This is a genomic window from Streptomyces sp. NPDC048255, from assembly GCF_040652415.1.
Lineage (GTDB): Bacteria > Actinomycetota > Actinomycetes > Streptomycetales > Streptomycetaceae > Streptomyces.
This window is the reverse complement of record NZ_JBEZMA010000012.1, coordinates 1-55,035: the sequence shown is the minus strand read 5'-3', so window position 1 is coordinate 55,035 and position 55,035 is coordinate 1. Positions and strand designations below refer to the sequence as shown.

The 55,035-nt window shown below is 73.7% G+C and carries 55 protein-coding genes and 1 riboswitch (1 of these 56 only partly in view); of the genes, 30 read left to right on the top strand and 25 right to left on the bottom strand.

Annotated elements, in window-relative coordinates; genetic code table 11:
* From sufU to AB0D94_RS12910, 3 genes are all read left to right on the top strand, one after another.
* Nucleotides 1–22: the 3' portion of a Fe-S cluster assembly sulfur transfer protein SufU gene (gene sufU / locus AB0D94_RS12920; RefSeq protein WP_266937364.1), read on the top strand. 440 nt of this gene lie to the left of the window's left edge; 22 of the gene's 462 nt are visible here — the last part of the coding sequence; its start codon lies beyond the left edge, outside the window; the stop codon is at nt 20–22.
* Nucleotides 19–363, top strand: coding sequence for a metal-sulfur cluster assembly factor (locus AB0D94_RS12915; RefSeq protein ID WP_030388904.1), 345 nt, complete (start codon nt 19–21; stop codon nt 361–363). Before sufU ends, AB0D94_RS12915 begins: the two co-directional genes overlap by 4 nt.
* A gap of 282 nt (nt 364–645) precedes the next feature.
* Nucleotides 646–1,977: a hypothetical protein gene (locus AB0D94_RS12910; RefSeq protein WP_362050346.1), complete on the top strand. Its 1,332-nt coding sequence runs from the start codon at nt 646–648 to the stop codon at nt 1,975–1,977.
* On the opposite strand, the gene AB0D94_RS12905 is transcribed toward AB0D94_RS12910, so the two are convergent.
* Nucleotides 1,964–2,800: a hypothetical protein gene (locus tag AB0D94_RS12905; protein WP_362050104.1), complete on the bottom strand. Its 837-nt coding sequence runs from the start codon at nt 2,798–2,800 to the stop codon at nt 1,964–1,966. The genes AB0D94_RS12910 and AB0D94_RS12905 overlap by 14 nt on opposite strands.
* Before the next feature lie 130 nt (nt 2,801–2,930).
* Between AB0D94_RS12905 and AB0D94_RS12900 the strand changes: the two genes are divergently transcribed.
* Both AB0D94_RS12900 and AB0D94_RS12895 read left to right on the top strand, forming a co-directional pair.
* Nucleotides 2,931–3,251 carry a multidrug efflux SMR transporter gene (locus tag AB0D94_RS12900; RefSeq protein ID WP_362050101.1) on the top strand — a complete coding sequence of 107 codons (321 nt, stop codon included), beginning with the start codon at nt 2,931–2,933 and terminating at the stop codon, nt 3,249–3,251.
* Entirely contained in the window at nt 3,251–3,805 is a 555-nt protein-coding gene (locus tag AB0D94_RS12895) for a TetR family transcriptional regulator (RefSeq protein ID WP_362050098.1), read from the top strand. The genes AB0D94_RS12900 and AB0D94_RS12895 overlap by 1 nt, the downstream gene beginning before the upstream one ends.
* Before the next feature lie 56 nt (nt 3,806–3,861).
* On the opposite strand, the gene AB0D94_RS12890 is transcribed toward AB0D94_RS12895, so the two are convergent.
* On the bottom strand, nt 3,862–4,743 hold the full coding sequence (locus tag AB0D94_RS12890; protein WP_362050095.1) for a winged helix-turn-helix transcriptional regulator: 882 nt from the start codon (nt 4,741–4,743) through the stop codon (nt 3,862–3,864).
* A 93-nt stretch (nt 4,744–4,836) separates the two neighbouring features.
* Between AB0D94_RS12890 and AB0D94_RS12885 the strand changes: the two genes are divergently transcribed.
* Nucleotides 4,837–6,162: an MFS transporter gene (locus AB0D94_RS12885; protein WP_362050343.1), complete on the top strand. Its 1,326-nt coding sequence runs from the start codon at nt 4,837–4,839 to the stop codon at nt 6,160–6,162.
* 9 nt (nt 6,163–6,171) lie between these two features.
* Nucleotides 6,172–7,152 (top strand): 2,3,4,5-tetrahydropyridine-2,6-dicarboxylate N-succinyltransferase, encoded by a 981-nt coding sequence (gene dapD, locus AB0D94_RS12880; RefSeq protein ID WP_362050092.1) that lies wholly within the window; start codon nt 6,172–6,174, stop codon nt 7,150–7,152.
* Nucleotides 7,153–7,305: 153 nt separating this feature from the next.
* On the opposite strand, the gene AB0D94_RS12875 is transcribed toward dapD, so the two are convergent.
* From AB0D94_RS12875 to AB0D94_RS12860, 4 genes are all read right to left on the bottom strand, one after another.
* Nucleotides 7,306–7,872: an RICIN domain-containing protein gene (locus AB0D94_RS12875; RefSeq protein WP_362050089.1), complete on the bottom strand. Its 567-nt coding sequence runs from the start codon at nt 7,870–7,872 to the stop codon at nt 7,306–7,308.
* 382 nt (nt 7,873–8,254) lie between these two features.
* Nucleotides 8,255–8,509, bottom strand: coding sequence for a hypothetical protein (locus AB0D94_RS12870; protein WP_362050086.1), 255 nt, complete (start codon nt 8,507–8,509; stop codon nt 8,255–8,257).
* A gap of 147 nt (nt 8,510–8,656) precedes the next feature.
* Nucleotides 8,657–9,112 carry a GNAT family N-acetyltransferase gene (locus AB0D94_RS12865; RefSeq protein WP_362050083.1) on the bottom strand — a complete coding sequence of 152 codons (456 nt, stop codon included), beginning with the start codon at nt 9,110–9,112 and terminating at the stop codon, nt 8,657–8,659.
* A 62-nt stretch (nt 9,113–9,174) separates the two neighbouring features.
* A complete protein-coding gene (locus AB0D94_RS12860) occupies nt 9,175–11,016 on the bottom strand; it encodes an endonuclease/exonuclease/phosphatase family protein (protein WP_362050080.1) in 1,842 nt (613 codons plus the stop codon).
* A 440-nt stretch (nt 11,017–11,456) separates the two neighbouring features.
* On the opposite strand from AB0D94_RS12860, the gene AB0D94_RS12855 reads away from it, so the two are divergent.
* Together AB0D94_RS12855 and AB0D94_RS12850 are read left to right on the top strand one after the other, a co-directional pair.
* A complete protein-coding gene (locus AB0D94_RS12855; RefSeq protein ID WP_362050077.1) occupies nt 11,457–12,962 on the top strand; it encodes a hypothetical protein in 1,506 nt (501 codons plus the stop codon).
* Between the two features lie 358 nt (nt 12,963–13,320).
* Nucleotides 13,321–14,760, top strand: a complete 1,440-nt coding sequence (locus AB0D94_RS12850) for an alkaline phosphatase PhoX (protein ID WP_362050074.1) — start codon at nt 13,321–13,323, stop codon at nt 14,758–14,760.
* 84 nt (nt 14,761–14,844) lie between these two features.
* Here AB0D94_RS12850 and AB0D94_RS12845 read toward each other — a convergent pair whose 3' ends face one another.
* From AB0D94_RS12845 to AB0D94_RS12830, 4 genes are all read right to left on the bottom strand, one after another.
* Nucleotides 14,845–15,021: a hypothetical protein gene (locus AB0D94_RS12845; RefSeq protein WP_266937382.1), complete on the bottom strand. Its 177-nt coding sequence runs from the start codon at nt 15,019–15,021 to the stop codon at nt 14,845–14,847.
* 101 nt (nt 15,022–15,122) lie between these two features.
* The gene (locus AB0D94_RS12840; protein ID WP_362050070.1) at nt 15,123–16,379 is read right to left on the bottom strand and encodes a TerD family protein; all 1,257 of its coding nucleotides are present in this window, start codon (nt 16,377–16,379) and stop codon (nt 15,123–15,125) included.
* A 53-nt stretch (nt 16,380–16,432) separates the two neighbouring features.
* On the bottom strand, nt 16,433–16,654 hold the full coding sequence (locus AB0D94_RS12835; RefSeq protein ID WP_362050066.1) for a hypothetical protein: 222 nt from the start codon (nt 16,652–16,654) through the stop codon (nt 16,433–16,435).
* 150 nt (nt 16,655–16,804) lie between these two features.
* Nucleotides 16,805–18,328, bottom strand: coding sequence for an aldehyde dehydrogenase (NADP(+)) (locus AB0D94_RS12830; RefSeq protein ID WP_362050063.1), 1,524 nt, complete (start codon nt 18,326–18,328; stop codon nt 16,805–16,807).
* A gap of 126 nt (nt 18,329–18,454) precedes the next feature.
* Between AB0D94_RS12830 and AB0D94_RS12825 the strand changes: the two genes are divergently transcribed.
* The 8 genes from AB0D94_RS12825 (at nt 18,455) to AB0D94_RS12790 (ending at nt 26,465) form a co-directional block, all read left to right on the top strand.
* Entirely contained in the window at nt 18,455–19,237 is a 783-nt protein-coding gene (locus AB0D94_RS12825) for an IclR family transcriptional regulator (RefSeq protein ID WP_362050060.1), read from the top strand.
* 160 nt (nt 19,238–19,397) lie between these two features.
* Nucleotides 19,398–20,381: a hypothetical protein gene (locus AB0D94_RS12820; RefSeq protein ID WP_362050057.1), complete on the top strand. Its 984-nt coding sequence runs from the start codon at nt 19,398–19,400 to the stop codon at nt 20,379–20,381.
* A gap of 11 nt (nt 20,382–20,392) precedes the next feature.
* Nucleotides 20,393–21,778, top strand: a complete 1,386-nt coding sequence (locus AB0D94_RS12815; RefSeq protein ID WP_362050053.1) for a histidine kinase — start codon at nt 20,393–20,395, stop codon at nt 21,776–21,778.
* Nucleotides 21,775–22,455, top strand: coding sequence for a response regulator transcription factor (locus AB0D94_RS12810; RefSeq protein ID WP_362050050.1), 681 nt, complete (start codon nt 21,775–21,777; stop codon nt 22,453–22,455). The genes AB0D94_RS12815 and AB0D94_RS12810 overlap by 4 nt, the downstream gene beginning before the upstream one ends.
* Before the next feature lie 62 nt (nt 22,456–22,517).
* Nucleotides 22,518–23,966: a penicillin-binding protein 2 gene (locus tag AB0D94_RS12805; protein WP_362050047.1), complete on the top strand. Its 1,449-nt coding sequence runs from the start codon at nt 22,518–22,520 to the stop codon at nt 23,964–23,966.
* Nucleotides 23,967–24,029: 63 nt separating this feature from the next.
* Nucleotides 24,030–24,524 carry a GNAT family N-acetyltransferase gene (locus AB0D94_RS12800; RefSeq protein WP_362050044.1) on the top strand — a complete coding sequence of 165 codons (495 nt, stop codon included), beginning with the start codon at nt 24,030–24,032 and terminating at the stop codon, nt 24,522–24,524.
* Nucleotides 24,525–24,591: 67 nt separating this feature from the next.
* Nucleotides 24,592–25,299, top strand: coding sequence for a DsbA family oxidoreductase (locus tag AB0D94_RS12795; protein ID WP_362050041.1), 708 nt, complete (start codon nt 24,592–24,594; stop codon nt 25,297–25,299).
* A 107-nt stretch (nt 25,300–25,406) separates the two neighbouring features.
* Nucleotides 25,407–26,465: an aminotransferase class V-fold PLP-dependent enzyme gene (locus tag AB0D94_RS12790; protein WP_362050038.1), complete on the top strand. Its 1,059-nt coding sequence runs from the start codon at nt 25,407–25,409 to the stop codon at nt 26,463–26,465.
* A 203-nt stretch (nt 26,466–26,668) separates the two neighbouring features.
* On the opposite strand, the gene AB0D94_RS12785 is transcribed toward AB0D94_RS12790, so the two are convergent.
* Nucleotides 26,669–27,760, bottom strand: coding sequence for an aminotransferase class V-fold PLP-dependent enzyme (locus AB0D94_RS12785; RefSeq protein ID WP_362050035.1), 1,092 nt, complete (start codon nt 27,758–27,760; stop codon nt 26,669–26,671).
* A gap of 64 nt (nt 27,761–27,824) precedes the next feature.
* Here AB0D94_RS12785 and AB0D94_RS12780 point away from each other — a divergent pair, with 64 nt between their 5' ends.
* On the top strand, nt 27,825–28,937 hold the full coding sequence (locus tag AB0D94_RS12780; protein WP_362050032.1) for an amidohydrolase family protein: 1,113 nt from the start codon (nt 27,825–27,827) through the stop codon (nt 28,935–28,937).
* Nucleotides 28,938–29,247: 310 nt separating this feature from the next.
* Complete coding sequence (locus AB0D94_RS12775; RefSeq protein ID WP_362050029.1) at nt 29,248–30,183, top strand: SCO1860 family LAETG-anchored protein; 936 nt, start codon at nt 29,248–29,250, stop codon at nt 30,181–30,183.
* 34 nt (nt 30,184–30,217) lie between these two features.
* Here AB0D94_RS12775 and AB0D94_RS12770 read toward each other — a convergent pair whose 3' ends face one another.
* Together AB0D94_RS12770 and cobC are read right to left on the bottom strand one after the other, a co-directional pair.
* Nucleotides 30,218–31,441 carry a CapA family protein gene (locus tag AB0D94_RS12770; protein WP_362050026.1) on the bottom strand — a complete coding sequence of 408 codons (1,224 nt, stop codon included), beginning with the start codon at nt 31,439–31,441 and terminating at the stop codon, nt 30,218–30,220.
* A 207-nt stretch (nt 31,442–31,648) separates the two neighbouring features.
* Nucleotides 31,649–33,070: an Rv2231c family pyridoxal phosphate-dependent protein CobC gene (cobC, locus tag AB0D94_RS12765; protein ID WP_362050023.1), complete on the bottom strand. Its 1,422-nt coding sequence runs from the start codon at nt 33,068–33,070 to the stop codon at nt 31,649–31,651.
* A gap of 178 nt (nt 33,071–33,248) precedes the next feature.
* Between cobC and AB0D94_RS12760 the strand changes: the two genes are divergently transcribed.
* Nucleotides 33,249–33,974: a ZIP family metal transporter gene (locus AB0D94_RS12760; RefSeq protein ID WP_362050020.1), complete on the top strand. Its 726-nt coding sequence runs from the start codon at nt 33,249–33,251 to the stop codon at nt 33,972–33,974.
* Nucleotides 33,975–33,976: 2 nt separating this feature from the next.
* Here the strand turns inward: AB0D94_RS12760 and AB0D94_RS12755 are convergent, their stop codons facing one another.
* The 7 genes from AB0D94_RS12755 to AB0D94_RS12725 form a co-directional block, all read right to left on the bottom strand.
* Nucleotides 33,977–35,374, bottom strand: a complete 1,398-nt coding sequence (locus AB0D94_RS12755; RefSeq protein WP_362050017.1) for a cobyrinate a,c-diamide synthase — start codon at nt 35,372–35,374, stop codon at nt 33,977–33,979.
* Nucleotides 35,368–35,967, bottom strand: coding sequence for a cob(I)yrinic acid a,c-diamide adenosyltransferase (gene cobO / locus AB0D94_RS12750; RefSeq protein WP_362050014.1), 600 nt, complete (start codon nt 35,965–35,967; stop codon nt 35,368–35,370). Before cobO ends, AB0D94_RS12755 begins: the two co-directional genes overlap by 7 nt.
* Complete coding sequence (locus AB0D94_RS12745; protein ID WP_362050011.1) at nt 35,967–38,111, bottom strand: putative cobaltochelatase; 2,145 nt, start codon at nt 38,109–38,111, stop codon at nt 35,967–35,969. Before AB0D94_RS12745 ends, cobO begins: the two co-directional genes overlap by 1 nt.
* 166 nt (nt 38,112–38,277) lie before the next feature.
* On the bottom strand, nt 38,278–39,837 hold the full coding sequence (locus tag AB0D94_RS12740; RefSeq protein ID WP_362050008.1) for a cobyric acid synthase: 1,560 nt from the start codon (nt 39,835–39,837) through the stop codon (nt 38,278–38,280).
* Nucleotides 39,834–40,826: a cobalamin biosynthesis protein gene (locus AB0D94_RS12735; RefSeq protein WP_362050005.1), complete on the bottom strand. Its 993-nt coding sequence runs from the start codon at nt 40,824–40,826 to the stop codon at nt 39,834–39,836. Before AB0D94_RS12735 ends, AB0D94_RS12740 begins: the two co-directional genes overlap by 4 nt.
* 58 nt (nt 40,827–40,884) lie before the next feature.
* Nucleotides 40,885–40,969, bottom strand: a riboswitch (cobalamin riboswitch).
* Nucleotides 40,970–41,115: 146 nt separating this feature from the next.
* On the bottom strand, nt 41,116–41,337 hold the full coding sequence (locus AB0D94_RS12730; RefSeq protein WP_328925029.1) for a hypothetical protein: 222 nt from the start codon (nt 41,335–41,337) through the stop codon (nt 41,116–41,118).
* A gap of 37 nt (nt 41,338–41,374) precedes the next feature.
* Nucleotides 41,375–42,643, bottom strand: coding sequence for an inorganic phosphate transporter (locus tag AB0D94_RS12725; protein ID WP_362050001.1), 1,269 nt, complete (start codon nt 42,641–42,643; stop codon nt 41,375–41,377).
* Nucleotides 42,644–42,954: 311 nt separating this feature from the next.
* Between AB0D94_RS12725 and AB0D94_RS12720 the strand changes: the two genes are divergently transcribed.
* Together AB0D94_RS12720 and AB0D94_RS12715 are read left to right on the top strand one after the other, a co-directional pair.
* Complete coding sequence (locus tag AB0D94_RS12720) at nt 42,955–44,082, top strand: alpha/beta fold hydrolase (RefSeq protein ID WP_362049998.1); 1,128 nt, start codon at nt 42,955–42,957, stop codon at nt 44,080–44,082.
* A gap of 247 nt (nt 44,083–44,329) precedes the next feature.
* Nucleotides 44,330–45,643, top strand: coding sequence for a hypothetical protein (locus AB0D94_RS12715; RefSeq protein WP_362050340.1), 1,314 nt, complete (start codon nt 44,330–44,332; stop codon nt 45,641–45,643).
* Nucleotides 45,644–45,761: 118 nt separating this feature from the next.
* On the opposite strand, the gene AB0D94_RS12710 is transcribed toward AB0D94_RS12715, so the two are convergent.
* Both AB0D94_RS12710 and AB0D94_RS12705 read right to left on the bottom strand, forming a co-directional pair.
* A complete protein-coding gene (locus AB0D94_RS12710; protein ID WP_362049995.1) occupies nt 45,762–46,157 on the bottom strand; it encodes a VOC family protein in 396 nt (131 codons plus the stop codon).
* Between the two features lie 60 nt (nt 46,158–46,217).
* Nucleotides 46,218–47,108: a neutral zinc metallopeptidase gene (locus AB0D94_RS12705; protein ID WP_362049992.1), complete on the bottom strand. Its 891-nt coding sequence runs from the start codon at nt 47,106–47,108 to the stop codon at nt 46,218–46,220.
* Nucleotides 47,109–47,380: 272 nt separating this feature from the next.
* On the opposite strand from AB0D94_RS12705, the gene AB0D94_RS12700 reads away from it, so the two are divergent.
* From AB0D94_RS12700 to amaP, 8 genes are all read left to right on the top strand, one after another.
* The gene (locus tag AB0D94_RS12700) at nt 47,381–48,979 is read left to right on the top strand and encodes an ABC-F family ATP-binding cassette domain-containing protein (protein WP_362049989.1); all 1,599 of its coding nucleotides are present in this window, start codon (nt 47,381–47,383) and stop codon (nt 48,977–48,979) included.
* 353 nt (nt 48,980–49,332) lie between these two features.
* Nucleotides 49,333–49,554: a helix-turn-helix domain-containing protein gene (locus tag AB0D94_RS12695; RefSeq protein WP_030010789.1), complete on the top strand. Its 222-nt coding sequence runs from the start codon at nt 49,333–49,335 to the stop codon at nt 49,552–49,554.
* A 141-nt stretch (nt 49,555–49,695) separates the two neighbouring features.
* Nucleotides 49,696–50,475 (top strand): enoyl-CoA hydratase/isomerase family protein, encoded by a 780-nt coding sequence (locus AB0D94_RS12690; protein ID WP_362049984.1) that lies wholly within the window; start codon nt 49,696–49,698, stop codon nt 50,473–50,475.
* 271 nt (nt 50,476–50,746) lie between these two features.
* The gene (locus AB0D94_RS12685; protein ID WP_362049981.1) at nt 50,747–51,178 is read left to right on the top strand and encodes an Asp23/Gls24 family envelope stress response protein; all 432 of its coding nucleotides are present in this window, start codon (nt 50,747–50,749) and stop codon (nt 51,176–51,178) included.
* Between the two features lie 14 nt (nt 51,179–51,192).
* Nucleotides 51,193–51,402, top strand: a complete 210-nt coding sequence (locus AB0D94_RS12680) for a hypothetical protein (protein ID WP_362049978.1) — start codon at nt 51,193–51,195, stop codon at nt 51,400–51,402.
* A 7-nt stretch (nt 51,403–51,409) separates the two neighbouring features.
* Nucleotides 51,410–51,772, top strand: a complete 363-nt coding sequence (locus tag AB0D94_RS12675; protein WP_362049975.1) for a hypothetical protein — start codon at nt 51,410–51,412, stop codon at nt 51,770–51,772.
* On the top strand, nt 51,769–52,356 hold the full coding sequence (locus AB0D94_RS12670) for a DUF6286 domain-containing protein (RefSeq protein WP_362049972.1): 588 nt from the start codon (nt 51,769–51,771) through the stop codon (nt 52,354–52,356). The genes AB0D94_RS12675 and AB0D94_RS12670 overlap by 4 nt, the downstream gene beginning before the upstream one ends.
* Nucleotides 52,357–52,360: 4 nt before the next feature.
* Nucleotides 52,361–52,927: an alkaline shock response membrane anchor protein AmaP gene (amaP, locus tag AB0D94_RS12665; protein WP_362049969.1), complete on the top strand. Its 567-nt coding sequence runs from the start codon at nt 52,361–52,363 to the stop codon at nt 52,925–52,927.
* A gap of 16 nt (nt 52,928–52,943) precedes the next feature.
* Here the strand turns inward: amaP and AB0D94_RS12660 are convergent, their stop codons facing one another.
* The 3 genes from AB0D94_RS12660 to AB0D94_RS12650 form a co-directional block, all read right to left on the bottom strand.
* Nucleotides 52,944–53,699 (bottom strand): SDR family oxidoreductase, encoded by a 756-nt coding sequence (locus AB0D94_RS12660; protein WP_362049966.1) that lies wholly within the window; start codon nt 53,697–53,699, stop codon nt 52,944–52,946.
* A gap of 9 nt (nt 53,700–53,708) precedes the next feature.
* Nucleotides 53,709–54,497 carry an SURF1 family protein gene (locus AB0D94_RS12655; RefSeq protein WP_362049963.1) on the bottom strand — a complete coding sequence of 263 codons (789 nt, stop codon included), beginning with the start codon at nt 54,495–54,497 and terminating at the stop codon, nt 53,709–53,711.
* Between the two features lie 116 nt (nt 54,498–54,613).
* The gene (locus AB0D94_RS12650) at nt 54,614–54,847 is read right to left on the bottom strand and encodes a hypothetical protein (RefSeq protein WP_078904345.1); all 234 of its coding nucleotides are present in this window, start codon (nt 54,845–54,847) and stop codon (nt 54,614–54,616) included.
* Between the last annotated feature and the right edge of the window lie 188 nt (nt 54,848–55,035).

Genomic DNA, 55,035 nt, shown 5'->3' with positions numbered 1-55,035 from the left:
CGCGGAGAGGAAGACGGCATGACCGAGAACGCGACGCCCGAGGCGTCGATCAAGCCGGCCACCGAGGAAGAGGTCCGCGAGGCCCTCTACGACGTGGTCGACCCGGAGCTGGGCATCGACGTCGTCAACCTGGGCCTGATCTACGGCATCCACATCGACGACGCGAACATCGCCACCCTCGACATGACGCTGACCTCGGCGGCCTGCCCGCTGACGGACGTCATCGAGGACCAGGCGAAGTCGGCGACGGACGGCATCGTCAACGAACTCCGCATCAACTGGGTCTGGATGCCCCCGTGGGGCCCGGACAAGATCACGGACGACGGTCGTGAGCAGCTGCGCGCGCTCGGCTTCAACGTCTGATCGACGCCTGCTTGTGAGGGCCCCCGGCACGGTCGTGCCGGGGGCCCTCCCTGTTTTCGGGCGGGCCGGACCCCGGGCTGCTCCGCGGGCTGCTCGCGTGGGTGCTCTCCGGGCTGCTGTTCTCCGGGCGGACGGGTGGTGTGCACCGGGAGTTGGCCACGGTGGCCGAATCTTCTCGACGGCCGTCACACCGTGGCGCAGCTCACGAGAGGACCATCCGTGACCGTTCGCCTTTCACCGGTTCGCCGCCTGGGCGCCGCGGGCGTCGCAGGAGCCGCGGCCCTGCTCGTCGCCGGGCTGGGAGCGCCCGCGCACGCCGCCGGGTACGCCGACCCGACGATCTCGCTCTCCGCCACGCACCTCAGCGGCGCGGTGGGCGCGTACGGCGACCCCGCCGTGACGGTGGACGTCGAGCAGGCCGGGGTGCCGGCCGGGTTCCTGCGGCTGCGGGTGGTGTCCTCCAGCAATCCCGCGGTGGCGGGCCCGGGCGACGTACGGCAGGAGCGCACCCGCTCCGGCGACCGCGCCCTGACGGTGCGGCCCCGCACCCAGGGCTACACCGACCTGACCCTGGAGGTGACCGGGCGCGGCGGCAGGACGGCCAGGGCCACCCTCTCCTACGCCGCGTCGGCGCAGGTCGGCGGAGCACCGGCCACCCGCTACCTCACTGGCTCCTCGGACGCCTCCGCCGCGGTGGACGTGGGCCGGGGCCACGTGCTGGTGGCCGACGACGAGTCCAACGTGCTGCGCCTGTACGACCGTTCCCGCTCCGGCGCCCCGGTGAAGACCTGGGACCTGGGCCCCGCCCTGGGCTGGAAGAAGGAGGCCGACATCGAGGCCGCCGCCCGGGTGGGCGACACCGTCTACTGGACGGGCTCGCTGGGCAACAACAAGGACGGCAAGTACAAGGCCGAGCGGAACACCGTCTTCACCACGCGCATCACCGGCTCCGGAGCGGCCACCGAGGTCGTCTTCGGCAGCGCCTACAAGGGCCTGCGCGAGGACCTGACCGCCTGGGACGCGGAGCACGGCAACCGCTACGGCTTCGCGGCCGGGACCGCCGCCGGGCAGACGCCCAAGCAGATCGACGGGTTCAACCTGGAGGGCCTGGAGTTCGCGCCGGGCTCCACGACCACCGCCTACCTGGGCTTCCGCGCCCCGCTGGCCCCGGCGGCGCTCGGTGGGAAGGCCCTGGTCGTGCCGGTCGTCAACATGGACCGGGTCCTCGCGCAGGGCGCCGGGGCCGTGTTCGGCGAGCCGATCGAGATGGACCTGGGCGGGCTCGCCGTCCGCGACATCCGCAAGAACGCGGCCGACCAGTACCTGATCCTGGCCGGATCCTTCGCCGCCGACGACAACTCCGACCCGTACGCCCTCTACCAGTGGGACGGGGTCCCCGGCCACGCCCCGAAGAAGCGGGTGGACCTGCCCACCGCCGACCCCGGCGGCTGGGAGGCCGTGGTGAACGTGCCCGACCTGCGGATCCCGGGCGCCCGCGTCCAGCTGATCACCGACAGCGGCGCCGCCGACCTGTACGGCGAGGGCAAGGAGGCCAAGGACCTCGACCACCCGGAGTGGAAGAAGTCCCGCGCGGCCTGGTTCACGCTGGGCTGACGCCCGCCCGCGCCGCGAGGACCTCGGTGAGATGTTCGCGGCGCAGCCGCCGGTCCAGGTAGAGCAGGCCGGCCACCAGCCGGGGGAAGGCCAGCAGCAGCGCCGCCCCGAGCAGCGCGCCGGGCGGGCCGAACCACACCTGGGCGGCGTACGCGGCCCCCGGCGCGAGTGCCCAGGCGGGGGCCGCGACGCCCAGGGTCCGCCACCAGGTCCCGCGCACCAGGCGGGCCGAGCGGCGCAGGGCCGCCGCCGGGCCGATCCCCTCGTACCCGGCGGCCGTGGGCGCCAGGGCGAAGAGCACCCCGAGCCACAGCGAGAGCGGGGCGAGGACGAGCAGCGTCAGCGGCGGCAGGCCCGCGGCGAGGACGGCCGCGCCCGGACCGGCGACGGCGAGCAGGGCGGCCAGCTGGGCCCCGAGCACCGCCGGGACGCGCGGCGCGGCGGCCCGCAGCAGGCCGGGCACGGTCACCGGCCCGCCGAGGACGGCCGGCCGGAGCAGGGCCGCGGCCAGGGCGGTGGCCAGCGCCCGGCCGAACAGCAGGAACAGGGCCGCGGCCGGGACGAAGGCGTGGCCGGAGGGCCTGTTCCCGGCCGCGAGGGCGGCGGGGCCCGCGAGCGCGCCGACCACGACCAGCCCGGCGAGCAGCCCGGCGAACAGTCCGCAGAGCAGCCCGGCGAGCTGGCCGAGGAGCAGGGCGCCGAGCAGCCGCCCGCCGTGGCGGCCGAGGGCGGTGAGGGCGCCCGCGAGGATCTCCCCGGGTCCCAGCGGGCGCAGGGGCATCACACCCGGCCCGCCGCCGCGGTGGGTCCATTGCTGCGCCATCGGCGGGCCCCCTGTCGGTAGAGGCGGACACGGTAGCTCCGAAGGGCGCAGGAGTCCCGGGGCGTGCGAGTGTCCGCTCGGCCGCAGCTGATGTGTACAGACGTACGCAACGATGTGTACCCTCGTACACATGCCATACGTACTGCTCGCCGCGGCCATAGCGGCCGAGGTCGCCGGGACCACCGCCATGAAGTACAGCGACGGCTTCACGAAGCTGTGGCCGTCGCTGGGCACCCTGCTGGGCTACGTCATCGCCTTCACCCTGCTCGCGCAGACGCTGAAGTCGATGTCGGTCGGCACGGCGTACGCGATCTGGGCCGGCGTCGGCACGGCCGCCGTCGCCGCCATCGGCATGGTCTTCCTGGGCGAGGCGGCCACGGCCGCGAAGCTCGCTGGGATCGTGCTGGTGATCGGCGGGGTGGTCCTGCTGAACCTGGGAGGGGCGCACTGATGGCCCCCGGCGCGCGCCGCCGGTACGACCCCGAGCGGCGGCAGCGGATCATCGACGCGGCGATCCGGGTGGTGGGCGCCAAGGGCATCGCGGGGCTGAGTCACCGCAGCGTGGCCGCGGAGGCCGACGTACCGCTCGGGTCGACCACCTACCACTTCAAGACCCTCGACGATCTCCTCGTCGCGGCGCTGCACCAGGCCAACCAGGCCTTCGCACAGGCCGTGGCCGCCTCGCCGGCCCTGGCCGATCCGCAGGCGGACCTGGCGGAGGCGCTGGCCCGGCTGCTGGGCGAGTGCCTCGCCGGGGACCGGAGCCGGGTGGAGCTGGAGTACGAGCTCTACCTCGCCGCCCTGCGCCGCCCCGCGCTGCGGCCGGTGGCGGCCCAGTGGTGCGAGTCGGTGGTGGCGGCCCTCGCCCCGCGGACGGACCCGGTGACGGCCCGGGCCCTGGTCGCGGTGATGGACGGCATCGGGCTCCAGGTCCTGCTGACGGACGCGGAGTACGACGAGCCGTACGCGCGGGAGGTCCTGGGCCGGGTGCTCGGACCGGCGTAGCGGTTACGTCGTGCGGCGGACTCGGATTCGGCGTGCCCGTCGCGCGGCCGGTGCGGTTACGGCGTGCCCGCCGTGCGGACGGCCGTCAGGGCCGTGGCCACGCTCGCCTCGATGTCCCCGATCGGGTAGATCACCTCGCGGACCGTGCGGTCGCGGTCCAGCACCAGCGTCAGGCGCTTGATCCGGCTCACCCCCGCCGCCCGGAAGGTGGGCAGCCGCAGGGCCGCCGTCAGGGTCAGGTCCGCGTCCGACAGGAGGGGGAACCGCAGCCGCTCCTGCTCCGCGAACTCCCGCTGCTCGTCCGGCCGCTGGGTCGAGACCCCGTGCACCGCGGCCCCCGCCGCCGTGAACTGCGCGAGCTGGTCGCGGTACGTGCACGACTCGAGCGTGCAGCCCCTGGCGCCCGGGATCCCGGCCCAGTCCGGAGGGTAGGACTCGGCGCGGGCGTACGCGCCCGGGAAGCAGTACAGGACGGTGAAGGGCGTGTCCGCCACCGGGTCGCGGAGTTCGCCGAAACGGTCCGGCAGCAGCAGCTCCGGCAGCCGGGTGCCGCGCAGCCCGTGGACCCGTTCCGCCTCGCGCGAGGCCTCTTCGGTCGTCGCCGTCATCTCTCCGTCTCCCAGGACCCAGGTGTCTCCCCAGTCCTGGAGGGCCACCAGGACCGGCAGCAGCGCCCGCCCGCGCGGGGTCAGCCGGTACTCGTGCCGCACCGGGCGTTCCTGGTACGGCTCGCGCGTCAGCACCCCGGCTTCGACCAGCAGCTTCAGCCGCTCGGCCAGCACCTTCCGGGACATGCCCAACTCGCGCTGGAGCTCGTCGAAGCGGTGCAGACCGCGCGCGGCGTCGCGCACGATCAGCAGCGTCCACCAGTCGCCCACGACGTCGAGGGCCTGCGCGATGGAGCAGTCGGCGTCGCCGAGGTGGGTGCGCTGGGCCATGGGAACTCCTTCGTCCGTTGACCCCAGGCTGCCATGCTGGCATAGTCCGTTCCCAAAAGGAACTCACTAGGGAATGCGGGGGGCACGGGTGTGCTGCAGGGGTTCAAGGACGTACCGAGGACTGTGTGGCTGCTGGCTGCGGGGGTGTTCGTCAATGCCGTCGTCAGCTTCACCTTCGTCTTCGTCTTCCTCTACCTGACCGGCCCGCGCGGCCTGGGCACCGCCGAGGCGGGCCTCGTCACCGGCATCGGCGGCGTGGGCCTGGTCGCGGGCAACTTCACCGGCGGCTGGTACGGCGACCGCTTCGGCCACCGCCGGGTGCTGCTCGCCGCCTCCACCGTCGGCGGACTCGCCCTGACGGCCATCCCGCTCCTGCCCACCGAGCTGCTGTACGCCGCCCTGCCGCTGGCCCAGTACGCCTCCGGCGTGGTGCGGGCCGCCAACTCCGCGCTGGTCGCCGTCACCGTCCCCGAGGGAGCCCGCCGCCAGGCCTTCGCCGTCGTACGCTGCGTCTCCAACGGCGGATTCACCCTCGGCCCGCCCATCGGAGCCCTGGTCGCGACCGGGGCCTCGTACGACTGGCTCTTCGTAGGCGACGGCCTCGGCACCCTCTTCTTCGCCCTGTGGACCGCCCGGGTCGTCCCCGCGCGCGGCGCCTCCCGCACGTCCTCCGCGGCCCCGGACGGGGGTCGGGGCCGCGGAGGAGCCGGTGTCTGGCGCGAACTGCGCGCCCGGCCCGCCGTACTGGTCCTGCTCGGCGCGATCCTGGTCACCGACCTCGTCTACCGCCAGCAGTACTCCGCCTTCCCGGTCTTCCTCGCCGACCAGGGCCTGGACGCACGCGTCTTCGGCCTCGTCATCGCCCTCAACGGAGGGGTCATCCTGCTGCTGGAGCTGCCCGCCGCCGTCGCGCTGCGCGACCGGCCCGCGCTGCCGGTCATCGGCACCGGGCTGGTGCTCGTCGGCGCCGGGTACGCGGCGCTGCTGCTCGGGGCCGGGCTCGCGGGAGCCGTGCTGATGATGGTGCTGCTGAGCCTCGGGGAGATCCTCTACAAGACCACCGCCACCGCCTACGTGGCCGACCAGGCGCCCGAACACGCCGTGGGGCGGTTCCAGAGCCTCTACGCGGGGGTCTCCGTCAGCGGGGTCGTCCTCGGCCCGCCGCTGGGCGGAGCGCTGTACTCCGCGGCGCCCGGGCTGCTGTGGCCGCTGTGCGCGGTGCTGGCGGCGGGGGCGGGCGGGGCGGTCCTGTGGGCGCAACGGCTCCGACCGGCAGGGGCGGCCGGGGCGGAGCGTCCGGACCGGCCGGACCAGCCGGAACTTCCGGATCACCCGGATCACCCGGACCGGCCCGAGGCCCGACACGCTGTGCGACCGGCACATGAGACCGGTTCGCAACCGCAGGCCGTCGCCGGTTAGGTTTCAGGCATGACTGCTACGCGTACCACCGGCGCCGTCGCCGCCGGACTTGCCACCATCACCGCCGACGGCACCGTCCTCGACACCTGGTTCCCCGCCCCCCAGCTGGTCGCCGAGCCCGGCCCGGCCGGCACCGAGCGCCTCACCGCCGACCAGGCCGTGGAGCTGCTGGGCGCCGCCGCGCAGAAGGCGATCCGCACGGACGCGGTGCGCGGCGTCGAGGTCGTAGCCGTCCGCACGGTGATCTCCTCCCTTGAGGACAAGCCGCTGGACGCGCACGACGCGTACCTGCGCCTGCACCTGCTCAGCCACCGCCTGGTCAAGCCGCACGGCCAGAACCTCGACGGGGTCTTCGGCCTGCTGGCCAACGTGGCGTGGACCTCGCTGGGCCCGGTCGCGGTCGACCGGGTCGAGACCGTCCGCCTCAACGCGCGCGCCGAGGGCCTTTACCTCCAGGTCACCTCGATCGACAAGTTCCCGCGGATGACGGACTACGTCGCCCCCAAGGGCGTGCGCATCGCCGACGCGGACCGGGTCCGCCTCGGCGCGCACCTCGCCGAGGGCACCACCGTCATGCACGAGGGCTTCGTCAACTTCAACGCCGGCACCCTCGGCACCTCCATGGTCGAGGGCCGCATCTCCGCGGGCGTCGTGGTCGGCGACGGCTCCGACATCGGCGGCGGCGCCTCCACCATGGGCACCCTCTCGGGCGGCGGCAAGCAGATCATCTCGATCGGCGAGCGCTGCCTGATCGGCGCCGAGGCGGGCGTCGGCATCGCGCTGGGCGACGAGTGCATCGTCGAGGCCGGCCTGTACGTGACCGCGGGCACCCGCGTCACTCTGCCGGACGGCCAGATCGTCAAGGCCCTGGAGCTCTCGGGCGCCAGCAACATCCTCTTCCGCCGCAACTCGGTCACCGGCGCCGTCGAGGCCCGCCCGAACAACGCGGTCTGGGGCGGCCTGAACGAGGTCCTGCACAGCCACAACTGACGACCGTCCGGCCGGCGCCGGCTGCGGCTGAACCGCCGGCCGGCGTGCTCGACTGCGGCTGAACCGCCGACCGGTCGGGCGTCCGCCGCTCACCACCATCGAGCGCCCTCCCGCGGTCCGGGAGGGCGCTCGGTCGTCGGCCGGGTGACCGGTTCACCCCGCCAGGCGGAGGAACCAGCGGCGCGAGGGGTGGGAGTCGCAGGTGAAGACGACGAGCGGGTGGTTGTTCGCGGTGGTGGACCCGCCGGCGACCGTGGCGCACTTGCCGGTCTGCATGTTGACCAGCTGGTAGGAGGCGCTGTTCCAGTTGGTGATGTTCCAGCGGCGCGAGGGGTGGGAGTCGCAGTCGAACTGGAGCATCTCGACGTTGTTCTCGGTGGAGGTGCCTCCGGCGAACGTCATGCACTTGCGGGTCTGGACGTTGACGATCTGGAACGAGCTGCCGTTCCAGTTGGTGATGTTCCAGCGGCGCGAGGGGTGCGTGTCGCAGTCGAACTGGACGAGCGGGTGGTTGTTCGCGGTGGTGGACCCGCCGGCGACGGTCGCGCACTTGCCGGTCTGGACGTTGATGATCTGGGCGGTGCCTCCCGATATCCGGGCCTTCGCGATGTCGAGCGAAGACGGCTGCGCCACGGTGGGAGCGGGCAGCAGCATGAGGCCTCCGACCGCGAAGACCGCCGAGGTCGCCAGGAGGCGACGGGCCCGGGTGTTCTTGCGCATGGGAGTGCTCCTCTCTTGATTCTGCGAGGGAGATGCAGGAGCCGTGCCCGGGGTCGGGTCCCGCCCGTCAGCCGTGTGCACGGCCTCGATGGCGAGGTGGGCGTGGGGTGTGGGGCGGGGGTCCTCTCCGGGCCTCCTGTCGCCGTGGCCGACCGGATCACCACGGCGTACTGCCGGTGGTCAGGTCCACGGTCCGGTCCGGCGCCCTGGGGCTGCCCTCCGGTGGGCCGCCGATCATGGTGCGGCGGCCTCTCCCACTATCGGTGCCCGCCACCGACCCCGCAAACCGAGGACGCCGGCGCCCCGGGCGCGCGCCGGAACGCCCCCCGCCCCGTCAGGGGTGAGGGGCGTGAGCGGTACCGGCGCAGGGGCGCGCGCGAGGTCAGCGCAGGGGGATCGTGCGGACCAGCCCGGCGAAGGCCTGCTCTTCCGCCTCGGTCAGCTCCACCGTCTCCATCGGGTGGGCGGCGGCGCCGCGCTGGCCCGGGATCACCGGCAGGCCCTCGCAGGTGCCGGGCTCCGGGTGGTGGAAGCGGCTGTCCCACAGCATGTGGCCGAGGCCGACGAACCAGACCAGGGCGGCCACGAGCAGGACGGCGAGGCCGATTTCCTGGGCGAGGGAGATGGAGGGGAACATCCGGTCCTCCGGGGAGTGCGGGCGGTACAAGCCGGGGCAAGATCGGGCGTGCAGACACTCAACACCACATCCGGCCGTTCCGGTGGGGATGTGGCGAGCCTCACGCCAGGGCCGAAAGTCCCGACCTCGTCCGGAGGGGACCGCGGGTCACCGCTCCAGGCGGAGCTTGAAGCCCTCGTGGCTGCGCGCGAAGCCCAGGCGTTCGTAGAAACGGTGTGCGGCCGTGCGCCGCTTGTCGCTGGTGAGTTGGACCAGACCGCAGCCGCGCTTCCGGGCCCGTTCGACGGCCAGCTCCATCAGCTCCGCGCCCAGCCCGCCGCCCCGCCGGTCCGCGCGGATCCGTACGGCCTCCACCAGTGCCCGGTCCTGGCCGTTCCGTCCCAGGCCCGGTATGTACGTCAGCTGGAGGCAGCCCAGGACCACGCCGTCCGCGTCGTCCGTCAGGACCAGCATCTCGTTGCGGGCGTCGGCCCCGATGGCGGCGAAGGCCCGCTCGTGCGCCTCGCCGACGACGACCGATGCCGGGTCCACGACCCGGTCCTCGTCGGCCAGCAGGGCGAGCACGGCCGGCAGGTCCGCGCGCGTGGCGGTGCGGAAGATCATGGCCAGGAGTGTGGCAGAGGGCCCGGCCGGGACGGCGGCCGGGCCCTCTGCGGTCCGGGGGACTACGGACGGAAGCGCAGCACCTGCGGGTCGTGGTCGCTGTTCTGGGCCGCGAACTCCGCGTTGATGTGCACGCTGTCGTACGTGAACTGCTTGATCGCCGGGCTGGTCAGGATCTGGTCCAGCACCTGGGCGTTGCCCTGGAAGACGTACGAGTAGCGCTCCGACTTCGGCAGCGACTTGATCGCCGGGTACAGGGCCCCGCCGTCCGCCAGCGCCTCCGTGGTCGCGGAGAACTCGAAGTCGTTGATGTCACCGAGGACGAGGACGTTCGCGTTCTTCTGCGTCGCCAGGATCTCCTTCACGAAGCCGTTCACGGCCTGCGCCTGGAGCAGCCGCTTCTCCTCCGACTTGCGCACCGGCGGCTGGTGGTGCGAGGTCAGGCCCTCGTCGCCGCCCTTGGAGCCGAAGTGGTTGGCGATCACGAAGACCGTCTTGCCGCGGAAGACGAACTCGCCTGCCAGCGGCTTGCGGCTGTCGGCCCACGCCGGGTTGGCGGGGTCGATCCGGCCGGGGGAGTGGGTCAGGGCGGCCTTGCCGTTCTCCTGGACCACGCCGGTCGCCGTCACCGCGTCGCCGGGGGCGCGCTCGGTGAAGGAGACCCGCGCCGGGTTGAAGAGGAACACCTGGCGGATGTTGCCGCCGGGCTCGCCGCCGTCCTTCTTGTCCTCCGGGTTGATGGTCCGCCACTGGTAGGCGGGGCCGCCCGCGGCGGCGATGGCCGCCGTGAACTTCGTCAGCGTCTGCTCGGCCGAGACGGTGCCGTCGTTCTTGGCGCCGTTGTCGTCCTGGATCTCCTCCAGGGCGAGGATGTCGGGCGAGGCGAGGTTCTCGACGACGGCCTTCGCCAGCGCGTCGAACTTCTCCTGCGGGTCGGTCGGGTCGAGGTTCTCGACGTTGTACGTGGCCACCGCGAGCTCGTTCGAGGCCTGCGGCTTGGTCTTCTCGGGGGCGAGGGTGCCCGCCTTGACGGTGCCCAGGGTGCGGGCGACCAGGGTGTAGCCGCCGAACTGGTTGAAGTCCAGCGGGCCCTCGGTGGTGCCCGTCAGCTTGTCGCCGACGTTGGCCACCGGGAAGGGCTGCTGCGCGATGGGCGCGAGCTGCTGGATCTGGAGGCGGCCGGTGTTCTGGGACTCGTAGGAGCCGTAGACCGTGCCGCCGCGCTTGGCGGCGTTCTCCCAGCCCTTCACCGTGACCCACAGCTCGGAGTACGGGTCGGTCGCGCCGACGACGCGGGAGGTGCCGATCTTGACGTTCATGCCCTCGAGGGACTCGTAGAAGTCCAGGGCGTAGCGCGAGGGGTCCAGGGTCAGGCCGTTGACGCTGCCGCCGGCGGCGGGGTCGCCGGCGGGGGCGTACTCGGCGGGCACCGTGTACTCGTTGATGGCGGCGGCCTGGGGCAGCGCGTTGCCCGAGGAGACCACGGTGACCGTCGGCTTGGAGATCTGGGTCACCGACTGGTTGCCGGAGCTGACGCCGCCCGGGATGTACTCGCCGACCGTGCCGGAGACCTTGACCGCGTCGCCCACGGCGACGGTCGGGACCGAGCTGGTGAAGACGAAGACGCCCTCGCTGGTGGCCTCGTTGTCGTCGGCGTCCGGGTCCTGGATCCAGAAGCCGCGCGAGCCGTACGTGCGCACGCCCGTCACGATGCCCTCGACGTCGGCGACCTGCTTGCCGTTGAGCGGGGATATCCGGGTGGTGCCCTGGATGTCGTGGATGCGTACCGGATCGGCGGTCGCGGCGCCCTCGGCCGCGTCGGCGGAGCCCACGAGCAGGCCGGTGGCCAGGGCGGTGGCGACGAGGGCCGCGACGGCGGCGGAACGGGGATGCGAGGAGCGCATGGTCAGGAACTCCGGTGTGTGGATGAGGAATGGGGAAGCTGGATGGTGCGGGTGCTGCAAGTGGTGCAAGCCGCACAGGTGGTGCATGTGGCACCTGCGACGGGGGTGATCTGCGGAAACCTCGGGGGTCCCCGCATGTCTACGCGCGTCAATTTCCTGTGTGGCCAGCAAAGTTGTCAAGGCCTCCAGGGGATACGAATGCTGTCTGTGGGATGAACCAAAGGGGATGGCCCGGCGGACGCGCCCGAAATGCGTCTACGCTGGGGCGCCGCAAGACCGTCACCACCGCTCCACGGTCCCACCCGGGCACCGCTCCGAAGCCCCATCGCTCCACGGCTCCACCGCCATTGCTTCTTCGGCCCCACCGGGTCGCCGGCCCCACCGCCCCACAAGCCCCACCGCCCCACAAGCCCCACCGCATCCGCGAGGAGAACCGCCCCATGTCCGCAGAGCCGCACCCCTCGCTGCCGCCGGTACGGCTGCAATCCGATGCGGAACTGGCCCGCGACGCCCTCGTCGCCCCGCTGTTCGCCCGCGCCGTGCGGCTCGCCCGCTGGGCCGGGCCCGACACCCGCGTCGACACCGGCGGCGAACTCGTCCCCGCACAGCTGCCCGAGGCGGTCCGGGTGCTCGGTCTCGACGCCGCCGACCCGGACGCCACGGCGTACGCGAGCCAGGCCTGGCGGGTGGCCGTGGACAGCGGCCTGGTCGACGTGACCGAGCCGGAGGAGGACGGCGGGGCGGACGACGAGGCGCAGTTCGGCACCGCCGCGCCCGGCGAGGACCTGGCCCTGGTGACGAGCGGTGCGCCCGGGGACGTGCTCGACCTGTGGCTGGCAGCGGTGGACACCGTGCTCGCGGACGCGGCGGTACCCGATCTGGAGGACCTGGTCGACGCGCTCGACGAGGGCGGCGAGATCGACTTCGACCAGCTGGACTGGAACCCGCGCCGCGAGGCGGACTTCCTCGACGGGGTCCTCGCCAACCTCTACCTGCTCACCGTCGCCGAGGGCGGGGCGGCGGGGGCGCCGGTTCCGCTGCCCGTGCTCGCAGCGTCGATGGTGGTGCCCGAGGGCATGGGCGAGCCGACCGACGCCGTGCTGGAGCAGGTCTCGGACGCGATGATGCGCCTGGACGACCAGTTCCGGCAGCTGGAGCCGATCGGGCTGGTCGAGTTCCGGCCCGTCGACGAGGCGCTGATGGCGGAGGCCGACGAGCCGCGCGAAGGCGCGGCCAGGGGCGCGGACAAGGGCGTCGGCGACGAGGACGTCTCGCGCTACGGGATGGTCCGCCTGACCCCCCTCGGCCTGTACGGGATCCGCGCCCGGATGCTGGAGGCGGGCGTCGAGGCCCCGGCCGTCGGCGAACTCGTCGGCAAGGGCGCGGACGCCCTGCTCGACGCGGTCGCCTCCTACCCCGAGAGCGCCGCACAGGCCGAGATCGAACAGTGGATGGCGGGCCGCGAACTGCCCGTGGCGGCCGCCGAACTGCTGGCGGCGGCCCGCGGCGACGACGAGGGTGGCCCGCTGCGCCGGCTGCGCTGCCAGCAGGCCCTCGCGCCGGCCGGGCGGGAGGCCGAGCCCGCGGTCCGCGCGGTGCTGGACGATGCGGAACTCGGGGGGCTGGCGCGCGTCTGGCTGGCCGAGCGCGGGGTGACCGACGTACCGGCCCCGGACCCGGCGATGGTGTTCTGGCTGACGGTCGACACGATCGCGGCGCAGCTCGCGGCGGACGGGGAGACGGAGGAGCTGCCGCTCCTGATGGAGAGCCTGACGGCCCACCACGCGGGCTTCTTCGACGAGGTGTGGCGCGTGGAGCACCCGGCGACGGCGTACGTCCTGGAGTCGATGGGCCGGCTGCACCCGGACAAGAAGTCGGCGAAGGAGGCCCGCAAGGCCGCCTTCAAGGCGCGGTCGCGGCAGCCCTGGCCGGGGAGCTACTCCTGAGCCGGACGTGAACCGGAGCCTGGACCGGAGCCGGACCCCGGAGCCGGATCGGAGCTCGATCCGGGGCTGACCCGGAGCTCGATTCGGGGCCCGGTCCGGAGTCCCACTCGGCGCCCGCTGCGGCGCCCGGTTCGGAGCCTCGTCCGGCGCCCGATCGGGTCGGTGCCCCCGGGCGTGCCCCGGGGCCGACGGCGGGCGTCGACAACGCGCCGTTCCCGGGGCGGACTTGGCCATTCCGGCCACCGGCAAGGGGTCGGCCCCTCTTCGTGGGTAGTTCAGCCGCCGTTCACGTGCGGGCGGGAGCGTGTCCGCCGACGACCGCACGACAGGCGCACCACTCCCCACCCCTGGAGACCCGATGCCGCTCAGCCGAAGAGACTTCACCTCCCGTACCGTCCTCGCCGGCGCGGGTGTCGCGCTCACCGGGACGGTCGGAGCCCTCGCCACCGCTCCGGGGGCGCTGGCGGCCGAGGACAGCACGCGGCGCGACGAGCACGGCCGGCCCTGCGAGCCCGGCTACGGCCCCCTCGTCCCCGACCCGGCCGGACTGCTGGCGCTCCCCGCGGGCTTCACCTACCGCGTGATCACCCACAGCGGTGTGACGAAGCTGGAGTCCGGCGAGACCACCCCGTCCAACCACGACGGCACGGCCGCCTTCGAGGGCCACCGCGGGGTCACCCTCCTCGTCAACAACCACGAGCTCAAGGGCAAGCGGTCGAACTGGGAGCGCCCCGTCCCGCTCACCGAGGGCCTCGTCTACGACCCGGCCGCGGCCGGCGGCTGCACGGTCGTCGAGGTCCGGCGCGGCGGGGAGGTCGCCGAATGGGTGGGCATCGCCGGTACGTCGACCAACTGCGCGGGCGGCTCCACCCCCTGGGGCACCTGGCTGACCTGCGAGGAGAACTCGGACCTCGCGGGCAAGAACGGGATGACCAAGGACCACGGCTACGTCTTCGAGGTCGACCCGCACGACCGCCGCGCCAACCGTGACCCGCGGCCGGTCAAGGCCTTCGGCCGCTACGACCACGAGGCCGTGGTCATCGACCCGCGCCAGGGCCACGCCTACCTGACCGAGGACGCCTCCGGCCCCAACGGGCTGCTCTACCGCTGGACGCCGCCGCGCGGCTTCCGCCACGGCCGCGGCCGCCTGCGTACCCTCGCGGCGGACGCGGGCACGCTCCAGGCCGCGAAGTGCTTCGACAGCTCGGGCCGGTTCGTCGACGACCTCTCGCGCGCGACCAGGACCGGCACCGTGTACGGGGTCGACTGGGTGGACGTGACGGACCGCGACGCGCGGAGCGTCCCGGTGCGCAAGCAGTTCGGGGACAGTGCGGTCACCCGGGGGCGCAAGCTGGAGGGCATGTGGTGGGCCGACGGCGGCGCGTACTTCGTCTCCTCCTACGCCCGTGAGGAGAGCCCGGGCGCGGCGCACGACGGCCAGGTGTGGTTCTACGACCCCAAGCGGCGCACGATCCGGCTCACCGTCCTCATCGGGGTGAACGCCGACCCGTCGGCCGACGGCGGCTACGACGGTCCCGACAACATCACCGTGTCGCCCTACGGCGGCCTCGTCATCGCCGAGGACGGCTCGGGCCTCCAGCACCTGTTCGGCGCGACCGAGTCCGGCCGCACCTACCCGCTGGCGCGCAACGAGCTGAACATCGGGTCGGCCGAGGAGCCGGAGTACTCCGAATTCACCGGGGTCTGCTTCTCCCCGGACGGGCGGACGCTGTACGCCAGCATCCAGGACCCGGGGATCATGCTGGCCATAACCGGCCCGTGGCGGCGCGGCCGCTGATCACGCGGGACCCGCCGGTCCACGAGTTCGAAGGTCCGCGGCGTCCGCGGGTCTACGAGCCCGCCGGCTCAGTGGCCACAGGCGTCACTGAGCCGCGGGCACGTCCGGGCGACTGGCCGCGGTCCACTCCTCCAGCAGGAATTCGTACGCCTCGGAGGGCCACTCGTCGTCCACCCGGGTTTCGACGAGGTGCCGGATCGCCTCGTTCGCCTCTGCGGCGGACGGGCGGGCAGGACCCGCGGGCCGGAGTGTCTGATGCATGCTCCAAGGCTACGGGCGGGCACTGACAGCCACCGCCGGATCACGGGTGGCATCCATCACCCGTTACGGCACTTGGTGGTGTCAGGTGCCCGCCCACCTGCTCAGAGTGCTTGCGAAGCGGGTTTGACCATGCCGCGCACTGTGCGGGACTTCACAAACTCTCCGATGGCCGTCATCTCCCACTCGCCGGTGAACTGCTTGATCAGTTTTGCCATCATCACGCCGGTCTGCGGCTCGGCGCTCGTGAGGTCGAAGCGCACCAGCTCCTCGCCGCTCGCCGCGTCCATCAGGCGGCAGTACGCCTTGGCCACCTCGGTGAACTTCTGGCCGGAGAAGGAGTTGACCGTGAAGACCAGGCCGGTGGCGTCGGCGGGCAGCCGGCCGAGGTCCACGACGATCACCTCGTCGTCCCCGGCGCCCTCGCCCGTGAGGTTGTCGCCTGAGTGCTTGATCGCGCCGTTCAGGATGGACAGCTTGCCGAAGTAGCAGCTGTCGAGGTGGTTGCGCTGCGGTCCGTACGCGATCACGGAGGCGTCGAGGTCGATGTCCCTGCCGCGGAACGCGGGCTCCCAGCCCAGGCCCATCTTGACCTGCGAGAGCAGCGGACGGCCGCCCTTGACCAGGGAGACGGTCTGGTTCTTCTGGAGGTTGACCCGGCCCTTGTCGAGGTTGATCTTCCCCGCGCCGAGGGGCGCGGCCGCGGCGGGGGCGGGGGCCGCCGGGACCGGCGCGGCCGGGGTGGGCGTCGTGGCGCCGCCGAGCCAGGGGGAGGCCGGCCGGGAGACGGGCGGGGCGGGCGGTGCCGGGGGCACGGGCGGGGCGACGGGTGCGGGCGCGGCGGGCGCCGGGGCCGGCTCCTCCTCCACCGAGACCCCGAAGTCCGTGGCGATGCCCGCGAGGCCGTTCGCGTACCCCTGGCCGACCGCGCGCACCTTCCACACACCGCCGCGCTGGTACACCTCGACCACGACGAGCGCGGTCTCGCTGCCCAGCTGGGGAGGGGTGAAGGTGGCGATCACCGCGCCGCCGTCCGCGTTGCGCACGGTGGCGGTGGGCTCGACGCCCTGGAAGCTCTGCCCCGCGGCGTCGGGGCTGGCGGTGACCACGATCCGCTCGATGCCGGGCGGTACCGCGCCGGTGTCCACGGTGATCGAGTCCGGCGCGGAGCCACCGCCGGACCGGTAGCTGACACCGGGCCCGGACGGCTGGTTGTAGAAGATGAAGTCGGCATCGGAGCGCACCTTGCCGTCTGCCGTGAGGAGGAGTCCCGATACGTCGAGCCGCACCGGAGCAGCCACGTCCACCGTCACCCGGACGGCATTGAGCGGCAGATTGGAACCAGGGGTCATAGCGGTCATGCCGGGAGAACGACCGGAGGTGCTTTGCCGTTCCCTTACCCTCGCGGGAGATTTCAGCGCCGGTTGCGCGGGTGGTCCTTCGCCATGCGCTCATTGCCGAACTTGTACGCGCCGGTCCAGCGGGCCATCACGAGCTGCGCGTCGCCGGACTCCACCTCGGCCAGGAACTTGTCGGCCCGGCCCCCGCGCAGGGTGCCCGCGGCGCGACCCCGGTGGGTGATGACGACGGAGTGGTCGGCGCGTGTCTCGTACGAGAATCCGTGGGGCTTCGGCATGGGCCGCAGCCTGCCCGGCCGCGGGCGGGGCGGGCAACGGGTTTAAGGGGTGCCCCGGCGCGGGCCGGCGCCCCGGCGCGTGGGGCGGGGCGCCTGGGGGTCGGGCAGGGCCCCGGCTGGTGGGCCGGCGCCCCGGCCCACCAGCCGTGCTCAGCCCCCGGTGACCCGGCGCGGCAGCCCCAGCGGGTTGGCCTCGCGCAGCTCCGCCGGAAGGAGGGCGTCCGGCACCGACTGGTAGGCCACCGGCCGCAGCCAGCGCTCGATCGCCGTGCCGCCGACCGAGGTGGAGTGCGAGGTGGCCGCCGGGTACGGACCGCCGTGGTGCTGGGCCGGGGCCACGGCCACCCCGGTCGGCCAGCCGTTGACCACGATCCGCCCGGCCAGCCCCGTGACCTGGCCGATCAGCTCGGCGGCCGGGCCCGGCGCGCCCCCGGTCTCGGCGGCGGACAGCTGGAGGGTGGCGCTCAGGTTCCCGGGCAGGAGCCCGAGGACGGCCGCGGCCTCGCCCTGGTCCGCGTACCGCACGACGACGGTGACGGGACCGAAGCACTCCTCCAGCAGCAGCTCGTACGCCCCGCCCTCCAGGAGGCTGCTGGCCGCCACGGTCAGGTAGCCCGCGCCCACGGTGTGCTCCCCGCCGGAACCGGGGGTGACGGGCGCGGCGACGCCGGGCAGGGCGGCCCGCTCGCCCACTCCGGAGATGAAGTTCTCCCGCATCCGGTGGTCGAGGAGCACCCCCGGCTCGGTCTCCCCGAGCGCCTTGGTGAGGGCGCCGGTGAGCCGGTCGCCGTCCGCTCCCCCGGGGACGAGCACCAGGCCCGGCTTGACGCAGAACTGGCCGACGCCGAGGGTGACCGCGCCCGCGAGCCCGCCGCCGATCTCCTCGGCGCGTTCGGCGGCCGCGGCCGGGGTGACCACGACGGGGTTGAGCGAGCCCAGCTCCCCGTGGAAGGGGATGGGGACGGGCCGGGAGGCGGCCGCGTCGAACAGGGCCCGCCCGCCCCGGATCGACCCGGTGAAGCCGGCGGCGGCCACCAGCGGGTGGCGGATCAGCTCCAGGCCGGCGTCGAACCCGTGGACCACGCCGACCACGTCGGCCGGGAGCCCGGTCGCGACGGCAGCCCGGCGCAGCAGCGAGGCGCACAGCTCGGAGGTGGCCGGGTGGTCGGGGTGCGCCTTGACGACCACCGGGCAGCCGGCGGCCAGCGCGCTGGCGGTGTCGCCGCCGGGGACGGAGAAGGCGAGCGGGAAGTTCGAGGCGGCGTAGACCGCGACCACGCCCAGCGGCACCTTGTAGCGGCGCAGTTCGGGGCGCGGCGGGCTGAGGGAGGGGTCGGCGCGGTCGATCCGGATGTCGAGGTAGGCCCCCTCGTCCACGGCGTCGGCGAAGGCGCGCAGCTGGCCGGTGGTGCGGGCCAGTTCGCCGGTGAGCCGGCCCGGACCGAGCGCGGTCTCGGCGTCGGCGGCCTCGATGACTTGGGCGGCGGCCTCGTCGAGCAGTGCGGCGGCCGCGCGCAGGAATGCGGCGCGGGCGGGGGCGTCGGCCAGCGCGCCCCGGGCCGCGTGGGCCGCGCGTACGGCCTCGTCCACCTCCCGGGGTGTGGCCTCCGCCGCAACCTGCTCGCGCTGCTTCCCGGTGCGGGGGTCCACACTCCAGACTGGTGTCGCTGTCATGGCCCGCTGCCTCCTGGATCGTTCAGTATTCTGAACGCCGTTCCGGTGGATGAATGATCACATCTGCTGCGGACTCTATTTCCGCGCCCTGCGCGTGACAAGGGGCGAGCAGAGGAGAGCAGGGGTATGACGACGACCGAGCCGGCGGGCCCGATCACGGCGGCGCCGGTCAAATCGGCGGTGCGCACGGTCCTGTTGCTGGAGCACTTCGCGGCGCATCCGGGACTGCACAGCCTGGCCGACATCCAGAACGACCTCTCCCTGCCCAAGTCCAGCCTGTACATGCTGCTGCGCACCCTGGTGAACCTGGGATGGGTGGAGACGGACGCCACGGGCACCCGGTACGGGATCGGCGTACGGGCCCTGCTGGTCGGGAGCTCGTACATCGACGGCGACGAGGTGGTCGCCGCGGCCCGGCCCACCCTGGACCGGCTCTCCGACGACACGACCGAGACCATCCACCTGGCCAGGATGGACGGGACCAGCGTGGTCTACCTCGCCACCCGGCAGTCCCAGCACTACCTGCGGCCCTTCACCCGCGTCGGGCGGCGGCTGCCCGTGCACTCGACCGCGCTCGGCAAGGCGCTGCTGGCCACGCACACGGACGAAGAGGTGCGCAGGCTGCTGCCGCGGCGGCTGGAGGCGGTCACCGAGCACACCGTCACGGACCAGGAGCAGCTGATCGAGGAGCTGGCGCTGGTGCGGGAGCAGGGGTACGCGGTGGACCGGGAGGAGAACACGCTGGGGCTGCGCTGCTTCGGGGTGGCCGTGCCGTACCGGACGCCGGCGCGGGACGCGGTGAGCTGCTCGGTGCCGGTGGCCCGGCTGACGCCGGGGCGCGAACAGGTCATCAAGGCGGCGCTGTTCGAGGCGCGGGACCGGCTGTCGGTGGTGACGCGGCGCATGTGATGCGGGGCATGTGGTGCGGGGCATGTGGTGCGGCTGTGGTGCGGAGCATGTGGTGGGGAGACGCCCTCGGATGAGGGATGAGGGCGGCTCCCCCGCACGGGGGAGGCGGTTCCCCATCACGGGGGAGGTGGCGGGGCCGCGCGCACGGGACCGTTGGGTCATGACCACACGAGCTGTGCACGAGACGTACGCGACGCGGCCGTCGGCCTCCGGTCGGGGGGCCTGGCGGCTGGTCCTGGGGGCGGTGGCCCTGGCCGCCACCGTGCCCTATCTGGCGCTCAAGACCGCCTGGCTGGCCGGGAGCCGGGTCGGGATACCGGCCGGCAGCGTGCTGAACGAGCCCGGGCTGTTCTTCACCGTGGCCAACTCCGTCACGCTCGCCATGGACGCCTGCGTGCTCCTGCTCGTCCTGGTGCTCACCCGGCCCTGGGGCATACGGGTGCCGAGCCCGCTGCTGTCGGTGCCGGTGTTCGTGGCCACGGGGCTGCTCACCCCGATCCTGACCGGGTTCCCCGGCCAGCTGCTCATACGTGCCCTGGGCGGCGGCCCGGACCCGGCCGTGGAGGCCGCGCGGGAACCCTTCCTCGACCCCTGGGTCTTCACCGTCGTCTACGCGGGCTTCACCGTTCAGGGGCTGGCCCTCGCAGGACTCTTCGTGCCCTACGCCAGGGAGCGCTGGGGCGGTCGCTGGCGGGGCGTGCTGGGGGAGCGGCAGGCGTCACCCACGGGGGTGGTGGCGGCAGCCGCGGCGGTGGCGGGCACGATGGTGGCCGCGGTGTACCTCTACTGGGCCTTCGGGGGCACGGCCGGGGTGAATGCGGCGCAGGTGGCCCAGTGGTCCCCGGAGGCGGGGCTGGTCTCCGCCATCCACGCAGCGGGCGCGCTCGCCGCCGGGGCCGGGGCGCTGTTCCTGGCCCGGGGCGGGCGGCGGCGGGCGAGGGGACCGGTGGCCGTCGCGTGGACCGGCTCGGCGATGGCCGCGAGCTGGGGCCTGTACCTCCTGATCGCCTCCTCAGGCGGGAAGTTCGAAGAGGCGACGGAGACCACCACGGTCATGTACCTGACTTACGCTGGTCAGATGGTCACCGGATTGCTCGCCGCCACCGTCCTCAGCCGGTATCTCACCTCCCGCCGCCCGGTGTGAAGGGAGGCGGTATGAGCCGGCTGTTCGGGGCGCGGGCCTGGCTGCGGTGGGTCCACCTGGTCCTCGGCGGGGCCCTGTTGATGCCCTACTTCCTGCTCGCCACGGTGATCGTGAGCGGCCTGAGCGGCGGGGGCGGCCTCTTCGAGAGCCTGCCGCTGGTGCTCGCCGCGTACGGCGGGGCCCTGCCGATGGTCGCGGTCAGCGCGGTGTTCGGGCCGGTCCGGCCGCTGTCGGCGGGCGCGGTACGGGTCATGTGCGCGGTGCCGGGGGAGCGGCTCGCCGAAGGACCGGCGAGGACCTGGGCGGCCCGGGGGCGGACCTCCGCATGGTGGACCCTGCACCTGGGGGTCGGCGCCGCGATCAGCGGGATGAGCCTCGCGGTGCCCCCCATGGCGCTGGTGCTGATCGCGCTGCCGTTCTTCAGCACGCTGCGGGGAGCCCGGCTGGGAACGGGCTGGTTCAGCACACAGGCAGATCCCCTCCTCGCGCCGCTGCTCGGGATCGTCCTGCTGGCGGGGTTCGTCCTGTGCGCCGCCGGGGCCGGGGCGCTGCTGGCCCGGCTGGCCCCCGTACTGCTGGGCCCGACCGCCGCGGACCGGCTGGCCGCGGCCGAGGAGCGCGCCGCCGACCTGGCCGTGCGCAACCGGCTGGCCAGGGAACTGCACGACTCGGTCGGGCACGCGCTGAGCGCCGTCACTCTCCAGGCGGTCGCCGCCCGGCGGGTGCTGGAGCACGACCCCGAGTTCGTCCGGGAGGCACTGGCCGCGATCGAGGACACCACCCGGCGCACGGTGGGCGAGCTGGACGCCGTACTGGGTCTGCTGCGGGAGGGGGACCCGGCCCGGCCGGACGCCGCGTTCGCGCCGACGCTGGCCGCCGACCTCGACGGGCTGCTGGCCCGTACCAGGGCGGCGGGCACCGCCGTCACCGCCCACCAGGATCCCGGACCCGCCGGGGACTGGGCGCAGCTCCCGGCGATCGCCTCACGCGAGGCGTACCGGATCGTGCAGGAAGGCCTCAGCAACGCCCTGCGGCACGGCTCGGGCCCCGTGGAACTGCGGATATCCGTACGGGGCGGAGAGGGCGGCGCCCATCCCGGAGACACGGGCCGCCCCGGGCACACGGGCCAACCCGGACTCCCAGGCCGCCCCGGACGCGAAAGCCGCCACCCCGGTCGGACCGACCGCCGCGAGCACCCTGAACAGCGTGAACTGGAGATCACCATGACCAACCCACCGGCCGCATCCGAAGCCCGGGAGGCCCGTACCACCGGGGGTCGCGGGCTGCGCGGCGCGGCGGAACGGGCCACGCTGCTCGGCGGCCGCGTCGAGGCGGGCCCGTACGAGGGCCGCTGGCGGCTGCGGGCCGTCCTCCCGCTCGCCGGGGGCAAGCGGTGACCCCGGCCGTCGCGGCGCACCGGCCGCCGCTGCGCATCGTGCTCTGCGACGACGAGCGGATGGTCCGCACCGCCCTGCGCGTCATCCTCGACGCCGAGCCCGACCTGGAGGTCGTGGGCGAGGCGGCCACCGGGGCCGAGGCCGTGCCGCTGGTCCGCTCCCTGGTCCCCGACGTGGTGCTGATGGACGTCCGGATGCCCGAGATCGACGGCATCCGGGCCACCGAGCAGATCCTCGCCACCATGGCCGAGCCGCCCCGCATCGTGGTCGTCACCACCTTCGAGAACGACGACTACGTCTACGACGCGCTGCGGGCGGGAGCCTCGGGCTTCCTCCTCAAGCGGGCCGGGCCCGACGAGCTGACCGGCGCGATCCGGCTCGTCGCCCGCGGGGACTCGCTGCTCTTCCCGGCCGCCGTCCGCTCCCTGGCCTCGGCCCGCGCGGAAGCCGCCCGGCCCGCCGCGGCGCCCTGGGTGGCCCGGCTCACGGACCGCGAGAGCGAGGTGCTGCGCCTGATGGCCGCCGGACTGTCCAACCAGGAGATGAGCGGCAGCCTCGGGCTGGGGGCGCAGACGGTCAAGACGCACGTCGCGTCCGTGCTCGCCAAGACCGGCTCCCGGGACCGCACCCAGGCCGTCATCGCCGCGTACGAGGGGGGCTTCATGAAGAAAGGCTGAGAACCCCGCCACAAACGGGGCAGAGCGGAACGGCCGGGGCCGCTGAAGCGTCTTTCCGGGGGATGAACAAGACGATCAGGCGTGCGTCGGTCTTCTGTCTGCTTCTGGTGCTGGCCCTGCTGGTCCGTGTCACCTGGGTGCAGGCATACCAAGGCCAGGCCCTCGCAGACGACAAGCACAACCGGCGGAATCTCATCGGGCAGTACGAGAACCCGCTGGGCAACATCATCGTGGGCGGGGAGGCGGTCACCGGTTCGACGAAGACGGGCGGCAAGGACTTCGGGTACAAGCGGACGTACACCGACGGTCCGCTGTACGCGCCGATCACCGGCTACAGCTCCCAGGCCTTCGGCACGAGCATGCTGGAGGGCGTCTACAAGAACGTCCTCAACGGCTCCGACAGCCGGCTGAAGACCATGATGGACATGCTCACCAACAAGCGGGCCGATCCGGGCGACGTACTGACCACCATCGACCGCGACGTGCAGAAGGCCGGTTACGACGCGCTCCAGGGCAAGCAGGGCGCCGCCGTGGCCATCGACCCCGCGACGGGCCAGATCCTCGCCGTGGTGAACAACCCCTCCTTCGACCCGGGACGCATCACCGGGGCCAATGACGACAAGGCCTGGCAGGAACTCTCGGCCGACAAGGGCAAGGCCATGGAGAACGTGGCGCTGCGCAAGCCGCAGGCACCCGGCTCCACCTTCAAACTGGTCACCCTCGCCGCCGCGATCGAGAACGGCCTCGTCACCAGCGTCGACCAGCAGACCGGCATCCCGGCCCCGTACACGATTCCCGGCACCACCACCAAGCTGCCCAGCGAGGCCGGGGACGAGGCCTGCAACAACGTTTCTGCGCGCACGGCCCTCAAGCTGTCCTGCAACAACGTGTTCGCGGAGCTCGCGTACAAGCTCGGCCAGGACAAGATGCGCGCGATGGCCGAGAAGCTCGGGTTCAACACGCAGATCGACACCCCGGTCCGCACCAACCCGCCGAGCAAGTACCCGTCCAAGAAGATGTCGATCGACCAGGTCGCGCAGACGGGCATCGGCCAGTTCGACGTGCAGGCCACCCCGCTCCAGATGGCGATGGTGACGGCCGCGATCGAGAACGGCGGCAAGCTCGTCGCCCCGCACATGGTCTCGGAGGTCACCGACGCCAACGGCAATGTGCTGGAGAGCTTCAAGAACCCCAAGTCCCAGCAGGTCATGAGCGAGAAGACCGCCTCGATGCTCCGGGACGCCATGAAGACGGTCGCCACCGAGGGCGGCGGCAAACCGGCCCAGGTGGCGGGCGCCGAGGTGGGCGGCAAGACGGGCACCGCTCAGCGCGGCGTCAACAACAGCCTCGCTCCGCTGGCCTGGTTCACCTCGTACGGGAAGGCGAACGGCAAGCAGGTCGCCGTGGCCGTGGTGATCGAGAACTCGGACACCGACCGCTCCGAGATCGGTGGCGGCAAGCTGGCGGCCCCGATCGCCCAGAAGATGATGGCGGCGTGGCTGAAGAAGTAGCCACGCGGGCGGCACAGCCGACGCGCCGGGAACCGCCGAGGCTCCCGGCGCGTTTCCTTTTCCATGATCAGAGCCGCGCACGCCGCCGACCTCGACGCCATCGCCGCCCTGCACACCCGGGCCCGCGCCACCTACTACCAGGGCCACATCCCCGAACAGGCCTACGCGGGTGACGCCGAGATCCGGCGGACCCGCGAGGGCTGGTCCCGGGCCGTCGCCCGCACCAGCGCCGACGGCGGCGGCGTGCTCTGCGCCGAGCGGGACGGCGCGCTCACCGGGGTCGCCGCCTTCCGCACGGAGGACGGCGAGACCACGCTCACCCAGCTCCACGTCGACCCGGACCACTGGCGCCGCGGCACCGGTACCGCCCTGCACGCGGCCTGCCTCGACGCCTGGCGCCGTGCCGGGATCCGCCGGGTCCGCCTCGAGGTCTACGAGAAGAACCTCCGCGCCCAGGCCTTCTACGCGGCCCACGGCTGGCGCCCGGACCCGGCCGCACCCGGAACCGGCTCCCACCGCGTCCTCTGGCTCACGGTGTCGGAGCCGTCCGGGGAATGAGACGCTCCGCCGGTTGGTTGAAGGAGGAACTGTCTTAGTTCCACCGGACCCGGAGAGAAGAAGGATCATGCGCGTCGAGATCTGGAGCGACATCGCCTGCCCCTGGTGCTACATCGGCAAGGCCCGTTTCACCAAGGGGCTGGCCGAGTTCGCGCACCGCGACGAGGTGGAGGTCGTCTTCCGGTCCTTCGAGCTCGACCCGAACGGCCCCAGGACCTCCCCGGTGCCCGTGGTGGAGATGCTCGCCAAGAAGTACGGCCGCACCCTGGAGGAGGCGCGCGGCATGGAGGAGCACGTCGCGGGCAGCGCCCGCGCCGAGGGGCTGGTCTACCGCACCGACGGGCGCGACCACGGGAACACCTTCGACATCCACCGCCTGCTGCACCTGGCCGCCGCGCGGGGCCGTCAGGAGGAGCTGCTCGACCTCGCCTACCAGGCCAACTTCGGCGAGGAGCGGTCCGTCTTCGACCCCGAGGTGCTGGTCGCGCTCGCCGTGGAGGCCGGGCTGGACGAGGCCGAGGCCCGCGCCGTGCTCGCCGACGGGGCCGCCTACGCCGCCGAGGTCCGGGCCGACGAGCGGGAGGCCGCCGAGCTGGGCGCCAACGCCGTGCCGTTCTTCGTCCTCGACCGCCGCTACGGGATCTCCGGCGGGCAGCCCGCCGAGGTGTTCACCCGGGCCCTGGAACAGGCATGGGCCGGACGCGAGGTCGTGGAACCGGCGGCCGGGGCCGAGGCCTGCGAGCCCGACGGGGCGTGCGCGGTCCCGCGTTCCTGACGCCGCCAGGGGAGTGCGCGCCTGGATCCGTCCATAAGGATGCCTTGGGTAGGCCACGGGAAACTTAGCAATGGACTTTGGGACGGTCCTGGCGCAGAGTGGACGGCATGGATCTTTCGCTCCCCGAAGCGGCCCGTGCCGAGTTCGCGCACTCCACCACCTACCTCAACACCGCCACGTGCGGGATCCTCCCGCGCTCCGCCGTCGCGGCCGTACGGGAACTGGCCGAGGCGGCCGGGGCCGGACTCCCCGCCGGATTCGGCGACTTCGACCGGGTGAACCGGGTCCGGGCCGCATTCGCCCGGCTGGTCGGGGTGGACGAGCAGCGGGTTGCCGTCGGCTCTGCCGTGTCCACCCATGTCGGCCTCGTCGCCGCCTCCCTCCCTGCGGGCGCCGAAGTCCTGTGCCCCGAAGGGGAGTTCGCCTCCGTCATCAACCCCTTCGTGGTCCGGGGCGACCTCAAGGTCCGCTTCGCATCGCTCGAAGCCATCGCCGAGCACGTCGGCCCGGGCACCTCCCTGGTCGCGCTGAGCGCCGTACAGTCCGCCGACGGGCGGACGGCGGACCTCGCCGCGGTGCGCGCCGCGACGACCGCGCACGGGGCCCGGATGCTGGTGGACGCCACGCAGGCGGTGGGCTGGCTGCCCTTCGACGCCTCGCCCTACGAGTACACGGTCACCGCCGGGTACAAGTGGCTGCTCGCCACCCGCGGCGTCTCCTACCTGACCGTCTCCGAGGAGGCCCAGGACACCCTGACCCCGCTGCACGCCGGCTGGGTGGCGGCCGAGTCGATGTGGGACGCCACCTACGGCCCGATGCCGCAACTGGCTCACGGGGCACGGCGGTTCGACGAGTCCCCGGCCTTCCTCGCCTACCATGCGGCCGAGCCCTCACTGGCCCTGCTGGAGCGGATCGGCATCGAGGCCGTGCACGCGCACGACACCGCCCTCGCCGCCCGCTACCGGGCCGGCCTCGCCCGCCTGGGCCACGAGCCCGTGCCGGGTGACACGGCCATCGTCGCGGTCCCGGGGCTCGCCGACCGGCAGCCCGCACTGCTGGCCGCCGGGATCGCCACCGCGGCCCGCGCGGGCGCCCTGCGGGCCTCGTTCCACCTCTACGCCACCGAGGCGGACGTCGACCGCCTCCTGGACGCCCTCTCGGGCTGAAGGGCCGGCGGGCGGAGGGCCTGAGGGGCGGCCGGGCCGCAGGACAGGGGAGAGGGCCCGGTTCGCCGGGCCGGGGCAGCCGGGCCGGGGAAAGGGGGTCCGGTTCGCCGGGCCGGGGCGGCCTGGTTCCCCGGGCAAGGTTGCCCCGCCCCGCCCCGCCCTGCCCGGCTCGCCCCACCCCCGGCACCCGCGCCCCCACCCCGTCAGAACAGGGTGTCCGCCCAGGCCGACTCCGCCGCGGCCAGGGCCGTCTCCACCGCCCCCGCCGGCGCCGACAGCGCGTCCCCCAGGCCCCTCAGGCAGTCCCGGACCACCCCGATCGAGGCCGCCGGGCCGTAGTGGTTGACCCGGATCATCTCCTGGGCCAGCGCCCCGCCCCCGGCCGCGAGCGGCAGCGCCGGGTCCGCGGCCAGCGCCTTGGCCGCCACCAGCGAGGCCTCGGCCACCCGCAGGGTGGTGGCCACCGGGGCGGCCTCCGACGCCCGGCCCACGTACGGGGCCAGGCCCAGCGCCTGCGCGCCCGCGCGGGTCGCCGCCGCCGCGGCCGCGTGGCGGGCCGTCACCGAGGGCAGCCCCTCGGCCGCGATCCGGTCGAGGCAAGCCTCCAGCGCCAGCATCTCCAGCTGCGCCGGAGCGTGCAGCAGCGTCTTGCGCCCGCCGTCGATCCAGCGCTCCTTCCAGTCCAGCAGGGAGAGGTACGAGCGGCGCGGCGCCGCCGGGTTCTCGGCGAACCGGGCCCAGGCGCGGTCCGACACCGACACCGCCGACACACCTGCGGGGCCGCCCATCGCCTTCTGCGCGCCGATCACGCACAGGTCCACGCCCCACGCGTCCGGCAGCAGCGGCTCCGCGCCCACCGAGGCCACCGCGTCCAGCATGAACAGCGCGCCGTGCTCCCGTACGGCCTCGCCGATCGCGGCGACCGGGTTCGTGTTGCCGGTCGCCGCCTCCGCGTGGACGAGCGAGACGAAGTCGATCCGCGGGTGCTCGGCCAGCGCCCGGGCCACCTGACCGGCCGTCACCGCCGTGTCGAAGGGCACCTCCAGGTCCACCACGGTCGCCCCGCAGTCGCGCAGCCAGTTGCCGAAGGTGGTCCCGTAGGGGCCGGTGACCACGTTCAGGGCCGTCGAGCCGGGCCGCGCGCCCGAGCGGATGCAGCCCTCCAGGGGGAGCAGCGCCTCGCCCTGGGTGATCACCACGTCCTGCCGGGTGGACAGCAGGTCCGCGACCCCCTGTTCGATCGACGCGAAACGCTCCGCGGTGAGCGGCGGGAGGTCCAGGAAGGGGTGGGTCACGGTGGTGCTCTCTTCGTCCGGGGCTACCCGCAGAGCGTACCGAGCACGCCCGTACAGTGCCGACATGAGCGATGTGAGCGACGGGAACGGCGTGAGCGCCGTGCTGCACGTGAAGGGCCGGGTGCTGGTCGGGCCCGACGAGGTGCGCGACGAACTCTGGGTGGTCGGCGGGCGGATCTCCTACGAGCGTCCGCCCACCGCCCGTGACGTCACCACGGTGACCGGCTGGGTGCTGCCCGGCCTGGTCGACGCGCACTGCCACGTGGGCCTGGACTCCCACGGGCCGGTCGACGCCGGGACCGCCGAACGGCAGGCCCTCGCCGACCGCGACGCGGGCACCCTCCTCATCCGCGACGCGGGATCGCCCTCCGACACCCGCTGGATCGACGACCGCGAGGACCTCCCGAAGATCATCCGGGCCGGCCGGCACATCGCCCGCACCCGGCGCTACATCCGCAACTACGCCCACGAGATCGAACCGGCCGACCTCGTCGCGTACGTGGGCCGGGAGGCCCGGCGGGGCGACGGCTGGGTGAAGCTGGTGGGGGACTGGATCGACCGCGAGGTCGGCGACCTGACGGCCTGCTGGCCGCGCGCCGAGGTCGAGGCGGCCATCGCCGAAGCCCACCGGCTGGGCGCCCGGGTCACCGCGCACTGCTTCTCCGAGGACTCGCTGCGCGACCTGGTCGAGGCGGGCATCGACTGCATCGAGCACGCCACCGGGCTCACCGAGGAGACCATCCCGCTGTTCGCGGAGCGCGGGGTCGCCATCGTCCCGACGCTGGTGAACACCGCGACCTTCCCCACCCTGGCGGCGTCCGGCGAGGGGAAGTTCCCGAAGTGGTCGGCGCACATGCGAAGGCTCCACGAGCGGCGGTACGACACCGTCCGCGCGGCCCGCGACGCGGGAATCGCCGTGTACGTCGGCACCGACGCGGGCGGCTCCCTGCCGCACGGCCTGGTCGCTGCGGAGGTCGCTGAGCTGGTGAAGGCGGGGATCCCGCCGCTGGAGGCCCTGTCGGCCACGACCTGGGCGGCCCGCGCCTGGCTGGGCCGGCCCGGACTGACCGAAGGGGCCCCGGCGGACCTCGTGGTCTACGGGGCCGATCCGCGGGCCGACGTACGGGCGCTCGCGCAGCCGCTCCGGGTCGTCGTGAACGGCGCCGTCCGGGCCTAGGCCCAGGTCGTGCCGTCAAAGGCGCGGCGCACGCGTTGACGTCGCGTGACATCGACTGCCCGTCAGTCGTTATGAACGCCCGCACGGGCGGCCCGTGTCGGCCGTCCGTGTGAGGGGAGGGAACTCGCGTTCCTCCTGAGGCGCAGGGATTCGAAAGTGTGCGTGGAAACCACCCTTTGGGGTGAACTCACGCCAGGTTGCCGCCCGTTCACTCTCAGTGCGTAAAGATTCCGGGGTCGAGGCCGTCGGCGCGCGCAATGTCCCCCATTGGCGGCGCGACGGCACCCATCTCCCTGGGGGTTCCACCATCTTGAACAGCAACACCTTCCGCATGCCCGCGGCCGTCCTGCTCGCCACGGGGGCGGTAGCCCTGCTCACCGCTCCGCCCGCCCTCGCCACGGGCGGCGACGGCGCCGGGAGCGAGGGCAAGGCGGGCGCCGTCGTCCTGCGCGCCGGACTGGACGTGGGCCTGCTCAACAAGACCGTGCACGTCCCGCTGAAGACCAGCCTCAACGAGGTCAGTGCCCCGGCGACGGCCGAGAAGACGGCGCTGACCGTCACCCTGGACGGGGTCGAGGGAGGCGCGCCGGTCCGCGTCCTGAAGGCCGACGTGGCCACATCCAAGGCGACCGCGGACAAGAACCGGGCCGAGGCGGAAGTCAACCTCGCCAAGGCCCGGGTGCACGTGCCGGGCCTGCCGTCACTGTCCCTCATCGAGGTGGAGAAGGTCACCTCCAAGGCCGTCTGCGAGGCCGGCAAGAAGCCCGTGGCCAGCTCGAACGTCCTCGGGACGGTGACCGCGCTGGGCAAGAAGGTCACCCTGTCGGCGGGCGGCCCCACCAAGGTCGAGGTACCGGGCGTCGGCCTGGTCAGCCTGGAGCTGTCCGGTACGCAGACCACCTCCACCACCGCAGCGGCGGCCGCGCTGCGCCTGAAGGTGTCGGTGAACCCGCTGAACCTGAACGTGGCGCAGGTCGACGGCGAGGTCGTGCTCGCCGAGGCGCACTGCGAGTCCCCGAAGGGCCCGGCCCCCACCCCCTCCGCCACGCCGGACGCCAAGCCCGACGTCAAGCCCCAGACGGGCACCGGAACGGGAAGCGGAACCGGCGCGGGCATCACCACCGACGCCAACCTGGCCGAGACCGGCGGCGGTTCGCTGACCCCGTACGTCGCGGGCGGCGCACTGATCCTGCTCGGCATCGGCGCGGGCGCCCTCGTCGTGACCCGCCGGGGCCGGGCCTCGTAGCGGTGAACCGCAAGGCGGCGCGGTGACCTGCGGGTCAGCGCTCCGCGCGCGTCAGCCCCTGCCCGCCCGCGCCGCGTGACATCACGGCCTCGGTGACCTGCTTGTCGATCCGGGCGTACTCGGCCCGCTTGGCCTCCGGGAGCGTGGTGTCGGAGGCCGAGCAGGAGGCGCAGACGACGCGGAAGGGCGGGCCCATGTCCGAGTACTGGGTGAGGTATTCGGCCTTCACCACCTCCCAGCGTCCCGGATGCGCCGCCGCCGGGGCGAAGGTGAAGCGGGGGACCGAGGACTGGTTGCCGCGCAGCTTGTAGGCCGGTACGAAGCTGGCGACCTGGTCGCCCATGCCGAAGACCACCCAGGTGCCGTTGATCTTCTCGTAGGGCTGCGGCACGTGGTTGTGCGTGCCGATGATCAGGTCGATGTCGGCGAGCCCGTCGGCCGAGCGGGAAGCGGTCAGGGCCTGGGCCAGGTCACGCTGTTGCTGGTCGGGCGCCGTCTGCCACTCGGTCCCCCAGTGGACGCTGAGCACCACCACCTGCGCGCCCGCGGCCCGGGCGGCGCGGGCGTCGGCGATGATCCGGTCCTGGTCGATGAGGTTGACCGCCCAGGGCTTGTCCTGCGGGAGCGGGATGCCGTTGGTGCCGTAGGTGTACGACAGCTGGGCGACCTTGGCGCCGCCGGCCGAGAGCAGGGCGGGGGCCTTGGCCTCCTCCGCGCTGCGGGCGGATCCGACGTGCGGTATGCCGACCCGGTCGAGGTGCTCGAGGGTGCGGGCGAGGCCCTCGAAGCCGTCGTCCAGGGTGTGGTTCGAGGCGGTGGAGCAGCTGTCGTACCCGGCGTCCTTGAGGGCGTCGGCCAGCTGGTGCGGGGCCTTGAAGGTGGGGTAGCCGGTGTAGGGACCGCCGGGCCGCCCGTACGGTATCTCGTGGTGGCATATCGCCAGGTCGGCGGCGGACACCAGGGGTTTGACCCCCGCGAGTATCTTCCGGAAGTCGTACTCCCCGGCCTTCTCCGCGTCCTGCGCGGACCGCTGGACGATCGACGGGTACGGGATGATGTCGCCGGTCGCCACCAGGGTGAACGGCTGCCCGGCGGGGGCGGCCGCGCCCGGCTCCGCGGCTCCGGCCTCGGGCTTCCCCCCGAGCCGCTGCTCCGTGGGCGGGGACCCGCGGTCGAGCAGCTTCGGCACGGCGTAGATCCCGCCGCCCACGAGGGCCAGCCCGGCCACGGCGGCGCCTATGCGCGCGGATGCCTTCATGATTGCCCCCTGCTGTCACACCGCTGTTGTCGCACCGCTCGGTGCGCCGTCCCTGCTGCTCCGCCCCGCAGCCGCCATCGTAGGCAGGCCGTCCCGGGTGCGCCGTCCGGGGCACGCCGTTCGAGCCGGGTGGGCTCGGGTACGTCGTCCGGGGCACGCCGTCCGGGGCGCGTCCAGTCAGGTCACCCCCAGTCAGGCCGCGGCAGGTCAGCGCGCCGTCAGCGCGAGGGCGTGGTCCATGGCCTGGAGCAGCCGGCCCGTCGTCACCCGGTCGCGGACCGCCAGGCGCAGCCAGGAGTGGTCCAGCCCCGGGAAGGTGTCCCCGCGGCGGACCGCGAAGCCCAGGGCGCGCAGCCGTACCCGTACCTCGGCGGCGCCCGCCACCTGGATCAGGACGAACGGGCCCTGCGCCACCCCCGCCACCTGGATCTCGTCGAACTCCGCGAGCCCGGCCAGCAGGTGCGCCCGGTCCACCGCGATCTGCCGCGCGGCCTCCTCCGCCTCGGCCAGCGCCGCCGGAGCCATGCAGGCCTCGGCCGCCACCAGCGCCGGGGCCGACACCGGCCACAGGGGCTGCGCGGCCGCCAGCTTCGCGATCACCTCGGGCTCGGCCAGCACGTAGCCGATCCGCAGCCCCGCCAGCCCCCAGGTCTTCGTCAGGCTCCGCAGGACCACCAGCCCCGGCAGGTCCATCCGCCCGGCCAGGGCCTCCCGCTCGCCCGGGACGGCGTCCATGAAGGCCTCGTCCACCACCAGGATCCGGCCCGGCCGGGCCAGCGCCGCCAGCGTGTCCGCCGGGTGCAGGACGGAGGTCGGGTTGGTCGGGTTGCCGATCACCACCAGGTCGGCGTCCTCGGGCACCGCCGCCGGGTCCAGCCGGAACCCGTCCGCCGCCCGCAGCACAACCCGTCCCACCCGGTGGCCCGCGTCCCGCAGGGCCGCCTCCGGTTCGGTGAACTGCGGATGCACCACCACCGGCCGTACGGCGCCCAGGGCGCGTGCGATCAGTACGAAGGCCTCCGCGGCCCCGGCCGTCAGCAGCACCCGCTCGACGGGCAGCCCGTGCCGGGCGGCCACCGCCGCGCGGGCCGCCCGCCCGTCGGGGTACGCGGCGAGATCGCCCAGGGAGGCCGCGATCCGCTGCTTGAGCCAGGCCGGGGGCGTGTCCGCCCGCACGTTGACCGCGAGGTCCACCAGCGCGGCGCCCGCGTCCACCACCTCCGCGTCCCCGTGGTGGCGCAGGTCGTGCGCGCAGACCGTGGCCACCGCGCAGGTCGCCGCCACCGAGCGGCGCTTCGGTACGAGGAGCTCCCCGCCCCCGGCGAGCGCGGCAGCCTCCGCGACGGACGCGGTCCCGGCCGCCTCGCGCGCGGCCTCCGAGGGGTGCGGCACCGAGATCGCGGCGAGCTCTTCGGCCGGGTAGCTGAGGAGGGGCACGCCGAAACGTTTCGCCGCGCCGGTGATCCCCGCCTCTCCCGCCTTCGACTCCACCGTCGCCAGCGCCGTCACCGCCCCCGGGGCCAGCCCGGCCCCCCGCAGCGTCTCCTCGATCAGGGCGCAGACCTCCGCCACGGAAACCCCCGCGCGTCCGCCGACCCCGACCACCAACTGCGTCGCGTACTCGCCCACCGGGGGTCCTCCCTCCGTAGTCACCGTCACCGGAACCTCACCGTCACCGGAACCTCACCGACGCCGGAACCTCACCGTCACCGGAACCTCACCGACGCCGGCCGCTCGTCAACACCCCGAAGCCCGCCACCCGCGCCCGGACGTGCACGCGGAGCGCGGAGTCGGTATTCAGGGGCACATGGCCGTGATCGTGGCGTTGGGCGCGTTCCTGATGACCCTGGCGGGCGGATGGGCGGCGCAGCGCGTCACCGACCGCCGCCACCTCGTGCTGGGCCTGGCCGGCGGGCTGATGCTCGGCGTGGTCGGCCTCGATCTGCTCCCGGAGGCGCTGCACGCGGCGGGGAAGGAGGTGTTCGGAGTCCCGCTCGCCCTGCTGCTGTTCGTGGCCGGGTTCCTCGTCGCGCACGTGGTGGAACGCGTGCTGGCCGTCCGCCAGGCCGCGCACGGCGCCGAGGACGGCGCCCGCGTCCCGCAGGTCGGGCTCACCGCGGCCTCCGCGATGGTCGGCCACAGCCTCGCCGACGGCGTGGCGCTGGGTGCGGCCTTCCAGGTCGGCGGCGGAATGGGCGTCGCGGTGGCACTGGCCGTCATCACCCACGACTTCGCCGACGGGTTCAACACGTACACCCTCACCCGCCTGTACGGGAACGCCCGCCGCAAGGCCCTGCTGATGCTGTTCGCGGACGCCGTCGCCCCGGTCGTGGGGGCGGCGTCCACTCTGCTGTTCACCCTTCCGGAGGAACCGCTCGGCGCGTACCTGGGATTCTTCGGCGGAGTCCTGCTCTACCTGGCCGCCGCCGAGATCCTCCCCGAGGCGCACCACAGACACCCCGCCCTGTCCACGCTGATGTGCACGGTGGGCGGGGTGGCCGGGATCTGGCTCGTGGTGGGCTTCGCGCACTGATCTCACGGCCGGTCCGCCGCCGCTGCCACGAACCGGAGGGCGACGGAGGGCTCCGCCGCCCAGTGCGTGTGCAGGTAGCTGGCGTGCACGCCCTGCTGGACGAAGCCCTCCACGCGCCGCTCCGGATGCGTGAAGCCCCAGGCCGGCGCGGCCCCCGCGCCCGGCTCGATCACCGTCCGGTGGAACTCGTGCCCGCGCAGCCGGGTACCGGCCGCCGCGAGCGCGCTGTCGGACACCGCCACCGCCTCGCGGTAGCCCAGGGTGAGGCGCTCCGACATCCGCGCGTCGGCGTCCAGCACCCCGCACATCGGCTTCCCGTCCAGCGACTGCGCGAGGTACAGCAGCCCGGCGCACTCGGCGGCCACGGGCCCGCCCTGCGCGGCGAAGTGGGCCACGGCCTTGCGCAGCGGCTCGTTGGCCGACAGCTCGGGCGCGTACACCTCGGGGAAGCCGCCGCCGATCACCAGGCCGGCGGTTCCCTCCGGCAGCGCCTCGTCCCTGAGCGGGTCGAAGGTGACGACCTCGGCCCCGGCCGCGGTGAGCAGCTCCGCGTGCTCGGCGTACGAGAAGGTGAACGCCGGTCCGCCCGCGACGGCGACCACCGGCCGCCTCCTGGGGCTCCGCCCCAGACCCCGCGCCTCAAACGCCGGCGAGGCTGGATCTCCCTCCGGAGCCCAGGCCTCGCAGGCCAGCGGCGGGGCCGTGCGGGCCAGGGCCATCAGGCCGTCGAGGTCGCACCCTGCCCGGACCTGCTCCGCCAGCGCGGCAACCGCGGCCAGCGCGTCGGCCCGCCGCTCGGCGACCGGCACCAGCCCCAGGTGCCGGGACGGCGCGGCCACCTGCGGAGCCCGCCGCAGGACGCCGAGCACCGGCATCCCCGCTTCCTCCAGCGCCTCGCGCAGCATCACCTCGTGCCGGTCGGAGCCGACCTTGTTCAGGATCACGCCCCCCAGCCGCACCTGCGGGTCGAAGGAGGCGAAGCCGTGCACGAGCGCCGCCACCGACCGCGACTGAGAGGAGGCGTCGACCACCAGCACCACCGGCGCCCGCAGCAGCTTCGCGACGTGCGCGGTCGAAGCGAGCTCGCCCCGCCCGGCAGCCCCGTCGTAGAGCCCCATCACGCCCTCGACCACGGCGAGGTCGCACCCGGCCGCCCCGTGCGCGAACAGCGGGGCGACCAGCTCCGGCCCGCACATGAAGGCGTCGAGGTTGCGCCCCGGGCGGCCGGTGGCCAGCGCGTGGTAGCCGGGGTCGATGTAGTCGGGCCCGGCCTTGTGCGGGGACACGGCGAGGCCGCGTTCCGCGAAGGCCGCCATCAGGCCCGTCGCGACGGTCGTCTTGCCGCTGCCGGACGACGGCGCGGCGACGACCAGCCGAGGGATGTGGAGCGAGGTCACCACTCGATGCCCTTCTGGCCCTTCTGGCCGGCGTCCATCGGGTGCTTGACCTTGGTCATCTCGGTGACCAGGTCCGCGAACTCCAGCAGCTTCTCCGGGGCGTTGCGTCCCGTGATCACCACGTGCTGGGTGCCGGGCCGGTCGCGGAGCACCTGGATGACCTCGTCGACGTCGATCCAGCCCCAGTGCATCGGGTACGCGAACTCGTCGAGCACGTACAGCTTGTGCGTCTCGGCGGCCAGGTCGCGCTTGACCTGCTCCCAGCCCTCCTTGGCCGCCTGCTCGTTGTCGAGCTGGGCGTCCCGCTGGACCCAGGACCAGCCCTCGCCCATCTTGTGCCAGACGACCGGGCCGCCCTCGCCGGAGGCGCCGAGCACCTTGAGCGCGTTCTCCTCGCCGACCTTCCACTTCGCCGACTTGACGAACTGGAACACCCCGATCGACCAGCCCTGGTTCCAGGCGCGCAGCGCCAGCCCGAAGGCCGCCGTCGACTTGCCCTTGCCGGGGCCCGTGTGGACGAAGACGAGCGGGCGGTTGCGGCGCTGGCGCGTCGTGAGTCCGTCGTCCGGAACGACGGACGGCTGTCCCTGCGGCATTAGGCGGCCCTCCTGTTGCTGTGCGAAGCGGAAGATGTCACTGCTGTACGTACGTTCTTCACGAGCCCGGCCAGCGAGTCGGCCCGCAGCCCGTCGAGCGTGACGGCGGGCGCGCCGAGGTCGCCGGCCAGTGTCCCGGCCAGCCCCAGCCGGACCGGCCCGGACTCACAGTCCACGACGACGGACGTGATGCCCTCGGAGGCCAGCAGCCGGGCGCTGCGGGACGAGAGGGCGCGCGGGTCGCCGCCCAGCGGACCGGCGGAGGTGGCCCGGCCGTCGGTGACCACCACGAGCAGCGGGCGCCTGCTCGGGTCCCGCAGCCGCTCGATGCGCAGCACCTCGCGGGCCTTCAGCAGTCCGGCGGCCAGCGGGGTGCGGCCGCCCGTCGGCAGCCGCTCCAGCCGGGCCGCGGCCGCGTCCACGGAGGAGGTCGGCGGCAGCGCCAGCTCGGCGCCGGAGCCGCGGAAGGTGATCAGGCCGACCTTGTCCCGGCGCTGGTAGGCGTCCAGAAGCAGGGACAGCACGGCGCCCTTGACGGCGCCCATGCGCTGGCGGGCGGCCATCGAACCGGAGGCGTCGACGAGGAAGAGGACGAGGTTGCCCTCGCGGCCCTCGCGCGTCGCCTGCCGCAGGTCGTCCTTGCGTACGAGGAGTCCGCGGCCGGTGCGCCCGCGGGCCTTCTGGTGCGGGGCGGCCGCGTGGACGGTGGCCGCCAGGTGCAGCTTCGTCAGATGCCCGCGGGGGCGCTGGGCGCCGGTGGTCCGGCCGTGCGCGGTGCGGGCGCGCGAACGCCGCCCGGTCGCGCCCTCGCCCAGGCCGGGCACGCTCAGCATCTTGGTGCGGAACGGCTCGGTGGCCCGTACGGCGGCCTGCTCGGGCCCGCCGGCCTCCTGGGCGGAGGGCTGGGCGGTCTCGGGGGAGTCCGAAGGGGCCTCGGCGTTCTCCGGCGGGGCGTCGGAGTGCGGTGCGGAGTCCGACGGGGCTTCCGGGGCCTTGGGGCCCTCACCCTGCGGGGGGACCCCGCCGCCGCCGTCGGGGCCGCCGCCGTCGTCGTCCGGGTCGTTCTCCGGGTCGGTCTGCGGATCGTGGTCCGGGCCGCTCGCGGGGTCGGGCTCGTCCTGCGGCTCCTCGTCGGCGAACTGGTCGAGGATCTCGTCCAGTTTGTCCTCGTCCAGGCCCGGCGCGTCGAAGGGGGCACGCCTCCGGCGGTGGGGAAGCGCCAGCAGGGCGGCCTGCCGTACGTCCTCCTTGCGCACCTCGGTCCGGCCGGCCCAGGCCGCCAGCGTGGTCGCGGTGCGGGCCATCACGATGTCGGCCCGCATCCCGTCGACCTCGAAGCCCGCGCAGGCCGCGGCGATCTGCAGCAGCGCGGTGTCCCCGAGCCGCACCCGCGGCAGCAGCGCCCGCGCCGCCACCACCCGGTCGCGCACCTCGTGCTCGTCACCGGCCCAGCGGGTCGCGAAACCGGCCGGGTCGTCCTCGTAGGCGAGCCGGCGGCGGACGACCTCGACCCGCTGCGCGGGCTCGCGGGAGGCGGCCACCTCCACCGTCAGCCCGAACCGGTCCAGGAGCTGCGGCCGCAGCTCGCCCTCCTCCGGGTTCATCGTGCCGACGAGCAGGAAGCGGGCCGCGTGCCGGACGGAGACGCCCTCGCGCTCGACGTACGAGGCGCCCATCGCGGCGGCGTCCAGGAGGACATCCACCAAGTGGTCGTGGAGGAGATTGACTTCATCGACGTAGAGGATTCCGCGGTGGGCGTCGGCCAGCAGCCCGGGCTCGAAGGCCTTCACGCCTTCCGCGAGGGCCCGTTCGATGTCGAGGGCCCCGACCAGCCGGTCCTCGGAGGCACCCACCGGCAGCTCCACCATCCGGGCCGGCCGCGCCGCGCCCGGTCCGTCCTCGTGCGGGCCGTCCGGGCAGGACGGGTCCGGTGCACCGGGAGCGCACGAGAAGCGGCAGCCGGGGACGACGTCCACCTGCGGCAGCAGCGCCGACAGTGCGCGCACGGCGGTGGACTTGGCGGTCCCCTTCTCGCCGCGCACGAGTACACCCCCGACGGCGGGGCTGACGGCGTTGAGCAGCAGGGCGAGGCGAAGATCGTCCTGACCGACCACGGCGGTGAAGGGGAAGGGGGCACCGCTCATGTGCTGATCACTCCTTCGAGTGGGTTGTGTCGGCGCGCCCGTCGACGGGCACCGGTCGTGCGAGGGTGGGAGAGTGCTCCCCGTTGCTGCGGGGTTGAGCCCGGGTAGGGCGTGCTCATGTGTTGCTCACTCCTCGTGCTCCCCGCGCATGCGGGGATCGGCGGCTTCACGGCGCGCCCGGCGGCAGGAAGGGCAGACCCGAAGGGGCTCCGCCCTCGATCAGGCGGAGCAGCGCGGCGGTATCCGCGTGCTCCTCGATCAGATCGCCCAGCAGGTCCAGCTGTTCCTCGCGCAGGGCCTCGAACGAGGTGTCCGGGGCCGGGACGAAGCGGCGGCCGGCGGCCGCGGCCACCTCGCGCAGGAACGCCCGGCGGAAGCCGTCCGACTCCAGCGAGCCGTGCCAGTGGGTGCCCCACACCGCGCCGACCCGGCAGCCGTCCAGGAAGGGGTCCCCGCCCAGCACTTCGGCCACGCCGTGGTGGATCTCGTACCCCGAGACCTCCTCGCCCAGCGCCGAGCCCGTAGGCCGGGCCAGGGTCTTCTCCACGGCGAAGCGGACGCGTACGGGCAGCAGGCCGAGGCCCGCCACCGATCCCGCCCGCGACTCGACCTCGTCCTCGATGTGCTCGCCCAGCAGCTGGAACCCGCCGCAGACGCCCAGCACCGGCCGCCCCTCGGCGGCCCGCCGCACCAGCGCGTCCGCGAGCCCGCGCTCGCGCAGCCAGGCCAGGGCCTTCACCGTGCCGCGCGTGCCCGGTACGACGACCAGGTCGGCGTCGGCCAGCTCCTCGGCCCGGTCCACGAACCGCACCACGACCCCCGGCTCCGCAGCCAGCGCGTCCACGTCCGTGAAGTTCGACATCAGCGGCACCGCGCACACCGCGACCCGCAGCACGTCCTCGCCGACCGGCGGGGCCACCACGGACTCGCGTACGGCGCCCCGCAGGGAGACCCGCAGGCCGTCCTCCTCGTCGATGCCCAGCCCGTGCTGGAAGGGCAGCACCCCGTACGTCGCCCGCCCGGTCAGGCCGCGCAGCATCTCCATGCCCGGCTCCAGCAGCGAGACGTCGCCGCGGAACTTGTTGACCAGGTAGCCGGCGATCAGGGACTGGTCCTCGGGCGACAGCAGCGCCGTGGTCCCGAAGAAGGACGCGAAGACCCCGCCCCGGTCGATGTCGCCGACCACGACCACCGGGAACCGCGCGGCCCGCGCGATGCCCATGTTCACGATGTCGGTCCGGCGCAGGTTGATCTCGGCCGGACTGCCCGCCCCCTCGCAGATCACGGCGTCATACGTGCCCCGCAGCTGCTCGAGGCAGTCCGTGACGATGCCGAGCAGCTGCTCCTGCCGCCCGCCGTGCAGCGCCTTCCCGGGGGACGACCCCCCGGACCCCCCGAAGAACCCGCGGGCGCTCATCTCGCCCACCGGCTTGCCCAGCAGCACCACCTGGCTGCTGCGGTCGCTGCCGGGCTTGAGCAGCACCGGGTTCATCAGCGCGGTGGGCTCCACGCGGGCCGCCTGCGCCTGCATCGCCTGGGCGCGCCCGATCTCGGCGCCCTCCCGCGTCACGAACGAGTTCAGCGACATGTTCTGCGCCTTGAAGGGCGCCACCTTCACGCCCTGGCGGGCCAGCCAGCGGCAGATGCCGGCCGTGACCACGCTCTTGCCGGCGTCCGACGTGGTTCCGGCGACGAGCAGTCCGCCGCCGCGCTTCGCGCCGCTCATCCGCGCCGCCCCCTCTTCGTCGTACGGGAGACCGGCGACCGGGAGACCGGCAGCCGGGAGAGCAGCAGCCGGGCGGCCACACAGGTACCCAGGGCCAGCCAGGTCACCTGCCGCGACAGCCGTACCGCCCGCTCGATGTCCGCGACCCGCACCGGCCGCCCCGCCGCGCCGTTCAGCACGGCCCGGTGCTCGACCCGGCCGCCGTACGCGAGGGTCCCGCCCAGTCTGACGCCGAGGGCCCCGGCGAAGGAGGCCTCCACGGGTCCGGCATTCGGGCTCGGGTGCTGGGCGGCGTCCGCGCGCCAGGCCCGCAGGGCCCCGCGCCGGTCGGGGCCCGCGGCCACGGCGGCGAGGGCCGTCAGCCGGGCGCCCGGCCAGCCCGCCGCGTCGTCGAGCCGGGCGGCGGCCCAGCCGTAGCGCAGGTAGCGGGGCGACTTGTGGCCGACCATCGCGTCCAGGGTGTTCACGGCGCGGAAGGCCAGCAGCCCGGGGACACCGGCGACGGCGCCCCACACCAGGGCCCCGACCACCGCGTCGGAGGTGTTCTCCGCGACCGACTCCACGACGGCGCGGGCCATCTGCTGCTCGTCGAGGGCCTGCGGGTCGCGTCCGCACAGGTGGGGCAGGCGCTCACGGGCCACTTCGGCGTCCCCGGCGGCGAGGGCTCCGCCGATGGCGCGGGCCTCCCGGCCCAGTGAGGTGCCGCCGACGACGGCCCAGGTGGCGGCGGCGGTCAGGGCGATCCGGGCCGCCGCGGGCCGGGCGCGCACGGCGCGGGCGCCCAGCGCGCCCACGGCGGCGGCGCCCCCGGCGCATATCAGGGCGTGAAGGACGCCCCGAGCGCGGTCGTCGCGCCACAGGGCGCGCTCGACGGCGGCGGCGGCTCGTCCGAAGGCGGCCACGGGGTGCCCTCGGCGCGGATCCCCGAGGATCCGGTCGCCGATCAGGCCCGCCGTGGCGCCGTACGCGAATACGCGGTCGGCACGCATGGTGGCAGGTATGTCCTCACTCAGGGTCCGCGCCCTGGTTCGACGTGACGGGCGGCGAGAGTTCCTGGCTCCCGGGACGCGCGTGGTGCGTGCTCCCCGGTGACAGTGGCGGGACCGCGCCGGATTCGCACCGGACTTCCTCTCCATGCCGCCGTACTGGCGTGGGCAGTCCACCACGCAGCGCGAATGCCCGTCAACTCGCCGTTGACCTGCGGCGGGGCATGCGAAAGCTCCCTCCGGGTCCAACCCGGAGGGAGCTTTCATGCCGTATCCGCCACGGGGCGGCGGATCAGGCGACGATCAGATAGATCCCGTAGCCGACGGCCGCCGTGACGAGCGCGAAGCAGGCGTACGCGCCGCTGCGGGCCAGGGTGGCGGTGCCGCCCTGCTCGGTGGCGGCCTCGTGCTTGGACAGGCCCACCAGGCCCAGGGTGAAGAGGGCCACGAGGGCGACGGTGGCGGAGAGGCTGACTCCGAAGACGGAGCCGAGTGCTTCCCAGTCGATCTTCATGCTGCGGATACCTCTGTCGTTCTCGGGGTCGGCCCGGTCAAAGCGCTGCGGCCGGAGCCGCCGGGGTCGCCGTCGCGGCCGGGATGGTGGCCTTCAGGGCGTCGTCCGTCACGGCGGCGGTCGTACCGGCCGCGGCCGTGGTCGGCGGGACGGTGACGGCGGCCATGGCCGTGGTGACGACGCCCGCCTCCTCGGCGCCGGCCGGCTGCACGTCGTTGACGTTGTGGTGGTCGACGACCTGGCGGCGCGAGATGACCCAGATGGCGAAGCAGGACGCGACCAGGAAGACCGTGACGGCGGCGACGCCGACGTCACCGGTGCGCATGACCAGCTCGGCACCCGCGGCGACCAGGGCCGCGGCCGGCAGGGTCAGGCCCCAGGCGATGAACATGCGGGTGGCGGTGGACCAGCGGACCACGCCGCCCTTGCGTCCCAGGCCCGCACCCATGACGGCGCCGGAGCACGCGTGGGTGGTGGAGAGGGAGAAGCCGAGGGTGGAGGAGGCCAGGATGACGCTCGCGGCCGAGGTCTGGGCGGCGAAGCCCTGCTGCGGCTGCAGGTCGGTCAGGCCCTTGCCCATGGTGCGGATGATGCGCCAGCCGCCCAGGTAGGTGCCCATCGCGATGGCCAGACCGGCCGAGACGATGACCCAGACCGGCGGGTTGGAGCCCGGGGCCAGGGCGCCGCCGGCGACGAGCGCCAGGGTGATGATGCCCATCGTCTTCTGCGCGTCGTTGGTGCCGTGCGCGAGGGAGACGAGGCCGGCCGAGGCGATCTGACCGGAGCGGTACCCCTTGGTGGAGGTCTTCTCGCCGACCTTGTTGCCCAGCTTGTACGTGACCTTGGCGGCCAGCATCGCGGCCAGACCGGCCACGAGCGGGGCGGCGATCGCAGGGATCAGCACCTTGGTGACGACGACGCTGCCGTTGACGGCGCCCATGCCGGCGGAGGCGACCGCGGCACCGATCAGGCCGCCCATCAGGGCGTGCGAGGAGCTGGAGGGCAGTCCGACCAGCCAGGTGACGAGGTTCCAGAGGATCGCGCCGACCAGGGCGGCGAAGATCACCTCTGGCTGGATGCCTTCCTCGTTGACCAGGCCCTTGGAGATCGTCTTGGCGACCTCCACGGACATGAACGCGCCGACGAGGTTGAGCACGGCGGACATGGCCACCGCCGTCTTGGGCTTGAGGGCGCCGGTCGAGATGGTGGTGGCCATCGCGTTGGCCGTGTCGTGGAAACCGTTCGTGAAGTCGAACACGAGAGCGGTGATGATCACGATCCCGAGGAGAAGCGTTATGTGCTCCATTTACCCAGGCTTCTGTTTGACGTCAGTGGCTCGGCGACCGTAGGCAACCTGGATGAACGGAAGGTGAACTGGCACGGGCCGATCGGTGTACTCGCCTTCCATGGAATCAGGGTCATTGTCCCGATTCTGGCTTAGATCTGGCGATTAATGCACGTCAAAGCCGGGTGAATGAACCCCTCCGTGCGGGATCCCCGGCGCCTCGGGGCGACCTCCGGGGGTATCGAGTGAGACGGGGATCACCCCGCTCGGGCCCCGGCGCGGAGTGATCTCCTCCGGTGGCCCGCCGGAGCCCGCGCCCCGACACTGGAGCGGTGCGTACCGCCACGACGGCAGCGGCCGTCACCACCGCCCTCCTGGGTGCCGGCGCGGCCGCGGTCGCGGCAGGCCGGTACGCCGCCGACGCCGCCCTGCGGCCCGAGCCGGGCCGCCCCCTGCCCGGGGGACCCCGGCTCAGCGTCCACTCCGCGGCCGACGGCCGGATCGCCCTGACCCGCTGCCTGGGCTCCCTGCGCCCCGGCACCTACGGCCTGACCGCACCCGGGGTGCACGCCGTCGTGGGCCCCGTCCTCACCGACGCCCCGCACGGCCCCGACACCGTCGTGCGGCGCCTCCTCTCCGTCACCCACGGCACCCTCGGCCCCGGCACCCGGGTCACCCTCACCCCCCAGGTCCACCTCGGCAATCCGCGCACCGCCCTCGGGCTCGACCATGCCGACGTGGACGTCCCCGGGGAGCTGGGCGCCCTGCCCGCCTGGTTCGTGCCCGCAGCCCGGGACACCTGGGTCATCACCGTGCACGGGCTCGGCGCCAGCCGCGAGCACCCGATGGTGGTCATGCCCTTCCTGCACCGCCACCGGATGCCCGTCCTCGACCTCGCCTACCGGGGCGACCTCGGCGCCCCCGCCTCCCCGGACGGCCTCGGCCACCTCGGCGAGTCCGAGTGGCGGGATCTGGACGCCGCCATCCGCTACGCCCTGCGCTACGGGGCCCGGCGCGTGGTCCTGCACGGCTGGTCCACCGGAGCCACCATGGCCCTGTACGCCGCCGAACGCTCCGCGCTCGCCGGCAAGATCGCCGGACTGGTGCTGGACTCGCCCGTGCTCGACTGGCACGCCACCCTGCGCGGGCTCGCCGCGGCCCGCCGGACCCCGGCCGCGGTGCTGCCGCTCGCGGTCCGGGCCGCCGAGGGCCGGGCCGGACTGCGCGCCGACCGGCGGGCACCGGGCGCCGACCCGGGGGCCCTGCGCATGCCCGTACTGATCTTCCACGGACCGGACGACATGCTCTCCCCCTGGGAGCCCTCCCGCCGGCTCGCCGCCGCCCGCCCCGACCTCGTCACCCTGCACACCGTGCGCGAGGCCGGGCACGGCGCGATGTGGAACGCCGACCCGGCCGGGTACGAGGAAACCCTGCGCCGCTTCCTCACCCCGCTCATGTGAGAGGCCGTTGAGAGGCCGTTGAGAGGCCGTCACATGTGAAGGCCGTGTGCCGGACCGGCGTCGGGCGGGCGGCTTGTCCGGGTCTGTGACCTCGGCGGCCAGTGGAAGGGGCCGGTTCCGTTTGGGCTTTCGGCCAGTGACGGGCGAGACTGCTTCCGTGACGTCCCGAAAGCCTGATGAGCAGTTGGCTCGCGACTCCAGACTCCGCCTCGTCTCCCCGCGTTCCGTCGCCACGGCCCGCAAGGCAGTGACCGACCGGCGCACCCGGACGGCCCCGCGGCCTCCGGCGGGCACGCCCGCCACGGCCGACCTCGCGAACCGGGCCCGCGCCTCGCTCGCCGACGCCGTGCGCCTGACCCGCTGGGCCGAGCTCCACCTCGGCGCCGGAGACGGCGGCCGGCCCGCACCGACGGGCGCGCTGCCCGCCGAGGACGTCGAACGCGCCGCCGGGGAACTCCACCTGACGCACGGCCAGATCCGGGTCGGCTGGGACCGCGCCCGGCTCGCCGGACTCGTCGAGGTGCACGGCGGGCACGCCCGGCCCGGCTGGCGGCTGCGCGCCTGGGACCGCGACGACACCGCCGTACTGCGCGGCTGGGTCGCCCTCTTCGACGCCTGGTCGCTGGTCCACCCGGCCCCCGCCGACATCGCCCCCTCGGCCGTCGCCGAGGTCGTCGAGGCCATGCCCCAGCTGCTCTCCCTGCTGCAGTTGTCGGCCGGGCCCGTGACCGTCCCCGACCTCCTCGACCTGCTCGGCCAGCGGGTCACCGAACTGCGCGACGAGCGGTGCGAGATCCCCTACGACGCGGCCCCGCTGCCCGCGCTCGACGCGCCCCCCGTCCCGCTCGCCCGGCTGCTGCGCTGGGCCCTCGGCGGGCTCGCCGCCGTGGACGCCGTCACCCTCGGCCCCGCCCAGGCCGCCCTGACCCCGCTGGGCAGCTGGGCCGTCTGGGTCAAGCTGGAGCAGATCTGCGTCGCCGCGCAGAGCACCGCCGGGAACATCGAGCAGTCGGCCGCCGCCATGCTGCACGGCTGCGCCCGGCTCACCCCGGGCCCGGCCCGCGCCGAGTACCGGGCCTGGCTCGCCGCCCGGCCCGTCGGCCACGCGGTCAGCGAGCTGCTGCACGCCGCCCGGGGCGAGGACGCCCTGCTGCGCGGCCTGGCCTTCGAGGCCCTGCGCGTGGTCGGCGCCCCCGCCGAGCCCGAGGTGCGCGCCGCGGTGCGCGAGCCCGCACTGCGCCCGTACGCCCTGCTCTGGCTCGCCGAGCACGACGGGGTCGATCCCGACGAGGCCCAGGAGGTGCTCACCGCCGAGGAGCAGACCTGGCTCTGGGTGGACACCGCGGCCGCCATCGCCGACCACGGCGAGGCCGAGCTGCTGGCCCGTCACCTGGACTCGGCCGTGCGGACCACCGTCCCCCGGCTGCTGGACGAGGTCCGGGCGGTCGGCCACCCGCGCACCGTGCAGGTCCTGGTCGCACTGGCCGCGGCCCACCCCGACCCGGCCCTGGCCAAGGCCGTGCGCCGGGCCGCCTTCCAGGTGCACACCGGTGGCGTCTAGGGCGGTCCGCATGCGCGGAGACCGCCCGCCAGGACAGGGCCTCGGGCGGTACGGGAGCCCGTACGGACACCCGTGCGGGCTCCCGTCCCGCCGGACCGGATCGGACCGGGCTCGCGTCCTACACCTGCGGCGCGTACGTCCCGAAGCTCCAGATGTTGCCCTCGGCGTCCCGGGCCATGTAGTCCCGGGAGCCGTAGTCCTGGTCGGTGGGCTCCATCAGGATCTCCGCGCCGTGTTCCACGGCCCGCCGGTGATGGGCGTCCACGTCCTCCACGACGACGTACACCCCCGACGGGCCCGCGTCGCCCATGGCCTTGTCGAAGGCCCCGCCCTTGCCCTTGCTGCCCAGCATCACCATGCCGTTGCCGTAGGACAGCTCCGCATGCGCCACGGAGCCGTCCTCACCCTCGTAGACGGCGACCTGGCTGAAGCCGAAGGCCTCGGTCAGCAGCTTGATGGCCGCCTTCGCATCGCGGTAGACCAGCGTGGGACAGATGGACGGAACGCCTGCCATGACGATCACTCCCTCTCGTGACGGTGACCCACGTCACAGCATGGCAGGCGTCACCGACAGTCAGCGGAAGGTGTTGCACTGGGCCATGTCGCCGGTGCGGTAGCCCTGGTAGAACCACTGCTGGCGCTGCTCGGCCGACCCGTGCGTCCAGGACTCCGGGGTCACCCGGCCCTGGAACTTCTCCTGGATCCGGTCGTCACCGACCGCGGCCGCAGCGTCCAGCCCGTCCCTGATGTCCTGGTCGGTCAGGCTGGTGATCAGCGGCCTGCCCGTGGACTCGTCCGGGGTCCTCGTCGCGTTGTGCGCCCACACCCCGGCGTAGCAGTCGGCCTGGAGCTCGACCTTGACCGCGTTGCTGTTCGCGCCCTGCTGTCCGTCCTGGGCCCGCTGGAGCGTCCCCGTCAGGTTCTGGATGTGGTGCCCGTACTCGTGGGCGACGACGTACGCCTGGGCGAAGGGGCCGCCGCTCGCGCCGAACTGCGTCCGCAGGTCCTCGAAGAAGCCCAGGTCCAGATAGACCTGCCGGTCGGCGGGGCAGTAGAAGGGGCCCACCGCCGCGGTGGCCGCGCCGCAGGCAGTGTTCACCCGGCCGGTGAAGAAGACCGTCGACGCCGGGGAGTACTTGCCCGCGCGCCGGGTGAACTCCTGGTTCCAGAAGTCCTGGGTGCTGTTGACCACCGCGACGAGCCGGCAGTCTTCCCGGGTGTTCGCGTCCTGCCCGGTCCGGCACGACTGCTGCACCTGGTTGACGGAGGAGGAGGACGGGGCCGGCTCCTGGTCCCCGGAGGACAGGCCCAGCTGCTCCGGCCCCACACCGAAGAGCAGCCCCATGACCAGCGCGATGAAGCCGATGATGCCGCCGCCGATCGTGGCCCTCCCGCCCGGGATCCGACTCCCGCGCACGTCCTTGACCTCGGACGTGTCCAGATTGGCGTTGTCGTCGAACTGCATCCCGCACCGCCCTCCGTTCGTGAGGCCAGGGAGGCCACCGTCCCTGCGGTGAGTATCAACCCATTCATCCCGGTACGCCCCCTGACCTGCGGGTGCGGCCGCTGGGCCGAACGGGGGACGCGGGGGAGGGGGTCCCGGCCCCCGGGCGGCCCGGGAAGTAGTTGCGCACCCCCGGTAGAATGTCTGTCATGGCAAATCTCCTCGCGGATTAGCGGCGTCGAAGCTCGCGTCCTGCCCCCCTTCCGCCGTACCCACCGCCCTGGAGTATTTCCGTGATCACCGCCACCGGCGTCGAGCTGCGCGCCGGCGCCCGCGTCCTCATCGAGTCCGCCTCCTTCCGCGTCGCCAAGGGCGACCGCATCGGCCTGGTCGGCCGCAACGGAGCCGGCAAGACCACCCTCACCAAGTGCCTCGCCGGCGAGGGCCAGCCCGCCGCAGGCTCCATCGCCCGCTCGGGCGAGGTCGGCTACCTCCCGCAGGACCCGCGCACCGGCGACCTCGACGTCCTGGCCCGCGACCGGATCCTGTCCGCCCGCGGCCTGGACGTCCTGCTCAAGAAGATGCGGATGAACGAGGAGCGCATCTCCACCGGCTCCGGAGCCACCCGCGAGAAGGCGCTGCGCCAGTACGAGCGCCAGGAGACCGAGTTCCTGACCAAGGGCGGGTACGCCGCCGAGTCCGAGGCCGCCACCATCTCGGCCGCCCTCGGCCTGCCCGACCGGGTGCTCGGCCAGCCGCTGCACACCCTCTCCGGTGGTCAGCGCCGCCGCGTCGAGCTCGCCCGGATCCTCTTCTCGGACGCCGACACCCTGCTCCTCGACGAGCCCACCAACCACCTCGACGCCGACTCGATCGTCTGGCTGCGCGACTACCTGAAGAACTACCGCGGCGGCTTCATCGTGATCTCCCACGACGTCGACCTCGTCGAGACCGTCGTGAACAAGGTGTTCTACCTGGACGCCAACCGCGCCCAGATCGACGTCTACAACATGGGCTGGAAGCTCTACCAGCAGCAGCGCGAGGCCGACGAGAAGCGCCGCAAGCGCGAGCGCCAGAACGCGGAGAAGAAGGCCGCGGCCCTGAACTCGCAGGCCGACAAGATGCGCGCCAAGGCGACCAAGACCGTCGCCGCGCAGAACATGGCCAAGCGCGCCGACCGGCTGCTCGCCGGCCTGGACGCCGTCCGCGTCTCCGACAAGGTCGCCAAGCTGCGCTTCCCGGACCCGGCGCCCTGCGGCAAGACCCCGCTGACCGCCGAGGGCCTGTCGAAGTCCTACGGCTCGCTGGAGATCTTCACCGACGTCGACCTGGCCATCGACAAGGGCTCCCGCGTCGTCATCCTCGGCCTCAACGGCGCCGGCAAGACCACCCTGCTCCGGCTGCTCTCGGGTACCGAGAAGCCGGACACCGGCACGGTCGTCCCCGGCCACGGCCTCAAGCTCGGGTACTACGCCCAGGAGCACGAGACCCTGGACCCGGAGCGCACGGTCCTGGAGAACATGCGCTCCTCCGCGCCCGACCTGGACCTGGTCGCCGTACGCAAGACCCTCGGCTCCTTCCTGTTCTCCGGGGACGACGTGGACAAGCCCGCCGGGGTGCTCTCGGGCGGCGAGAAGACCCGGCTGGCCCTGGCCACGCTGGTCGTCTCCTCGGCGAACGTGCTGCTGCTCGACGAGCCCACGAACAACCTCGACCCGGCCAGCCGCGAGGAGATCCTGGGCGCGCTGCGCACGTACAAGGGCGCCGTCATCCTCGTCACGCACGACGAGGGCGCGGTGGAGGCCCTGGAGCCCGAGCGGATCATCCTGCTGCCGGACGGCGTGGAGGACCTCTGGGGCCCGGACTACCGGGACCTCGTCGCGCTCGCCTGACCCGTCACGGCGGAGTGATCCAGTTCCTTATGGATCATTCGGCTCAGACGTGATCCATCATCTGAGTGAGACGGTCTCGTACCGTTGCACGCTGTACGACGGCCCCGGCCGCGCCCGCGAGGGCGCGCGACCGGGGCTCGTCCGTATCCGGCGTCCGGCCCCTGACCTGGCGATTCACGGTGGAGGCGGAGAAGTGTGACGGAGGTCATGCAGCGGAAGAGAAGATTCCGTTCTGCTCTCGCGTCCACCGGTCGGGAAATGCGGTTGCACCGACCTTGCTGAATGGGTGGCCAGGAAGCGTGGGAGGGGTGATCATGAGAAGTCCAGAGCGCACTTCCCATGAGGAGGCACGGGTGGCCGAGACTCTGAAGAAGGGCAGCCGGGTAACCGGCGCCGCGCGCGACAAGCTCGCGGCAGACCTGAAGAAGAAGTACGACTCCGGTGCGAGTATCCGGGCGCTGGCCGAAGAGACCGGCCGGTCCTACGGATTCGTCCACCGGATGCTCAGTGAGTCCGGGGTTTCGCTGCGCGGCCGCGGTGGCGCGACGCGCGGCAAGAAGGCGGCTACGGCCTGACCCTGGTCCAACCGTTCCAATGGCTTCACCTGTCCCAACGGTTCCTTCGGTGACCCCCGGTCGGCTATGCGGTCGGCTGGGTGGTTACTGTGCAGTCACTTAGGCCGAGTCCGCGGCCGACTGCACACCGGAGGCATACAGATGGCTCTGCTCGACAAGGACGGCGTACGGCTCACCGTCGACGACACGCTCGCCACGGTGACACTGACCAATCCGGCCAAGCGAAACGCTCAATCCCCTGCGCTCTGGCGGGCTTTGGCGGAGGCCGGAAGGTTGTTGCCGGGCACCGTCCGGGTCGTCGTGCTGCGCGGCGAGGGCAAATCCTTCTCCGCGGGGCTGGACCGGCAGGCATTCACCCCCGAAGGTTTCGAGGGCGAGCCGTCCTTCCTCGACCTGGCACGCGGTTCGGACGAGCTGCTCGACTCCACCATCGCCGAATACCAGGAGGCATTCACCTGGTGGCGGCGCAATGACATCGTCTCCGTCGCCGCCGTGCAGGGGCACGCCATCGGGGCCGGTTTCCAGCTCGCGCTCGCCTGCGACCTGCGCGTGGTCGCGGACGACGTGCAGTTCGCCATGCGCGAGACCAGCCTGGGCCTGGTCCCCGACCTGACCGGCACCCAGCCCCTGACCTCCCTGGTCGGCTACGCCCGCGCCCTGGAGATCTGCGCCACGGGCCGCTTCGTGCACGCCGAGGAGGCGGAGCGCGTCGGCCTCGCCAACCTCGTGGTCCCGGTGGACGAGCTCGACGCCGCCGTCCAGGACCTCACCACCGCCCTGCTCGCCCCGGCGCGCGAGGCCGTCACCGAGACCAAGGCACTGCTGCGGGCTGCGCAGTCGCGCCCGTACGACGAGCAGCGCGCCGCCGAGCGCGCTGCCCAGGCCCGCCGCCTGCGCGACCTGGCGGGCCTCTCCGACTGACCTGCGGCTTCGCCTTCCTGGGGCTCCGCCCCGCACCCCGCGCCTCGAACGCCGGCGGGGCCGGATTTTGGCTGATGCCGTCCGCCCGGAGGGGCTGAAATTGCCCGCAGGGCAATTTCAGCCCCTCCGGCGTTCGAGGCGCGGGATGCGGGGCGGAGCCCGAAATCCTGAGTCGTGGGTTCCGGCCGACCGGCGTAGTCCCGGGGCGGCGGCGGCCTCGCGCGCTTACGGTGGTGCGGAGTGAGTCCGCACGCGCGAAGGGGAGCAGGCAATGACCGAATCCGCATCGGGCAGCCCCGGCAAGGCCCCCGCCGACCGGGGCCGTACGACCATCGCCGACGGGGTGGTCGAGAAGATCGCCGGGCTGGCCGCCCGAGAGGTCGTGGGCGTGCACGCCATGGGCAGCGGCAGCGCCCTCTCCCGTACCTTCGGAGCCGTCCGCGACCGGGTCCCGGGGTCCCAGCGGCCCTCGGTCAGCCGCGGGGTCAAGGCCGAGGTCGGCGAGGTCCAGACCGCCCTCGACCTGGAGATCGTCGTCGACTACGGCGTGTCGATCCGCGAGGTCGCCGGGGCGGTCCGTGAGAACGTCATCTCGGCCGTGGAGCGGATGACCGGCCTGGAGGTCGTCGAGGTCAACATCGCGGTCAGCGACGTGAAGCTGCCCGACGAGGAGGACGAGGAGCCGGAGTCCCGGCTCCAGTGACGGGAGGAGCCCGGATGAGCATGGCGGTCGTCGGCCTGTTGGCCGGCATGGCACTGGGGTTCGCCGGGTACTTCGGCGGCTTCGGGGCCTTCCTGCTGGTGGCGGCGCTCGGCGCCGTCGGCTTCGTCGTCGGCCGGCTGCTCGACGGGGACCTGGAGCTGGGCGATCTGCTGCGGCCCCGTGACCGGGGCGACCGCGGCGACCGCGGCGACCGGCGCCGGTGAGGCCCCGATGAGCACCCCGCGGGCCACACCGCCCAAGGTGCCCGCCGCCGACCGGGGGGCCACCCGCATCGCCGACCGGGTCGTCGCCAAGATCGCGGCCCAGGCCGCCCGGGAGGCGCTCACCACCGAGACGGGCGGGATCCCGCACGCCACCGTCACCGTGCACCACGACATCGCACGGGTACGGATCAGCCTGGAGCTCGCCTACCCCTCCGACCTCGCCGCCCAGTGCGCCGCCGTACGCCGCCAGGTCGCGCTGCGGATCGAGGAGTGCGCGGCCATGCAGGTGCCCGAGGTGGACATCGACATCGAGCACCTGCATTCCGGGCCCGCGCGGCCCGCCGCCGGCCGGGACCGGCGGCTGCGGTGACGGACCACGGCTCCCCGACGCCCCCGGCCCGGCCGGTGCACCGGTTCCGGTCCGCCCGGCGGATCCCGGCCGCGCTCACCGCCCTCCTCCTGCTGGCCGCGGCGGGGCTCTTCCTCTACGACCTGGCCGCCGTACGGGCCGACCGCCCCGGCATGGGCTGGCGCCGCGAACTCGCCCGGCAGCTGGACCGGCAGACCCCCGCCGACCTGCCGGTGCTGATCGGCGGCGGGCTCCTCGCCGCGGCCGGGGCGGTGCTCCTGCTGCTGGCCCTCGCCCCGGGGCTCCGCGGCATCCTGCCCATGCGGACCCCGGACGAGGGCACGGACCTGCGGGCCGGGCTCGGGCGCAAGGCCGCCGCGCAGGTGCTGCGGGACCGGGCCATGGAGGTGTCGGGGGTGCGGACGGTGCGGGTCACCGTGGGCCGGGCCCGCATCGCGGTGCGGGCCACTTCGCACTTCCGCGAGCTGGACGACGTACGGGCCGACCTGGACGCGGTGCTCGCGGTCGGCATCGAGGAACTGGGCCTCGCCCACCCGCCGCGGCCACGCGTACGGGTCAGCCGGGCCGCCGACGCGAAGGGATGACGCGGTGACGGGAACGCTCGGAGCGGTGAACCGGATCCTGCTGGCGCTGGCCGGACTGGTCCTGCTGGCGGCCGGGCTCTCGGTGCTCACGGCCTCGTGGCCGCTCGGCGGCCGGCACGAGCCGCTGCTGACGGCACAGGCCCGGACCCGGTACTGGCACGCCGACGGCTGGGCGTGGTGGGCCCTGTTCGCCGGGCTCGTCCTGTGCGTACTGCTGGCCCTGTGGTGGCTGCTGTCCCAGCTGAGGCGGCCGAGGCTGGCCGCGGTGATCGTGGACACCGGGGACGGCGCCTTCGCCCTGCTGCGCGGCCGGGCGCTGGAGGAGGCGGTGGCCGCGGAGGCCAGCGCCCTGGACGGGGTGGCCGGCTGCCGGGTCGCGCTGCGCGGGAAGCGGGGCGCGCCCGCGCTGCGGATCGCGCTGGAGCTGGAACCGTACGCCGTGCCGGCCGACGCCCTGGCCGGGCTGGCGGGCCCGGTGCTGACCCACGCCCGCAGCTCGGCGGGCCTCCCCGGACTGCCCACGGAGGCCCGCCTGCGGGTCACTTCCCACCGCGCGCAGCGGGTGACCTAGCGCCGTGGGCGCCGGATCAGAAGCCGTGGCGGAAGCCGCCGTCGACCGGGAGCATGACGCCCGTCAGGTACGAGGCGGCCGGCGAGAGCAAGAAGGCCGCCGTGCGGCCGAACTCCTCCGGCTTGCCGTAGCGCCGCAGCGGGATGCGGGACTCGTTCGCGGCACGGGCGGCGTCCGTGTCGCCGGACAGTGCGTCGAGCTCGCGGACGCGGTCGGTGTCGATGCGGGCCGGCAGCAGGCCCACGACCCGGATCCCGCGCGGGCCGAGGTCCACCGAGAGGGACTTCGCGAAGCCCGCCAGGCCCGGGCGCAGGCCGTTGGAGACGGTCAGGCCCGGAATCGGCTCGTGGACCGAGCCCGAGAGGACGAAGCCGATGACCCCGCCCTCGCCCAGTTCGGCGGCGGCCGCACGGGCGAGCCGGACCGCGCCCAGGAAGACGGCCTCGAAGGCCGCTGTCCACTGCTCGTCGGTGTTGTCGGCCGCGGAGCCCGGCGGCGGGCCGCCGACACTGATGAGGATGCCGTCCAGGCGCCCGAACCGTTCGCGGGCCGTCGCGACGAGCTGCCCGGCCGCGGCCGGATCGGCGTTGTCGGCGGCCACTCCCACCGCGTGGGGGCCGAGGGCGGCGGCGGCTTCGGCCGCGCGCTTCCCGTCGCGGCCCGTCACGACGACCTTCGCGCCGTCGGCGGTCAGTTCACGGGCGGCGGCGAAGCCGAGGCCGCGCGTGGCCCCGGTGACGATGTAGACGCGGTCCTTCAGTCCAAGATCCATGCCGACACGTTACGCCGCCGTCGCGGGCTCGCGTCCGGCGGCTTCGGCCGCCGCCTCCTCGCGGTCGCGCTTCTCCCTGCGCACGAGGACGATCCAGCCCACCGGCACCGCGGACGCGAACAGCCACCACTGGACGGCGTAAGCCATGTGGGCGCCGATCGAGTCGTGGTCGGGCTCGGGGATCGGCTCGGGGCCGCCCTCCGACGGGGCCGGAGCGGTGAGTTCCAGGTAACCGCCGAGGACGGTCCGGCCCAGGGACTCCGTCTGCTGACCGCTGTTGATCAGCATCACCTGGCGGTCCGGCAGGCCCTTGCGGTCCTTGATGCCGCTGCCGCCGCTGGTCTCGTCGGCCTTCAGCCGCCCGGTGACCGTGACCTCGCCCGAGGGGGCGGCCGGCACCGGCGGGTACGCGCGGGGGTCGTCGCCGCCCGGCACCCAGCCGCGGTTGACGAGCAGCGCCCGGCCGTCGGCGAGTACGAGCGGGGTCACGACGTGGAAGCCGACCTTGTCGTCGCCCGAGGTCCGCATCCGCACGACCACCTCGTGCGCGGAGTCGTAGGTGCCGGTCGCGGTGACGGCGCGCCAGTAATCGGCGCGCGGGACCCGGTGGCCGGGGGAGGTGACCTCGGTGACGGGGACGGGCTTCGCCCGCAGGTTCGTGTCGATCAGCTCGTTCTGCGCGACCCGGTGCTCGTGGCGGTGGAACTGCCAGAACCCGAGCTTGATCATCGCGGGGATGAGGGCGAGGGCGACGAGGGTGAGGCACACCCACTGCCGGGTCAGCACAAAGCGGTACACGCCCACGACGGTACCCCCAGCGGAGTCGACCCCGGCGGCCGGGTGGCCGTCCGGGGTCGTGGTGGGTACGGGGCGCCCGCGCGGGACGCCGTGCGCCGGGGGAGGACCGGCCGCGGTCAGACGTGGTCCTTGATGCCCACCTTCCCCTCCGCCCGGGCGCAGTGCGCCCCGCAGAACCACTGCCCCTCGACTTCGACGCCCTGTCCGATGATCTGGACCCGGCAGTGCTCGCAGATGGGCGCCATGCGGTGGATGGCGCAGGAGAAGCAGTCGAAGACGTGCACGGCGCCCTGCGCGTGCACCTCGAAGGACATGCCGTAATCGTTTCCGCAGACCTCACAACGTGCCATGCGCCGCATGCTGCGCACCGCGGCGGACCGGAACAAGATCCAGCGGGGTGAGTCGCCGCGCCTGCACCCGGGCGGCGCAACGCGCACCCCGGCCTAGGGGGTGTCCGGTGGATCAGGGCCGGGCCCGGGTCGGCTGGCACCGCGGCTTGCCGCGTTGTCGTCGGTCGCCGACGCTCCGCGTCGACTCC

Bases quoted from the DNA above. Each gene is read 5' to 3' on its own strand.
- AB0D94_RS12915 (WP_030388904.1), top strand. From the start codon at position 19: ATGACCGAGAACGCGACGCCCGAGGCGTCGATCAAGCCGGCCACCGAG.
- AB0D94_RS12905 (WP_362050104.1), bottom strand. From the start codon at position 2,800: ATGGCGCAGCAATGGACCCACCGCGGCGGCGGGCCGGGTGTGATGCCC.
- AB0D94_RS12900 (WP_362050101.1), top strand. From the start codon at position 2,931: ATGCCATACGTACTGCTCGCCGCGGCCATAGCGGCCGAGGTCGCCGGG.
- AB0D94_RS12895 (WP_362050098.1), top strand. From the start codon at position 3,251: ATGGCCCCCGGCGCGCGCCGCCGGTACGACCCCGAGCGGCGGCAGCGG.
- AB0D94_RS12890 (WP_362050095.1), bottom strand. From the start codon at position 4,743: ATGGCCCAGCGCACCCACCTCGGCGACGCCGACTGCTCCATCGCGCAG.
- dapD (WP_362050092.1), top strand. From the start codon at position 6,172: ATGACTGCTACGCGTACCACCGGCGCCGTCGCCGCCGGACTTGCCACC.
- AB0D94_RS12875 (WP_362050089.1), bottom strand. From the start codon at position 7,872: ATGCGCAAGAACACCCGGGCCCGTCGCCTCCTGGCGACCTCGGCGGTC.
- AB0D94_RS12870 (WP_362050086.1), bottom strand. From the start codon at position 8,509: ATGTTCCCCTCCATCTCCCTCGCCCAGGAAATCGGCCTCGCCGTCCTG.
- AB0D94_RS12865 (WP_362050083.1), bottom strand. From the start codon at position 9,112: ATGATCTTCCGCACCGCCACGCGCGCGGACCTGCCGGCCGTGCTCGCC.
- AB0D94_RS12860 (WP_362050080.1), bottom strand. From the start codon at position 11,016: ATGCGCTCCTCGCATCCCCGTTCCGCCGCCGTCGCGGCCCTCGTCGCC.
- AB0D94_RS12855 (WP_362050077.1), top strand. From the start codon at position 11,457: ATGTCCGCAGAGCCGCACCCCTCGCTGCCGCCGGTACGGCTGCAATCC.
- AB0D94_RS12850 (WP_362050074.1), top strand. From the start codon at position 13,321: ATGCCGCTCAGCCGAAGAGACTTCACCTCCCGTACCGTCCTCGCCGGC.
- AB0D94_RS12845 (WP_266937382.1), bottom strand. From the start codon at position 15,021: ATGCATCAGACACTCCGGCCCGCGGGTCCTGCCCGCCCGTCCGCCGCA.
- AB0D94_RS12840 (WP_362050070.1), bottom strand. From the start codon at position 16,379: ATGACCGCTATGACCCCTGGTTCCAATCTGCCGCTCAATGCCGTCCGG.
- AB0D94_RS12835 (WP_362050066.1), bottom strand. From the start codon at position 16,654: ATGCCGAAGCCCCACGGATTCTCGTACGAGACACGCGCCGACCACTCC.
- AB0D94_RS12830 (WP_362050063.1), bottom strand. From the start codon at position 18,328: ATGACAGCGACACCAGTCTGGAGTGTGGACCCCCGCACCGGGAAGCAG.
- AB0D94_RS12825 (WP_362050060.1), top strand. From the start codon at position 18,455: ATGACGACGACCGAGCCGGCGGGCCCGATCACGGCGGCGCCGGTCAAA.
- AB0D94_RS12820 (WP_362050057.1), top strand. From the start codon at position 19,398: ATGACCACACGAGCTGTGCACGAGACGTACGCGACGCGGCCGTCGGCC.
- AB0D94_RS12815 (WP_362050053.1), top strand. From the start codon at position 20,393: ATGAGCCGGCTGTTCGGGGCGCGGGCCTGGCTGCGGTGGGTCCACCTG.
- AB0D94_RS12805 (WP_362050047.1), top strand. From the start codon at position 22,518: ATGAACAAGACGATCAGGCGTGCGTCGGTCTTCTGTCTGCTTCTGGTG.
- AB0D94_RS12800 (WP_362050044.1), top strand. From the start codon at position 24,030: ATGATCAGAGCCGCGCACGCCGCCGACCTCGACGCCATCGCCGCCCTG.
- AB0D94_RS12795 (WP_362050041.1), top strand. From the start codon at position 24,592: ATGCGCGTCGAGATCTGGAGCGACATCGCCTGCCCCTGGTGCTACATC.
- AB0D94_RS12790 (WP_362050038.1), top strand. From the start codon at position 25,407: ATGGATCTTTCGCTCCCCGAAGCGGCCCGTGCCGAGTTCGCGCACTCC.
- AB0D94_RS12780 (WP_362050032.1), top strand. From the start codon at position 27,825: ATGAGCGATGTGAGCGACGGGAACGGCGTGAGCGCCGTGCTGCACGTG.
- AB0D94_RS12770 (WP_362050026.1), bottom strand. From the start codon at position 31,441: ATGAAGGCATCCGCGCGCATAGGCGCCGCCGTGGCCGGGCTGGCCCTC.
- AB0D94_RS12760 (WP_362050020.1), top strand. From the start codon at position 33,249: ATGGCCGTGATCGTGGCGTTGGGCGCGTTCCTGATGACCCTGGCGGGC.
- cobO (WP_362050014.1), bottom strand. From the start codon at position 35,967: ATGCCGCAGGGACAGCCGTCCGTCGTTCCGGACGACGGACTCACGACG.
- AB0D94_RS12745 (WP_362050011.1), bottom strand. From the start codon at position 38,111: ATGAGCGGTGCCCCCTTCCCCTTCACCGCCGTGGTCGGTCAGGACGAT.
- AB0D94_RS12740 (WP_362050008.1), bottom strand. From the start codon at position 39,837: ATGAGCGGCGCGAAGCGCGGCGGCGGACTGCTCGTCGCCGGAACCACG.
- AB0D94_RS12735 (WP_362050005.1), bottom strand. From the start codon at position 40,826: ATGCGTGCCGACCGCGTATTCGCGTACGGCGCCACGGCGGGCCTGATC.
- AB0D94_RS12730 (WP_328925029.1), bottom strand. From the start codon at position 41,337: ATGAAGATCGACTGGGAAGCACTCGGCTCCGTCTTCGGAGTCAGCCTC.
- AB0D94_RS12725 (WP_362050001.1), bottom strand. From the start codon at position 42,643: ATGGAGCACATAACGCTTCTCCTCGGGATCGTGATCATCACCGCTCTC.
- AB0D94_RS12710 (WP_362049995.1), bottom strand. From the start codon at position 46,157: ATGGCAGGCGTTCCGTCCATCTGTCCCACGCTGGTCTACCGCGATGCG.
- AB0D94_RS12705 (WP_362049992.1), bottom strand. From the start codon at position 47,108: ATGCAGTTCGACGACAACGCCAATCTGGACACGTCCGAGGTCAAGGAC.
- AB0D94_RS12690 (WP_362049984.1), top strand. From the start codon at position 49,696: ATGGCTCTGCTCGACAAGGACGGCGTACGGCTCACCGTCGACGACACG.
- AB0D94_RS12685 (WP_362049981.1), top strand. From the start codon at position 50,747: ATGACCGAATCCGCATCGGGCAGCCCCGGCAAGGCCCCCGCCGACCGG.
- AB0D94_RS12680 (WP_362049978.1), top strand. From the start codon at position 51,193: ATGAGCATGGCGGTCGTCGGCCTGTTGGCCGGCATGGCACTGGGGTTC.
- AB0D94_RS12675 (WP_362049975.1), top strand. From the start codon at position 51,410: ATGAGCACCCCGCGGGCCACACCGCCCAAGGTGCCCGCCGCCGACCGG.
- AB0D94_RS12660 (WP_362049966.1), bottom strand. From the start codon at position 53,699: ATGGATCTTGGACTGAAGGACCGCGTCTACATCGTCACCGGGGCCACG.
- AB0D94_RS12650 (WP_078904345.1), bottom strand. From the start codon at position 54,847: ATGGCACGTTGTGAGGTCTGCGGAAACGATTACGGCATGTCCTTCGAG.